Origin of the sequence: Pseudomonas sp. TWR2-1-1 (assembly GCF_049897045.1) — a bacterium.
Lineage (GTDB): Bacteria > Pseudomonadota > Gammaproteobacteria > Pseudomonadales > Pseudomonadaceae > Aquipseudomonas > Aquipseudomonas versuta.
Window position 1 is genome coordinate 60340 of the sequence record NZ_JAFCVM010000003.1, and the last position, 57671, is coordinate 118010.

General features: G+C 59.5%; 49 protein-coding genes (1 of these 49 running past the window's edge). 20 read left to right on the plus strand and 29 right to left on the minus strand.

The annotated features are described in order from the left end of the window. Window positions 1-745: 745 nt before the first annotated feature. Window positions 746-2392, plus strand: coding sequence for a malate dehydrogenase (quinone) (gene mqo / locus ACP7BO_RS08490; protein ID WP_060693054.1), 1647 nt, complete (start codon window positions 746-748; stop codon window positions 2390-2392). Between the two features lie 78 nt (window positions 2393-2470). On the opposite strand, the gene ACP7BO_RS08495 is transcribed toward mqo, so the two are convergent. The 8 genes from ACP7BO_RS08495 to ACP7BO_RS08530 form a co-directional block, all read right to left on the minus strand. After that, window positions 2471-3322 carry a CAP domain-containing protein gene (locus ACP7BO_RS08495; protein WP_426209601.1) on the minus strand — a complete coding sequence of 284 codons (852 nt, stop codon included), beginning with the start codon at window positions 3320-3322 and terminating at the stop codon, window positions 2471-2473. A 67-nt stretch (window positions 3323-3389) separates the two neighbouring features. Continuing rightward, window positions 3390-4070, minus strand: a complete 681-nt coding sequence (locus ACP7BO_RS08500; RefSeq protein ID WP_426209603.1) for a GNAT family N-acetyltransferase — start codon at window positions 4068-4070, stop codon at window positions 3390-3392. A gap of 75 nt (window positions 4071-4145) precedes the next feature. Next, window positions 4146-4700: a UPF0149 family protein gene (locus ACP7BO_RS08505; protein ID WP_397457041.1), complete on the minus strand. Its 555-nt coding sequence runs from the start codon at window positions 4698-4700 to the stop codon at window positions 4146-4148. Between the two features lie 112 nt (window positions 4701-4812). After that, the gene (locus ACP7BO_RS08510; RefSeq protein ID WP_237178903.1) at window positions 4813-5031 is read right to left on the minus strand and encodes a hypothetical protein; all 219 of its coding nucleotides are present in this window, start codon (window positions 5029-5031) and stop codon (window positions 4813-4815) included. 245 nt (window positions 5032-5276) lie between these two features. Next, window positions 5277-5678, minus strand: coding sequence for a hypothetical protein (locus ACP7BO_RS08515; protein ID WP_397457039.1), 402 nt, complete (start codon window positions 5676-5678; stop codon window positions 5277-5279). A gap of 38 nt (window positions 5679-5716) precedes the next feature. Beyond that, window positions 5717-6352, minus strand: a complete 636-nt coding sequence (locus tag ACP7BO_RS08520; RefSeq protein WP_073509142.1) for a TetR/AcrR family transcriptional regulator — start codon at window positions 6350-6352, stop codon at window positions 5717-5719. Between the two features lie 5 nt (window positions 6353-6357). Beyond that, the gene (locus tag ACP7BO_RS08525) at window positions 6358-8769 is read right to left on the minus strand and encodes a membrane-bound PQQ-dependent dehydrogenase, glucose/quinate/shikimate family (RefSeq protein WP_426209606.1); all 2412 of its coding nucleotides are present in this window, start codon (window positions 8767-8769) and stop codon (window positions 6358-6360) included. 190 nt (window positions 8770-8959) lie between these two features. Beyond that, the gene (locus tag ACP7BO_RS08530; protein ID WP_426209608.1) at window positions 8960-9934 is read right to left on the minus strand and encodes a threonine dehydratase; all 975 of its coding nucleotides are present in this window, start codon (window positions 9932-9934) and stop codon (window positions 8960-8962) included. Between the two features lie 84 nt (window positions 9935-10018). On the opposite strand from ACP7BO_RS08530, the gene ACP7BO_RS08535 reads away from it, so the two are divergent. From ACP7BO_RS08535 to ACP7BO_RS08550, 4 genes are all read left to right on the plus strand, one after another. Beyond that, entirely contained in the window at window positions 10019-11395 is a 1377-nt protein-coding gene (locus tag ACP7BO_RS08535; protein ID WP_426209610.1) for a PLP-dependent aminotransferase family protein, read from the plus strand. A gap of 40 nt (window positions 11396-11435) precedes the next feature. Continuing rightward, the gene (locus ACP7BO_RS08540; RefSeq protein ID WP_060693036.1) at window positions 11436-11660 is read left to right on the plus strand and encodes a hypothetical protein; all 225 of its coding nucleotides are present in this window, start codon (window positions 11436-11438) and stop codon (window positions 11658-11660) included. Between the two features lie 551 nt (window positions 11661-12211). Beyond that, the gene (locus ACP7BO_RS08545) at window positions 12212-12934 is read left to right on the plus strand and encodes a DUF4225 domain-containing protein (protein WP_426209612.1); all 723 of its coding nucleotides are present in this window, start codon (window positions 12212-12214) and stop codon (window positions 12932-12934) included. A gap of 711 nt (window positions 12935-13645) precedes the next feature. After that, window positions 13646-14248 (plus strand): hypothetical protein, encoded by a 603-nt coding sequence (locus ACP7BO_RS08550; RefSeq protein WP_426209614.1) that lies wholly within the window; start codon window positions 13646-13648, stop codon window positions 14246-14248. Window positions 14249-14281: 33 nt separating this feature from the next. On the opposite strand, the gene ACP7BO_RS08555 is transcribed toward ACP7BO_RS08550, so the two are convergent. The 4 genes from ACP7BO_RS08555 to ACP7BO_RS08570 form a co-directional block, all read right to left on the minus strand. Next, complete coding sequence (locus ACP7BO_RS08555; RefSeq protein ID WP_426209616.1) at window positions 14282-14956, minus strand: RES family NAD+ phosphorylase; 675 nt, start codon at window positions 14954-14956, stop codon at window positions 14282-14284. Beyond that, window positions 14956-15357 (minus strand): MbcA/ParS/Xre antitoxin family protein, encoded by a 402-nt coding sequence (locus ACP7BO_RS08560; RefSeq protein WP_060693030.1) that lies wholly within the window; start codon window positions 15355-15357, stop codon window positions 14956-14958. The genes ACP7BO_RS08555 and ACP7BO_RS08560 overlap by 1 nt, the downstream gene beginning before the upstream one ends. 115 nt (window positions 15358-15472) lie before the next feature. Then, window positions 15473-16591 carry a DUF1615 domain-containing protein gene (locus ACP7BO_RS08565; protein WP_426209618.1) on the minus strand — a complete coding sequence of 373 codons (1119 nt, stop codon included), beginning with the start codon at window positions 16589-16591 and terminating at the stop codon, window positions 15473-15475. Between the two features lie 41 nt (window positions 16592-16632). Continuing rightward, window positions 16633-16974, minus strand: a complete 342-nt coding sequence (locus ACP7BO_RS08570) for an FKBP-type peptidyl-prolyl cis-trans isomerase (protein WP_426209620.1) — start codon at window positions 16972-16974, stop codon at window positions 16633-16635. Between the two features lie 348 nt (window positions 16975-17322). On the opposite strand from ACP7BO_RS08570, the gene ACP7BO_RS08575 reads away from it, so the two are divergent. The 4 genes from ACP7BO_RS08575 (at window position 17323) to ACP7BO_RS08590 (ending at window position 21865) form a co-directional block, all read left to right on the plus strand. Next, window positions 17323-19581 (plus strand): FepA family TonB-dependent siderophore receptor, encoded by a 2259-nt coding sequence (locus ACP7BO_RS08575; protein WP_426209622.1) that lies wholly within the window; start codon window positions 17323-17325, stop codon window positions 19579-19581. A 121-nt stretch (window positions 19582-19702) separates the two neighbouring features. Next, window positions 19703-19993, plus strand: coding sequence for an iron transporter (locus tag ACP7BO_RS08580; protein WP_397457027.1), 291 nt, complete (start codon window positions 19703-19705; stop codon window positions 19991-19993). Next, window positions 19990-21528: a PepSY-associated TM helix domain-containing protein gene (locus tag ACP7BO_RS08585; protein ID WP_426209624.1), complete on the plus strand. Its 1539-nt coding sequence runs from the start codon at window positions 19990-19992 to the stop codon at window positions 21526-21528. The genes ACP7BO_RS08580 and ACP7BO_RS08585 overlap by 4 nt, the downstream gene beginning before the upstream one ends. A gap of 1 nt (window position 21529) precedes the next feature. After that, the gene (locus tag ACP7BO_RS08590; protein ID WP_426209626.1) at window positions 21530-21865 is read left to right on the plus strand and encodes a DUF3325 domain-containing protein; all 336 of its coding nucleotides are present in this window, start codon (window positions 21530-21532) and stop codon (window positions 21863-21865) included. 288 nt (window positions 21866-22153) lie between these two features. On the opposite strand, the gene ACP7BO_RS08595 is transcribed toward ACP7BO_RS08590, so the two are convergent. From ACP7BO_RS08595 to ACP7BO_RS08665, 15 genes are all read right to left on the minus strand, one after another. Beyond that, window positions 22154-22837, minus strand: a complete 684-nt coding sequence (locus ACP7BO_RS08595) for an amino acid ABC transporter permease (protein ID WP_426209628.1) — start codon at window positions 22835-22837, stop codon at window positions 22154-22156. 3 nt (window positions 22838-22840) lie between these two features. Beyond that, a complete protein-coding gene (locus tag ACP7BO_RS08600; protein ID WP_397457021.1) occupies window positions 22841-23569 on the minus strand; it encodes an amino acid ABC transporter permease in 729 nt (242 codons plus the stop codon). Window positions 23570-23644: 75 nt separating this feature from the next. Next, window positions 23645-24451 (minus strand): ABC transporter substrate-binding protein, encoded by an 807-nt coding sequence (locus ACP7BO_RS08605; RefSeq protein ID WP_426209630.1) that lies wholly within the window; start codon window positions 24449-24451, stop codon window positions 23645-23647. A gap of 191 nt (window positions 24452-24642) precedes the next feature. After that, window positions 24643-26244 (minus strand): ABC transporter ATP-binding protein, encoded by a 1602-nt coding sequence (locus tag ACP7BO_RS08610; protein WP_426209632.1) that lies wholly within the window; start codon window positions 26242-26244, stop codon window positions 24643-24645. A gap of 1 nt (window position 26245) precedes the next feature. Next, entirely contained in the window at window positions 26246-27268 is a 1023-nt protein-coding gene (locus ACP7BO_RS08615; protein ID WP_060693011.1) for an ABC transporter permease, read from the minus strand. Further along, window positions 27268-28338: a microcin C ABC transporter permease YejB gene (locus tag ACP7BO_RS08620; protein WP_397457017.1), complete on the minus strand. Its 1071-nt coding sequence runs from the start codon at window positions 28336-28338 to the stop codon at window positions 27268-27270. Before ACP7BO_RS08620 ends, ACP7BO_RS08615 begins: the two co-directional genes overlap by 1 nt. A 1-nt stretch (window position 28339) precedes the next feature. Beyond that, the gene (locus ACP7BO_RS08625) at window positions 28340-30214 is read right to left on the minus strand and encodes an extracellular solute-binding protein (protein ID WP_426209635.1); all 1875 of its coding nucleotides are present in this window, start codon (window positions 30212-30214) and stop codon (window positions 28340-28342) included. A gap of 129 nt (window positions 30215-30343) precedes the next feature. Further along, the gene (locus tag ACP7BO_RS08630; RefSeq protein ID WP_426209637.1) at window positions 30344-33070 is read right to left on the minus strand and encodes a TonB-dependent receptor; all 2727 of its coding nucleotides are present in this window, start codon (window positions 33068-33070) and stop codon (window positions 30344-30346) included. Window positions 33071-33293: 223 nt separating this feature from the next. Further along, a complete protein-coding gene (locus tag ACP7BO_RS08635; protein ID WP_060693004.1) occupies window positions 33294-33695 on the minus strand; it encodes an ExbD/TolR family protein in 402 nt (133 codons plus the stop codon). After that, complete coding sequence (locus ACP7BO_RS08640) at window positions 33695-34399, minus strand: MotA/TolQ/ExbB proton channel family protein (protein WP_426209639.1); 705 nt, start codon at window positions 34397-34399, stop codon at window positions 33695-33697. The genes ACP7BO_RS08635 and ACP7BO_RS08640 overlap by 1 nt, the downstream gene beginning before the upstream one ends. 53 nt (window positions 34400-34452) lie before the next feature. Then, window positions 34453-35268 carry an energy transducer TonB gene (locus tag ACP7BO_RS08645; RefSeq protein ID WP_426209641.1) on the minus strand — a complete coding sequence of 272 codons (816 nt, stop codon included), beginning with the start codon at window positions 35266-35268 and terminating at the stop codon, window positions 34453-34455. Between the two features lie 456 nt (window positions 35269-35724). After that, window positions 35725-37545, minus strand: coding sequence for an ABC transporter ATP-binding protein (locus ACP7BO_RS08650; protein ID WP_426209643.1), 1821 nt, complete (start codon window positions 37543-37545; stop codon window positions 35725-35727). A gap of 443 nt (window positions 37546-37988) precedes the next feature. Beyond that, window positions 37989-39392, minus strand: a complete 1404-nt coding sequence (locus ACP7BO_RS08655) for a sensor histidine kinase (RefSeq protein WP_426209645.1) — start codon at window positions 39390-39392, stop codon at window positions 37989-37991. Next, entirely contained in the window at window positions 39370-40053 is a 684-nt protein-coding gene (locus tag ACP7BO_RS08660) for a response regulator transcription factor (RefSeq protein ID WP_019409082.1), read from the minus strand. The genes ACP7BO_RS08655 and ACP7BO_RS08660 overlap by 23 nt, the downstream gene beginning before the upstream one ends. A 171-nt stretch (window positions 40054-40224) precedes the next feature. After that, window positions 40225-41769, minus strand: a complete 1545-nt coding sequence (locus ACP7BO_RS08665; protein ID WP_426209648.1) for an MFS transporter — start codon at window positions 41767-41769, stop codon at window positions 40225-40227. Between the two features lie 159 nt (window positions 41770-41928). On the opposite strand from ACP7BO_RS08665, the gene ACP7BO_RS08670 reads away from it, so the two are divergent. From ACP7BO_RS08670 to ACP7BO_RS08695, 6 genes are all read left to right on the plus strand, one after another. After that, entirely contained in the window at window positions 41929-42822 is an 894-nt protein-coding gene (locus ACP7BO_RS08670) for a LysR family transcriptional regulator (RefSeq protein ID WP_426209650.1), read from the plus strand. 119 nt (window positions 42823-42941) lie between these two features. Next, window positions 42942-45017 carry a putative bifunctional diguanylate cyclase/phosphodiesterase gene (locus ACP7BO_RS08675; protein WP_397457007.1) on the plus strand — a complete coding sequence of 692 codons (2076 nt, stop codon included), beginning with the start codon at window positions 42942-42944 and terminating at the stop codon, window positions 45015-45017. Window positions 45018-45103: 86 nt separating this feature from the next. Further along, window positions 45104-45850 carry an SDR family oxidoreductase gene (locus tag ACP7BO_RS08680; protein ID WP_397457006.1) on the plus strand — a complete coding sequence of 249 codons (747 nt, stop codon included), beginning with the start codon at window positions 45104-45106 and terminating at the stop codon, window positions 45848-45850. A gap of 254 nt (window positions 45851-46104) precedes the next feature. Further along, entirely contained in the window at window positions 46105-46605 is a 501-nt protein-coding gene (locus ACP7BO_RS08685; protein WP_397457259.1) for a sigma-70 family RNA polymerase sigma factor, read from the plus strand. Continuing rightward, complete coding sequence (locus ACP7BO_RS08690) at window positions 46602-47579, plus strand: FecR family protein (protein WP_397457005.1); 978 nt, start codon at window positions 46602-46604, stop codon at window positions 47577-47579. The genes ACP7BO_RS08685 and ACP7BO_RS08690 overlap by 4 nt, the downstream gene beginning before the upstream one ends. Window positions 47580-47680: 101 nt before the next feature. After that, window positions 47681-50116 (plus strand): TonB-dependent siderophore receptor, encoded by a 2436-nt coding sequence (locus tag ACP7BO_RS08695; RefSeq protein ID WP_426209653.1) that lies wholly within the window; start codon window positions 47681-47683, stop codon window positions 50114-50116. 191 nt (window positions 50117-50307) lie between these two features. On the opposite strand, the gene ACP7BO_RS08700 is transcribed toward ACP7BO_RS08695, so the two are convergent. Both ACP7BO_RS08700 and ACP7BO_RS08705 read right to left on the minus strand, forming a co-directional pair. Then, complete coding sequence (locus tag ACP7BO_RS08700; RefSeq protein ID WP_426209655.1) at window positions 50308-51552, minus strand: AGE family epimerase/isomerase; 1245 nt, start codon at window positions 51550-51552, stop codon at window positions 50308-50310. Between the two features lie 129 nt (window positions 51553-51681). Next, a complete protein-coding gene (locus ACP7BO_RS08705) occupies window positions 51682-52545 on the minus strand; it encodes a LysR family transcriptional regulator (protein ID WP_426209657.1) in 864 nt (287 codons plus the stop codon). 183 nt (window positions 52546-52728) lie between these two features. On the opposite strand from ACP7BO_RS08705, the gene ACP7BO_RS08710 reads away from it, so the two are divergent. From ACP7BO_RS08710 to ACP7BO_RS08730, 5 genes are all read left to right on the plus strand, one after another. After that, entirely contained in the window at window positions 52729-53046 is a 318-nt protein-coding gene (locus ACP7BO_RS08710) for a (2Fe-2S)-binding protein (RefSeq protein ID WP_426209659.1), read from the plus strand. Next, on the plus strand, window positions 53043-54440 hold the full coding sequence (gene hcnB / locus ACP7BO_RS08715) for a cyanide-forming glycine dehydrogenase subunit HcnB (RefSeq protein WP_397457001.1): 1398 nt from the start codon (window positions 53043-53045) through the stop codon (window positions 54438-54440). The genes ACP7BO_RS08710 and hcnB overlap by 4 nt, the downstream gene beginning before the upstream one ends. A 1-nt stretch (window position 54441) precedes the next feature. Next, on the plus strand, window positions 54442-55698 hold the full coding sequence (hcnC, locus tag ACP7BO_RS08720) for a cyanide-forming glycine dehydrogenase subunit HcnC (protein WP_426209661.1): 1257 nt from the start codon (window positions 54442-54444) through the stop codon (window positions 55696-55698). A 211-nt stretch (window positions 55699-55909) separates the two neighbouring features. Next, a complete protein-coding gene (locus ACP7BO_RS08725) occupies window positions 55910-56710 on the plus strand; it encodes a glucose 1-dehydrogenase (protein WP_426209663.1) in 801 nt (266 codons plus the stop codon). Then, window positions 56703-57671, plus strand: partial view of a glycoside hydrolase family 15 protein gene (locus ACP7BO_RS08730; protein WP_426209665.1) — the 5' portion only. Its footprint extends 858 nt past the window's final position; only the first 969 of its 1827 coding nucleotides appear in the window; it begins with the start codon at window positions 56703-56705; its stop codon lies off the right edge, out of view. The genes ACP7BO_RS08725 and ACP7BO_RS08730 overlap by 8 nt, the downstream gene beginning before the upstream one ends.

Genomic DNA, 57671 nt, shown 5'->3' on the forward strand with positions numbered 1-57671 from the left:
ACAGGTTTGATGCAGCTGTTGTGGGGAGCTGGCTGCCGGCGATTCCCACAGGTTTGATGCAGCTGTTGTGGGGAGCTGGCTGCCGGCGATTCCCACAGGTTTGATGCAGCTGTTGTGGGGAGCTGGCTGCCGGCGATTCCCACAGGTTTGATGCAGCTGTTGTGGGGGCTGGCTGCCGGCGATTCCCACAGGTTTGATGCAGCTGTTGTGGGGGGCTGGCTGCCGGCGATTCCCACAGGTTTGATGCAGCTGTTGTGGGGGCTGGCTGCCGGCGATTCCCACAGGTTTGATGAAGCTGTTGTGGGGGCTGGCTGCCGGCGATTCCCGCAGGTTTGATGCAGTTGTTGTGGGAGCCGGCTTGCCGGCGATTCGGGCACTGGCGCAGCGGTGAAATATCGGTTTTCGCCCAAAGTGCCACCTGAGGTAGAATGTCGCGGCTTCAGGCTGGCCACCCCGGACTGCAAGGTCCATGCAGGCTCCCCGGAAGGAGCTGCGGGCAGGTCGCAGATCAAAGGGAACGCATTAGTTGCAAGCATGAATGTCACCCAAGTAGCTGAAGCCAAAATCAATAAGAGATCAGCGCCCAAGGTACATAAAAGTGAGGTCTATAGTGTGCATAGGCCTTATAACTCTACCCGTTCAAGGCTTGAAGGCTGGTCCGGTTGCAGGCGAGACGCCTGCGACGAGTCGAGCTCTGTCATGAACCGCGTGCCGGGTAGATGGCGTTTTATCTTAGGTACCAAAAATGTTAAAAAAAATGAATAAGGGGCTACTGGGCCTGGCGCTGACCATGGGGCTTACGTCCGTGCAGGCTGCCGAGACCAAACAAGTTGATGTGCTGCTGATCGGTGGCGGCATCATGAGCGCAACCCTGGGTGTCTGGCTCAATGAGCTGGAACCGGGCATGTCGATGGAGATGATCGAACGTCTCGACGGCGTGGCACTCGAAAGCTCCAACGGCTGGAACAACGCGGGTACCGGTCACTCGGCTCTGGCCGAGCTGAACTACACCCCCGAAGACAAGAACGGCAATGTAGAAATCCCGAAGGCCATTGAAATCAATGAAGCCTTCCAGGTATCGCGTCAGTTCTGGTCGTGGCAGGTCAAGAATGGCGTGCTGAAAGATCCGCGTTCGTTCATCAACTCCACTCCGCACATGAGCTTTGTGTGGGGCGATGACAACATCAAGTTCTTGAAGAAGCGCTACGAAGCACTGCAGGCGAGCCCGCTGTTCGCCGGTATGCAGTACTCCGAAGACCCGGTTCAGATCAAGAAGTGGGTTCCGCTGATGATGGAAGGGCGTGACCCGAACCAGAAAGTCGCGGCCACCTGGTCTCCGATCGGTACCGACGTGAACTTCGGCGAAATTACCCGCCAGTTCGCGGCTTACCTGCAAACCAAGCCCAACTTCTCGCTGAAGCTGTCGAGTGAAGTCAAGGACATCACGCGCAACGATGACGGCACCTGGCATGTGGTTTACAAGAACCTGAAAGACGGTTCCGAAACGGCCACCGACGCCAAGTTTGTGTTTATCGGCGCAGGCGGCGGTGCACTGCACCTGCTGCAGAAGTCCGGCATTCCTGAAGCCAAGGAATACGCAGGCTTCCCGGTTGGCGGCTCGTTCCTGGTAACCGATAACCCGACTGTTGCCCAGCAGCATTTGGCCAAGGCTTACGGCAAGGCTTCGGTTGGCGCGCCACCGATGTCGGTTCCTCACCTGGACACCCGCGTGCTCGATGGCAAGCGTGTGATTCTGTTTGGCCCGTTCGCCACCTTCTCCACCAAGTTCCTCAAGGAAGGCTCGTACTTCGACCTGCTGACCAGCACCACTCCCCACAACATCTGGCCAATGACCAAAGTCGGTATCGAACAGTACCCACTGGTTGAGTACCTGGCCGGCCAGCTGATGCTGTCGGACGAAGACCGCTTCAACGCGCTGAAAGAGTACTTCCCGAACGCCAAGTCTGAAGACTGGCGCCTGTGGCAAGCCGGCCAGCGTGTGCAGATCATCAAGCGTGATGAAGAAAAGGGCGGCGTGCTGAAACTCGGTACCGAGATCGTCAGCGCCAAAGATGGCAGCATCGCCGGTCTGCTGGGCGCTTCGCCTGGTGCATCGACCGCAGCGCCGATCATGCTGACCGTGCTTGAAACCGTGTTCAAGGACAAGGTTGCCAGCCCTGAGTGGCAAGCCAAGCTGCACCAGATCGTGCCGAGCTATGGCACCAAGCTCAATGGCGATCCGGATCGTGTTGCAAAGGAATGGGCCTACACCGCCGAAGTCCTGCAACTGACTCCGCCACCGGCGATCCCGGCAGCAACCCATACTGCGACCCCGTCTGACGCACAGGCCAAGCCTGCGCCAGGCAATCCAGCGGCCGACATGGCGCTGTAAAAAATCAGCCCCGCCAGACGTTCGTCTGGCGGGGCTGCTTTGTTCGAGTCACCCTGCGCAACATCCCCCTCGCTCAGCTCACTGGGTACCGAATAACGCGGTCCAGTAAATTCCTGCGTCACTTTTCGGATCTACCGCATAAGCGGCACCCAATTCACGGAACTGCGGGTTCATCACATTGGCGCAGTGCCCGGGGCTGGCCAGCCAGCCATCGACCACCTTGCGGGGTGTGTCATGACCTGCGGCGATGTTCTCGCCGACCTGTTGGGCGATATACCCCGCCAGCTCGGCGCGATCACCCGGTGTGCCACCGGTGCGATCCTTGTGATCAAAGTAATTGTTGTTGGCCATGTCCCGGGTATGGGTCTCGGCGGCTATTGCCAGCGTTGCATTCCATGTCAGCGGCGTAGTGGGGCTGAAAGCCTGGGTGCCACACTGGCGCGGTTGAGTGCGGGCGCTGTTGATCAGGTCCAGGACCTTCTGGCCTTCGACCTGGGCGTCGCCCAGACGTGCTGACAGCAGGGGGCGCGCCAGCACGATGCGCCAGTCCCGGTCGATATGGCTGACGCCGATATCGACAAATTGCGGGTCCAGCACCACTTTGCAGAAGCTTTCTTGCACCGCTTTCAGTGCGGCCGGGGCATCACGTGGCCCGGAGAGATTGATGGCCTGCACGTTGACCATGGGATAGGCGGCACGCCCGAGGGCTTCCTGCAGGTCGCCAAAGCCGCTGACCGGCAGAATCAGGCGGGTATCTGTAGTCAATGGCGGCAATTCTTGCGAGGCCTGGCCTGCGCATGACTGGATCTGGCTGCGGTAGGCGTTGATCGCTTCGACCAGTTGCGACTCTTCGCTGGCGGTAGCCGCGCCGCTCAATACCAGGCCCAGGGTCAGGGCGGTAAAACGGGTCAGGGTGAAATGAACACGCATAAAGGTTTCCTTTGTCCGGAGTGCGCCCATGATGCGTTATTTCACCCCGGCCGGGGCAATCGCTTTTTTAGCCTTTTGCCTGCGCCACAAATGCTCTGGCTTTGGCGGTCAGTTGATCGATCTGGCGGTCGCGTTTTTTCTCGGCGTCGAGCATCGCTTTTTTGCCGTTGCGTTGCAGCAGGTAGGTATGAATCTGCCGCACCTCGGTCGAACTGTAGACCGCGGCCACATCAAGCAGGCCCATCAGGCCGTCAGTGCTGTGGTCACGGGTGTTCATCAGCACTTGCGGGCCGCGAGTACCAAGGATCTGAAAGCCCATCTCTGCAAAGGCCGCCACCTTGCTCACGCTGCAGGTCAATTCAGTGTGGGGATAGCGGCTCACCACCTGTGTGACCATGTCCCGGATCACGCCCAGGTGACGATGGCTGGCCAGTTCTGCCATGTAAGGGATGCCGCACGCTTGCGGGTCATCCTTGACCGGCAGGTACAGCACGAAGCCGGTGACTTTTTCCGGATCCTGCTCATCGGTGGCGACAATCAGCTCAACCGCAATCCCCTTGTCGCCGCCCAGCGCCTCCAGGTACAGATGCACTTCGTAGCCAATTGCATACTGATAGATGCTGTACAGCAGATTGCTCGGGGCAATTTCCATCGCACTGATATCAGTGAGATGGTCGACCACCAGTTGCAGGATCTGGCTCTTGAGCGGTTCGGGGCAGGGGGTGTCGAAGTGGGTGAGGGTAGTCATGAATCTTTGTCTCCGGGTGCCGCAAAATATCTGTAGGAGCGCGCTTGCTCGCGCGCTCTTACCAGGCTGGCGGGTTTAGCGCTGGCTCAACCAGAAGTCATGCAGTGCACGGGCAGCCGGTTCGATTTCGGCAACCCGGGATTGGTGAGCGGCGACGTCCAGATCTTCGGGCAATTCAAAATTGTCCTGTTCGGCACAGTCGGCGATGGTCTGCAGCAGTTGCGCCTGGACGGCGGGCAGTGGCGACCAGTTGGCTACGGCCACACCGCGCAAGTAACCAAAGCACCATTCTTCGGCAAGTGTTACGGCCTGGCCGTTATGCTCGGTTTCTTCGAACCGGGGGGCGAATGCTGTGCTGCCTTCGGCCAGCTGGCGGGCCAGGGTGTTGATGTGGCGCACACTCAGCTCGATGAACTGCTTGGCTTCATCGGTGCTTTCCCAGTTCGGGTTCTGGCCGCCCCAGATAGCCGGGAACCAGTCAGCGATGTCGACCTGTGCCGGGCTTGAGACCAGCGCGGTGAAGAAACCATCCAGCTCGCAGGTATTGAGCACGGAATTGTCGTCGCCATGTTTGAGCAGGATGTCTTCGAGACACTCAAAGTCGGCGGCGTTCAGCGGTTGCGTTTGCATGGACAGATTCCTTGGCCGGTTGCGCATTTGGAAATGCGGGGCTGAGCTTTAAAAAGTCGCGGAGAATGCCTTTTACCGCGACTTAAATCCAGCGCCAATTGCCTTGCGCACGTTAATCAACCTGAACAATAGACTCGACCACAAAGTATTTAAACCCGGCTTTGGCCAGGGCTTTTTTCGCTTCCTGTTCTGCATCGAACCGGCTCAGGGTCTTGGCATCGTGTACGAAGCGGGTTTCTTCGCCGTCGTACTCTTTGCTCACCTGCAAGGTCACGCGCAGCATCGGGCCACGGCGCTTGACCGGCACCTTTGACGGTTCCTTGGGCGACAACGGGGCAGCCTTTACCGGCACGGGCTCGGGTTTAACAATAACTGGGGGGGCGACAGGGGGCGTGGGTGTGTCAAGGCCGAGCGCTCTGCGCATTTCGTCCTCGGTGAATCCGGAGCTCATGTTAAGACTCTAATTAATTTAAAAGACGCGCTTATAGGGTGCTGCGAGAGTCATGGCAAGCTAATTCATTCAGCCGTTACTAAATAAAGTCTTTTTAGCCATCGAACACCCTTGCGAGGTGCGACTCAGGTGTCGCGCAGCAAGTCCTGACTGTCCAGCAGCTTGTAGGCAATTTCGGGGTGTTTTTCCAGGGCGCGGCGGATGGCAGCCGGGATCTCCTGGCGGGTTTTGCGGCAAAGACCGGGCTGTTCCAGCACCCGGATGCCGATGCCGCGCATGGTCCGCACCTCATTGAAACTGGGTTCGATGGCCACCCTGATGCCCAATTGCTCGTGCATGCGGCGTTGCATGTGTTCCAGGTCGCTGAGGCTCTGGATATTTTCCAGTCGCTCAAGCAGGACTTTTTCCGCCTGGCGGGTGAGCCCGAGGATACGCAGGTCGGTATCAGGCGCAGCCAACAGCTGTTCCCGCTCGCAAATGCAGGCGCCGGGAGGGCAGGGTGAGCGAACTGGCTGAGAAAGGGTCATCGGACTGAGCATAGCCACATTGCCTTGCCCCGTGTTGATCAGGGCGTTTTCAGGCGTTGGGTAACCAGTGTGATCAGTTCGTTGATCATCGGTTCAAATGCTTGGGCGGTGCAGGTTTGCCCGAGCATGACGGTGCGTGTCGTCAAATGGGAGAACAGCGCATCAAACAGAATGGGTGGCAGTTCGGAGAGGGACGTGTCGGCTGCAATCAGCCCGCGCTGGCGCTGTTGTTCCAGCAAACTGAAAATTGATTGATGCCAGACCCTGGGGCCATGTTCGTACCATGTCTGACCCACCTGTGGCACTTGTGCCGAGCCGTTGACCACCAGGCGGTAGAAGTCGACATGCCGGGGGCTGGTAACCACTGCCACCAGGTTCTGGAGAATCAATTGCAGGCCTTCAGTCAGCTCGACCCGTGAAGTGTCCAGTTGCTTGAACTCAAGGATGAAGTCTTCGCACAGGTACTCGACGACGGCCACCAGCAAGTCGGCCTTGCTCCCGAAATATCGGTAGATCGTGGCTTTGGAGCCGCCGGCGGCGGCGACGATGGCATCCATGCTGAGGCCATCGTAGCCCTGCTGCAAAAACAGTTCGCTTGCCGTGACTAACAGGTTGCGCCGTTTCTCCTCACTCCGGGTCGGGGTTGAAGTCGGTGAACGGTGCAACTGCGACATGGGGACTACTCTTTTTCGGGAAGCGCGTACGCTATCACGTAATCCCCGCGATCTGGAGACTGACGTGCTCCACCTGCGACTACCACCACATACTGGCGGCCGGTGTGCGGGGAGCGGTAGGTCATCGGTGTCGCTTGACCGCCCACCGGTAAACGGCCTTTCCAGACTTCCTTGCCGGTGGTCATATCCATGGCCCGCAGGTAGTAGTCCTGAGTTCCGGCATAAAACACCAGGCCGGAACCGGTAGTTGCGCCGCCGCCCAGGGTCGGCATGCCCAGCGGAATCGACAAGTTCGCCCGCACGCCATTGATTACAGCGTCTTCAACAGTGCCGGCCGGTCTTTCCCAGACTTTTTTCCGGGTGTTCAGGTCAATCGCGGCAAACACGCCCCAGGGTGGGCTTTGGCACGGGATACCCAGTGGCGAGTTGAAACTTTTGTGGTCAATGACAAATGGCGTGCCATCCATTGGATAGGTACTGCCAACGCCATGCCCGGACTTGAGATGTGTCAGGTCGACGTTTTCGCGGGGCACCAGTTTCACGACCTGCGGAATACGGATGTCGTTGACGAACAGGTAGCCGCTGGTCTCATCAATAGCAGCGCCGCCCCAGTTAAAGCCGCCGTAGTAGCCCGGGTAAATCAGTGTGTCCTGGGTGCTGGGGGCCGTGAACTCGCCCTTGTAGTTGAGCTTTTTGAAGTCGATGCGGCACATCAATTGATCGAAGAACGTCGCTCCCCACATGTCTTTTTCCGTCAGCTGACGGGCACCGAAGGTAGGCATGTCCACCGAATAGGGCTGGGTTTTGGCGACCCAGTCACCCGCAGCATGTTCCTGCGGCACAGGTTTTTCGACCACATCGGCAACAGGTTTGCCATTACGACGATCGAGCATGAAGATCTGACCGCGTTTGGTCAGCTGAATCAGTACCGGTATTGTTCCGCCGACACCGTCAGGTATGTCATACAAGCTGGGTTGCGAGGCGACGTCGTAGTCCCAGATATCGTGGTGTACGGTCTGAAACGTCCAGCGCTCACGGCCGGTGGCCATATCCAGTGCAACCACGGCCGAGGAGTACTTCTCGGTCAGTTCAGGGCGATCGCCACCCCAGAAATCCGGCTGCTGATTGCCCGTTGGCAGATACACCAGGCCCAGTTCGTCATCGAACGCAGGAGTCGACCACATGTTCGGCGTGCTGCGGGTATAGGTTTCGCCCGGGGGTGGCAGCTTGGTGATTGACGGGTTGCCCAGGTCCCAGGCCCACACCAGTTCACCGGTATCCGCGCTGAATGCACGCACAACGCCCGATGGTTCATCGGTTGAGCGGCCATCGAATACCCAGCCACCGAGAATAATCAGGTTGCGCGAAACAGTCGGTGCAGAGGTATAGGCGTAGTAAGGGACGTTTTCCATGACCTGGCCCAGGCCGGTAGTCAGATCCACCGATCCCTTGTTACCGAAGTCCTCGCAAGGCTTGCCGGTTTCGGCATCGATTTCCAGCAGCCGCGCATCCATGGTCACTTGCACGATGCGTTTGGCGCAGCTGGAGCCTTGGGTCGTTGCTGCCGGCTTGAGGTCGGCAAAGGCATACGGCCGCTCGACTTTGGCCGACTCGTAGTAGCTGACGCCGCGGCAACGGTTCCAGGTTTTGGTATTGGCCGGTTTGGGGTCGAACACCCAGCGCTGCTGACCGGAGTCTGCATCCAGCGCAATCACTTTGCTGGTCGGGGTGCAGGTGTACAGGGTATCGCCCACCTGAATCGGGGTGTTCTGGTACTCCGACGCGCCTTCGGCGATCTCGCCGGTACGATAGGTCCAGGCGACCTGCAACTGGTCCACGTTGTCCTTGTTGATTTGCGCATGTGGCGAAAAGCGGGTACCTGCCGGGTTGCTGCCGTAATGACTCCAGTCAGCGACAGTTTGATCGTCGCTGGCTTGCGGTTGCGCGACGGGCAGGGCTTTACCTTGCATCACTCCGTGCGGGGTGAAGAGGGCGTTTGCACCCATCACCAGCACAGCGGCAAACGCGACTGCCGAGCAGTAACTCGCAACACGCTGGCGACCCCGGCTCAGCCACGGGTGCAGCAGCGAAGCCAGCAGACCTATGACCAGAAAGGGGGCCAGACGCGGCACCATCGGCCAGAAAGTGAAGCCTGCTTCCCATACTGACCAGATAACAGTGACAACAAAGACAATGGCGAAAACCGCGGTGGCTGCGGGTTTTACCCGTAGATACAGGACACCGCAAAGTACCAGTGCGAAACCCGTCAGCAGGTAGTACCAGGAGCCGCCGAGCATCACCAGTTGCGCGCCCTTGATCGCCAGGAACAGGCCGCTCAGTCCAAGCAGAATCCCGAAGACGGCCAGCAGCAGCTGTCTCCCTTTAGAGGCCGGGGCCTCTGGTTTAGCGTTGTTCATTACGTAGATCCCTGAAGCCGGCAGCCAAGGCCTTTACATGCACTGCGGGCGTAGGTTTTAGAATGGTACTGTACAGTACAGTTTTTATTCTGAGCCTGTTTTTGTCACAAATAAAGACAATTTGTCGCAGGGATGAAATTTTGTTTAAGGGCGTGGCCACGCCCTTGTCCCGTAACGAATGGGCTTGAACTTAGACAGTCGGGCTTGCCGAGTCTTCGTCGAGGATCCCGGCATACAACTGACGATCGATATTGGCGCCACTGAGAATCACCGCTACACGCCGCCCCTGCTGCAGTGCTTGTTCCTTGATCAAGCCTGCCAGCGCAGCGGCACCCGCACCCTCGGCCGTGTTGTGGGTGGTTTCATGGCACAGGCGCATGGCGTAGGCAATCTCTCGGTCTGACACGCGAATAACCCGTGCGGCGCCTTTGGCGATGATTGCCAGCGATTCGGGCAATGGCTGGCGGCAGGCCAGGCCATCGGCAAAGGTGTGTGCGGTATCGGTGCAGATGACCCGGCCCTGTTCAACACTTTGCGCAAAGGCATCGGCATGGCTCGACACCACACCGACGATCTCGGTCTTCAGCCCCAGCAGATCGCGGGTGCGGATCAGCCCGCAAATCCCCGAGCCCATGCCGATGGGTACATACACCGTATCCAGTTCACTCACGGCTTCGAATAATTCCAGGGCATAGGTCGCCACTCCGCGAATCAGGTCGGGGTGGAAGGCCGGGACCAGATGCAAGCCATGGTTTTGTGCCAGGGCGGCGGCTTTGCTGCGGGCTTCATCGAAGTCCTTGCCGCACTCGATCACGGTGGCGCCCATAGCGCGCATGGCGGCGTTTTTTTCCAGTGAATTGCCTTCGGGCACCACGATGCTGATTTTCAGTCCCATGCGGCTGGCGGCCAGCGCCAGGCTTTGCCCGTGATTGCCACGGGTAGCGGTCACCAGCCCCTTGATAGCGGGTTCGCGGGCAAGCAGGCCTTGCACATACAACAAGCCGCCACGCACTTTGAATGCGCCGGTGGGGGTGTGGTTTTCGTGCTTGACCCACACTGTGCAGCCCAAACGATCGGCCAGCACCGGCCAGGCCAGCTGCGGGGTAGGCGCCATGCTGCGATACACATCAGTAGCGGCGAGGCGAAGGGAGTTCAAATCAAACATGGCGCACCGTCATCAAGGGGTTTACTCGATTCTAGGCGCGCTGCATTGTATGGGCCGATCCTTATATTGCATGGCCAACAATAAATGTGGATACCTGACCTCGGCGATTCCCAACAACCGCGCTACCTGGCGCTGGTGGAGGCCATTGCCCGGGCCATTGCCTGTGGCGATCTCAAGCCGGGGGCTCGCCTGCCACCGCAACGGCGGCTGGCCTGGGCCCTGGGCTGGAATCCCAGCACCACCATGCAGGCTTACCGCGAGGCTGCGCGCCGGCACCTGGTATCGGGGGAGGTCGGGCGCGGTACCTATGTGCTGGCGGGCAGTCAGGAGGCCACACTGTTTCGTTTGCAGCAGGTCGACGAGCAGGCTGCACGGATTGATTTGCGAACCAATGTCCCGGCCATTGATCACATCGGCCAAAGCGATGCGCAGGCGTTGTCGGGCTTGCTCGCTACCGGCCAGGCAATTCGCTTGCAAAGTTATCTGAGTGCAGCGGACTTGCTCCGGGCGCGGGTGCTGGGTGCGCTGTGGCTCAAGGGCCGGGGCCTGGAGCTGGCAGTAGAAAACATCATGCTGTGCACCGGTGCCCAGCAAGGCCTGTTCACGGTGTTGCTGTCGTTATGCCAGGCCGGCGAGCCGGTACTGGTTGAAGCCTTTACCGCGCCGGGTATCAAGGCCGCCTGCGCGCAGTTACGGTTGCCCATGCACGGCGTGGCGATGGATCGCCAGGGCATTGTGCCGGAGGATTTTGACCGCATGATCCGCGCCACGGGCGCCAGAATTGCAGTGCTCACGCCGACCCTGCAAAACCCGACTTCAGCGCTGATGGGGGTCGAGCGCAAACAGGAGATTGCCCGGATCGCCCGGCGCCATGGGGTCTGGGTGGTCGAAGACGATGTCTACGGAGCGCTGACCGACAGTCCACCGCTGTACCGCTATTTGCCGGATTTCGGGGTGCTGGTGAGCAGTTTGTCCAAGACCGTCGCGGCGGGCGTGCGGCTGGGCTGGATCGCTGCAAGCGCGCAACTGCTGGCGCGCATTGACCCCCATGCACAGTCCGCGCACTGGGGGGTTGCGCCGCTGTGCGTCGCCATTGCCTGCCAGTGGATCAGCGATGGAACGGCCCATGAGCGCGCGCAGTGGCAAACCCTTGAAGTGACCCGGCGCTGGCGTCTGGCGAAAAAACTGCTGGGTGCGGCCATGTCCCCGTCCGACACCCCGTCGCCGCATATCTGGCTCAGCGTTGCCGAGGGCGACGTGTCGCTCGTCGAGGCCTGTCGTGCCGTTGGTGTGGATGTAGTGCCTGCGGAGGTATTTGCGGTGAAATCCACCACCCTCAATGCATTGCGCATCAGCCTGACAGCTGCCGAAAGTGCCCAGACCCTGAAAGTGGCACTGGAGCGTATCGCCGGTATTATCCGCCTGGATAAAAACCTCCAGGCGCGAGCTTGCTCGCGATAGCATCGCCTCGATCAGCCGCAAACACCGACCAGGGACACCCATGCGCAGAGAAATAGGCTACTGGCACCGCGAAGGCCGCGAGTTGTTTTACTACCTGGAATTCAGGCCCGAAACGGCCGAGTTCTACCTGACCTGTGAACACACCCCCGGCGAAGGCCCCGGCAGTACGCGTTCGGTGTTACTCAGCGAGGCCCGCGGCGAGCGTTATTACGAAGACGCGTTGCTGATTATCAAGGAGGAGCTGTTCAAGCAATACACTGTGTGAAGGATTCACTTCGGGATATCGGTCACGGCAACGGAATTGCTGTCCACCGCCTGCTCCATGTCTGCAGCGCTCGCCTGGTGTCTTTCAGCGTTGCCATCGAGCAAGAAAATCAGGCATTGAGTGTCGTATACAACGCCAGTGATATCCAAGGGGATTGATTACCAGCAAAATCAGTCTTCTGGTATTAGAGGTACCGTTTACGCCGTTTTTAAACCTTTTGGGTTTGGGAGCAGTGCAACACAAAGTGAGTATTCAATTTTATAGCCTGCCCGCAAACTACCTGGTCAGGTCTTTCAATAATATGCTGTTCTTGATCTCGAACTATGTAGGTTGTTTTTCGGATGTATCCTACGGTCTGAATGAATTACGTGTAATAGAATGCTCCGCTGATTAAAAGACGTGGTGCGTATGGATAATGACTGTTACATGACGATCGGCGGTAAAGGTCACGCACTCTTGGCTAATGACGTCAATCTTCAGGAGTACTTTGCTGTTCGATACCATAAGGTTGTCAGGCAGGGAGCGCCGGGTACCGTTGTTGGGAGTGAAAGATGGGTCAACTAAAGGATACCTCTATATTCAGTCGCTGCGATTATTCGGCCGTCTGTAAGGCCGCTGATGATTTGGCAGACCAAGCCTGTGTACTGAGTGCTCGCTACCTTAAAGATGGCACCTTGCGCCTTCAATTCAATCGTGAGGTCTTTTGTTATGGGCGAGGTATTGTTAATGAAGTTGCGCAAGGCAAAAAAAGCCCTGAGCAGGGTCTGAAAGACATAAATAACGAACAGAATCACCTGCAAAGCCGGTCACTGGAGGTCGCTCAAAAAGGGGTCGCTGCAATCGCCGGAGTACTTCAGTTCGCAGCAGGTGCTGGGATGTGCTACGGCTCGGCGGGTCTGCTGTGCCTTTTCGGCGGGGCTCCTCTGATGGCTCATGGGGCCAACAATGCATATGAAAATGGCCGAAGCTTATGGGGAGGCCGCTCAGATATACAGGGCCCCCTCAGAAAGGGTTATCAAGGGGCCGCAAAAATAATGGGTGGCGGAGAATTTGCAGGCGATATGGCCTATGGAGCCGTCGACTTGGGACTTTCCGCTTATGGTGTTGGCAGGCTGGTATTAAGGCCGGATGCATGGCGCTTGTTTAGGTATGTACGCGCCGATTTTGTGCGTGGATATGAACACTCAAGTAAGGCGGCACTCACATTTGAAGTTATTTCCAACACCACAACAATAAACACCATGTCTGTGGAGGCCAACAGTCGTGACCAGTAATCAATTCTTTGCAGTGTTCGTGTATTTTCTTTTATCCCTCGGCGCCTTTCTGATCTTTTACTCAATCTCACGAAGCCTCTCGGGTGCTAATCTCACACCTCGAAGGTTTTGGTTTTTCTTTATATTTCTCGTACTTTGGGGAAGCCTCCAGCTTGGTGTGGCACGCGATGGCTATATTTTATTATATTTGCCTTTCAAGGGTTACTTTGAGGGAGACTCTATAGTCAGGTGGATTGCTTTTGTTGGCGCTGTTCTGCAAGTCGCGTGTGTTCCCGGTAAAATACCGTCGAAGCGTTGGTTTGCACGCAGGTAAGTTTAAGATGGCAGGGGTCGATGTTTTGCGAGCGCGAGTGGTAAGTGCTTTCTATTCAACTGCTCCTCGACCTACTTTTTGCTGTATACACCCCTCGTCCCATACGCGGAAGTCTTTTGAATAGCTATTTTCACAATTAACTACGGCCCCTATAGACGTAGTTGGTGGCTGCTCAGTTATTCGGGCGTTTCGGATGAAAAAGCAAATCCTGACCGTGGGTACAGGCTTCGGTTGCATACGGGGCAGCATTTGAATGCGATTACCTAAAACCTGGCTCCTTTGATCCGGGTTGCGACGGCCTGAAGAGTTAACTGGTTCCCTTCAAGGCAACGAGTACCGATAATGCCGCCGGCCTGGCAGACGCCGGGTAAGGAAATAGCGACTCAAAGGAGCTGTAGATGCGCGTGTTATATGTTTTTGCCTTGTTGGGCACCCTGTTGTTGACCGGCTGCGCCGGCAACCCGATGACTCCTGTGGCCGACCAGACGCTGCCAGCCGCTGCCCCGGACATGGCGCAAGTGGTCTTTATGCGCGATGCCTTTACCGGTAAAGCGATTACCTCGTCGCTGTATGACGTGACGGATGGCAAGACTCAATTCATTGGGGTAATGGCCAACGGTACGAAAATCGCGCACCCGGTCACCGCGGGCAAACACACCTTTATGGTGGTGTCCGAGGCGGCTGACTTTATGGAAGCTGACCTGGTGGCCGGCAAAACCTACTACGCGCTGGTAACGCCGCGTATGGGTTTCTGGAAAGCCCGTTTCTCTCTGTGGCCGGTCAGCAACGACCCGGATGCGTCCCACAGTCTGAAGTCGAAAAACTTCCAGGGCTGGGTTGAAGACACCGACCTGGTGACCAACTCGCCCAAGTCCCTGGCCTGGTACGAGCGGGTCAAGGCCAGCGTTGAGAAAAAACGTGCCGAGTACTGGCCGGTATGGCAGGAAAAGAGCGCCGAAGCTGTTGCCGAACGCACCCTCAAGCCTGGCGATGGCTTGTAAGTGAATACGCCGGGGTGACGTTACCCCGGCGGTTTAAAACACCACCTCGCTGACCTGCAATACCCAGGCGATCGCCTGCTTCCTCTCATCCCACACATAGCGAAAATGCGGACCCTGCACCGGCAACGTCAGTGCGGGCGGGCGAAACGCTGCCACGCATTCATGGCCCTCGAGGCGCACGCTGTTGTACAGCAAGCCCCAGGCACCTTCTTCACGCAATGGGCGGGCAAAGGCCTGGGAGATGCCATAACTGGCAGGGGAGGGCTGATGCAGGGAGGGGTCTGCGCGCACGTCGATCATTGGCCGACACACCGTGTTGATGTAAGTGCGCAGGGTGATTTCAATGCTGGCCTCCTGAGTAGCACGCCAGAATTGCTCCTGATGAAAGCAGGTCTCGGCGATCGCCGCTTCGACACTGCTGGCGCAGTAATACACCCCGTAGCTGCCATCGGTAAAACGACTGGCCCGGCCAATATGGGTAAAGGCCGCCATCACCGGGGTTGATCCCTGGCCAGACAGCCGGTCTTCAGGCCTGACCCGTGCGAGCAGGCCGGCTTCATCGCGCAGCCGGTCATTGGTCAGCCCTTCCAGGGCATAGGCCAGTTCTAGGTCTGCCGGGTCGAGGGTGTCTTCAAACACCGAGATCGGCGGGAACGCACTATTGATGATGCGCCAGGCCTTGTCCCAACCGGGTAAAACGCCGGGCATCAGCCGCGGACCCCGTCCAGATAGCGACGTACGTCAGCCAGGTCGACAACCTGACCGCCGAGCATGTAGCTCAAGGCCGTCTGGCCATTGAACGGTGCCGCGGTATTGGGCTTGTGGACCCACTCATAGGCCCGTTCAGGCTGGTTGCTGAACAGGATGCGCAACGCTTTGTGCACCCCCATGAGGTACGAAATGCGCTCAAGGGTGTCGTGGGGCAACCGCACATTGGGCAGCTTTTTGTATTTGAAATAGGTGGTATTGCCGATGGCCCCCAGCAGCGTGCATTGCTGCTCCTTGCTGCAACCCCAGTGTTCCATGAGGTTGAAGAAAAAGGTCAGGGCGACGCGCCCGGCATCACCGGTAGTGATATCGGGCTCGATGTTTCTGGCGGCGAGACCCATGGCGTTCTCCTTGCGATAAGGTAATCATTACCTTACTCCGCATCTGTACGTTTTCAACTATTTTGTTCGTAAGCGAATAGGTCTGTGCAGTCACAGCGGCAGGCTGCGCCAAGAATTACAAAGCCATTGGGGCTTTCAATGTGCTGGCCCGGCTCATGCAACGCTGACGACGCTCATCCACGCGCTTGGCGAACCAGGCCGTGGTCAGGTTGCGGGTTATTTTAGGGCTTTGCAGGGTAATGCCCGGCAGCACGGCGCGGGGCAGCGGCTTGCCTTGCTGGCGGTCAGCCAGCGCAAACACCTTGCGGTACACATCGGTCTGGTCAAACTCCAGACGGTCGCCCTTTAACAGCTGGTTTCTGATGGCGTTATCACTGAGGTTCAGCTGCTTGCCCAGTGCGCGCACCGCCCGCTCGGTTGAGCCCAGGGCATAGGATCCAGGAATGGTCAGATCGCCATCCAGGGTCAGAGGTATGCCGGAAACCTGGCTCACAGCATTTTGAAAAGCGGCATTGCGACTGGCGTACCAGCCGGCATTAAAGTCGGCGAAACGGTACAGCGATTGTGTGTAGTCGACCGGGTAGCCCAGCAAGTGGGCGATACCGAAATACATGCCGCCACGGCGGGTGAACACTTCCTGTCGGATTGTGCCTGCTACCGGGTACGGATAATCGCGCGCCTGCTTTTGTGCAAAGGCAATGCTCACCTGCATCGGGCCGCCGGTGTGCACCGGGTTCAAATTACCGAACAGGCTTTTACCCAGCGGAACCATGCCAATGAAATCATCAAAAATGGCACTTAACTCGCCTTCGGTACGGGCCGCATCGAGCCGCTGATTGTAGGTTTTGCCAGTTGGCGAACTGATGCTCAGTGCACTGCGCACCACGAATTCGGGGATATGCAGTTTGCCGGCCCGGCGGTTGATTTCAGTGCGGGCGATTTTGGCCAGGCCCGGCACCGGCGGGTCGGCCTGAAAGTTGGATTCCTGCTCAGTGACGGCCAGCACCGAACACAGGTTTTCATCCGTCGGGGCAAGGCCCTGGGCAGAAAACGCGGCATGAATGTCAGTGGCCCAGCCCTGGGGATCGGCAATCCTGGCCGGCAGCAATTGCACGATCCTGGCGCGTACTTGCTCCGGGGTCTGGCCGGGTACAGTGCGGCTACTCTGGCTGCTGCAACCGGCCACCACTGCTAACGGAACAAGCAGCAAAAGCCGCAGGAAGAATCGATTCAACAGGGTTTAACTCCTCAAAAATTTTGGCCAGGGCGCGTGGCTTAATCGTCCCGGGTAAGGACTTCCAGCAATTGGATCTCGAACCTGAGGCTGGAGTTCGGCGTGATGTGCGCGCCCATGCTTCTCTCACCATAGGCCAGGTGTGCCGGAACCTGCAGGGTCCGCGTACCGCCGACCTGCATGCCCATCAGACCGATGTCCCAGCCTTTGATTACGCGCCCGGTACCAATCACGCACTGGAACGGTTTGCCGCGTTCGAACGATGAGTCGAACACCGAGCCGTCTTCGAGCCAGCCGGTGTATTGGGTGGTGATCAGGGCGCCCTTGACCACGGCTTTGCCTTCGCCCTGTACCAGGTCATTGATTTTTAGTTCGTCAGTCATGATGCGGGCTCAAAAAAGTGTGCAAGGGCAACAGTTTACCCTGCAGGAACGAGCTTGCCTGTGATCCTTTTTCCACGGTGGTGCGCAATATTGAAGCGCCAGAGCCTGTGGATTCAGCCGGCAATTTAATTTTTTTTACTCTGTAAAGCCTCTAAAACACTGGCCCCGGGGAACTTTGTAACGAGTATCACTATCAAATGCGCTTTACTCTTAAATGAGAGTGTTTATCATTACAGTCCTTGCAGTGGCGGGGGTAGCTAAATGCCGAGGGGTCCTTCCGGAGCCGTTCGCAGCGATTCCAGCCTTAAGTCTGCTGAGCACACTCCATTGTTAAGGGATCAACTGGACATGTCGTCTCGATTCAAACGCAGTCAATTTTCTTTGGCCATTGTGGCCGCACTTGCTTCGCCAACCTTGCTCGCCGACGTGCTGGAGCGTGATCGCGACGAGGTGCCGATCGAAGCCGGCGACCTGCCGGTAGAGGGCACCAAACAAGCGCTGCAACTTGAAGAAACCCGCGTTTTGGGCACCGCTGCTCAAGAGTTGAAGCAGGCGCCGGGGGTCTCGATCATCACCGCAGAGGACATCAAAAAGCGTCCTCCGGCCAACGATCTCTCCGACATCATCCGCCGTGAGCCCGGGGTCAACCTCACCGGTAACAGCTCCAGCGGCAGTCGCGGCAACAACCGCCAGATCGACCTGCGCGGCATGGGCCCGGAAAACACCCTGATCCTGATTGACGGCAAGCCGTCTTCTTCGCGCAACGCCCAGCGCTATGGCTGGAGCGGCGACCGTGATACCCGCGGCGAAACCAACTGGGTTCCGGCCGAAGAAGTCGAGCGTATCGAAATCCTGCGTGGCCCGGCAGCTGCCCGCTACGGTTCGGGCGCCATGGGCGGGGTGGTCAACATCATCACCAAGCGCCCGTCCAGCAAACTCAGCGGCTCGCTCACGGCGTATTACCTGTCCCCTGAGGACGATGCCGAAGGTATCAGCAAGCGCACCAACTTCAACCTCAGTGGCCCGATCACCGATGATCTGGTGTTTCGTGTCTACGGCGGCGTAAACAAGACCGACGCCGACGATCCTGGCATCAACACCGCAGCCCAGGCCTCGCCTGACAGCGTGGTGGCGGGGCGCGAAGGCGTGCGCAACAAGGACGTCAACGGCTTGCTCAGCTGGCAGTTCACCCCGGAACAAAGCCTGGACCTGGAAGCCAGCTACAGCCGCCAGGGCAATATCTTTGCCGGTGACACCATGCTCAACAGCGGTGGTGACTTCGTTAACAGTCTCACGGGCAAAGAAACCAGCGTGCTGCAGCGCAGCACCTTTTCGGCGACCCACAATGGCTCGTTTGACTGGGGCTCAACCACCGCTTCGCTGACCCATGACCTGACCCGTAACGCCCGCCTTAACGAAGGTCTGGCCGGTTATGGTGAGGGCGCCCCGTCGCAAAGCGCCGGGCGGTTTGAATCACGCCTGCGCAATACCCGCGCCACCGGCGAAGTGAACTTGCCGCTGACCATGGGCACTGCCCAGGTCCTGACATTGGGTGGCGAATACCTCTACGAATCGCTGAATGATCCAGGGTCGTTGCGTCCCCAGAGCTGGGACCCGGGTGCCAACGGCGATGCCGCGATTCCCGGCCAGGACCGGACCCAGACCAAAACCACCGCCAACAGCTATGCGTTCTACGTTGAGGACAACATTGAAGTCGGCGCCAAAACCATCGTCACCCCGGGCGTACGTTTCGATCACCACAATGAGTTTGGTGGCAACTGGAGCCCGAGCCTGAACGCGTCGCACCAGATCACTGACGAGCTGAGCATCAAGGGCGGTATCGCCCGGGCTTACAAAACCCCGAACCTGTACCAGTCCAACCCCAACTACCTGCTGTACAGCCGGGGTAACGGTTGCAGCGTGGTCGAGGTCAACATCGGGGGCTGCTACCTGGTGGGCAACCCGGACCTGAAGCCGGAAATCAGTGTTAACAAAGAGATTGGCCTGGCGTTCGACAAGGGCACGTGGCGCACCAGCGCGACGTATTTCCGTAACGACTACCAGAACAAAATCAATGCCAGCAACGAGTCGGCGTTCCGCCTGCCCAACGGGCGTCGCGTCCTGCAATGGGAAAACAGTGGCAAGGCCATCGTCCAAGGGGTCGAAGGCAACCTGTTCGTCAACCTGCGCGAGGATCTGGACTGGAACACCAACCTGACCTACATGATCGAAAGCAAGGACAAGCAAACCGGCGACCCGCTGAGCATCATTCCCAAGTACACGCTCAACACCACGCTGGACTGGTACGCCACACAAGCGCTGTCGTTCCAGGTCAGCGGCACTTACTACGGCAAGCAGGAAGCGCCCAAGCGCAACAACCGCGCCAACGAAGAACTCGACAAGTCAGTCCAGCAACCGGTTGATCCATATGGTCTGGTGGGGTTGAGCAGCGGCTATGAGTTCAACAAAAACTTCAGCGTGCGGGTGGGCATCAACAACCTGTTCGACAAGCAGTTGTACCGCAAGGGCAACGCTGACGAAGCCGGCGCACAAACCTACAACGAGGCAGGCCGTGCCTACTTCGCATCGGTGACCAGCTCGTTCTGATAACAACCCTGGCCTGTTCGTTAAGCACAGGCATTAACAGGCGCGACACCCACGCGGGTGCCGCGCCGTTGTCGCATCTGGTGCCGGTGAAAACCCGGGGTTCGATGAAGGAATAAAAAGCATGAACATCACAACGTCGGCCTGGGTGCCGATCCTGTCTCGCACGCTGGCGGCACTGGTCGGCGGCTACGTCTTTACCTATGCCTTTACTGCGGCACTGGCGCGCGTGTTGCCGCTGGATAACGTGGACTCGATGATCGTCGCCAGCCTGCTGTCGTTTGTGATCTACACCTTTGCCATCCTGTGGGCCTTTGCTGCCCGCCATCAATGGTCGGCCTGGATGGGCGCAGCGCTGGCGGTGCCCCTGGGCGCAATCGGGTTTTGGCCACAACTGCTGGAGCGCCTGGGATGAAACAGACTCTGACCCAATCCATGGCCTGGTTGCACACCTGGGGCGGCCTGGTCGTTGGCTGGTTACTGTTCGTAATCTTCCTGACCGGCAGCCTCGCGGTGTTCGATCAGGAGATCGATAACTGGATGCACCCCGAACTGCCCGCACATCACCTGAGCAATGAACAGGCGGTGGACACCGCGCTGAATTATTTGCGCGCCCACAAGCCCGACGCCACACAGTGGGGCATCAGCTTGCCCTACGAACGCTCTCCCGAGTTGCAGGCCTCCACGGGCGGGCGACGGGACGGCGTATCGGTGACCCTCGATCCTGCGACCGGCGAGGTACTGCCGGTGCGTGAAACGGTGGGTGGCCGGTTTTTCTTCCTGTTTCACTTCACCTTGCATATGCCTGGCCTGCTGGGGATCTATCTGGTGGGGGCTCTGGCGATGGGCATGCTGGCGGCGCTGGTCAGCGGGATCGTGATTCACAAAAAATTCTTCAAGGAGTTCTTCACCTTCCGCCCGGCCAAGGGCCAGCGTTCGTGGCTCGACGCGCACAACGCCAGTGCCGTGCTGTTGTTGCCGTTCCATTTGATGATCACCTACAGCGGGCTGGCGATTTTTCTGGTGATTTATATGCCTGCTGCCATGGACGCCCTGTTTGATGGCAATCGCGAAGCCTTCTTCAAGGCACAAGACCCGGCACCTGCGGCCCTGGAAATAGAGCGCCCGCAAGCGGCAGGGCCCGCGCCGCTGGTGGCTGTCGGGCCGTTGCTGGCCAAGGCCCGCGAGGTGATGGGGCCCTTGAGCGGGGTCAACATTACCAATCCCGGGCAGAGCAACGCGCAGATCCAGATCCGGCCGATTCTGGGCAACCGGATTGCCCTGACCAAAGGCCAGGGCATGCGCTTTGACGGGGTCACCGGCGAGCAGTTATCGGGGCCGACCGAAATGCGTCCTACGGTGCTTACCCATCGGGTGATTTCCGGCTTGCACTTCGCCCAGTTTGGCGGCTACCCGATGCGTTGGCTGTACTTCGTTTGCGGGTTGATCAGCAGCGCCATGATCGCCAGCGGCCTGGTGCTGTTTACCGTCAAGCGCCGGCGTAAATATGCCAGTGAAAGCCGGGCAGGGCAGGTGTTCTATCGCCTGGTCGAGGCCATCAACGTCACGGCCATGGCCGGTTTGAGCCTGGCCTGCATCGGCTTGCTGTGGGGCAATCACCTGTTACCGGTGGCGCTCAAGGAACGAGCAGATGCGGAGCTGAACGTATTCTTCGGGGTATGGGCGTTAAGTCTGGTGCATGCCTTGCTCAGACCGCGCATGCAGGCCTGGCGTGAGCAACTGGGGCTGGCCGGGCTGATGTGCCTGGGCTTGCCGTTACTGAGCATGTTTACAGTTGACCGGCCATGGGCGCTGCACAGCCGCATGGGCGTCGAACTGACAGCCATGGTGCTGGGGGCCATGTTGCTGTGGGCGTGCTGGAAGGTTTCGCAACCGGTGGTGGAGCGGGTACCGCGTAAAAAGACGGCCGCCATGGTCGAGGTGAACTGAGATGCTGGCTGATTTTTTTGCTGGATGGGCATTCGCCTACCTGGGCATGCTCGCGTTGTGTCAGGGGCTGGAGCGTCACTACAAACAGCTCTGGCACAAAGTCCCCCCGGTCAGCTTGCGCCACAGCTTGCGTGCGGCTGGCTGGTTGAGCCTGGGGCTGAGCCTGTACTTTTGCGCGCAAGCCTGGGGCTGGGCCATGGGCCCCGTTGGCTGGTTCGGCATGCTTTCGTTGAGTGGGTTCGGGCTATTGATGCTGCTGCCTTACCGGCCACGGCTGGCGGTATGGCTGCCACTGGGTTTCGCCCCCGTGTGGGCCATGATCACAACCCTGACCTGACCCCCTGTAGGAGCGAGCTTGCTCGCGAGCTCTTCGTTGAACCGCTCAAAAGCTCGCGAGCAAGCTCGCTCCTACAGGTCGGGTTCACGGGTTCGCGGGTTTGGTGTTGGGCTTGATCAAGTGATTGGCCATCAGGTCCAGACTGCTGGAAAACACAAAGTACAGCAGCCGATCACATACGCCATTGCCCGCCACCCCCCTCTGTAGGAGCGAGCTTGCCTCGCGAGCTCTTCGTTGAACCGCTCAAAAGCTCGCGAGCAAGCTCGCTCCTACAGGTCGGGTTCGCGGTTAGCGGGTTTTGGCTTTGGGCTTGATCAAGTGATTGGCAACCAGGTCCAGGCTGCTGCAAAACACGAAGTACACCAGCGCCACAAACAGGAATATTTCCGTCGGGTGCACCATCACCCGGTTGCTGACCTGGGTGGCGACGAACGACAGTTCGCCCACGCCGATCACATACGCCAGTGAGGTGTCCTTGATCAGTGAAATCCATTGGTTGAGGAAGGAGGGCAGCATCATCGGCAAGGCCTGCGGCAGGATGATCAGGCGCAGTACTTGCCACGTACTCAGGCCCAGCGCCTTGCCCGCGGCCCATTGCCCGGGCGCCAGGCTGCTGATCCCGGCATAGACCGAGTGCGCCAGATACGCGCCTCCGATCAACGACAGGGCACACACCACCGTGGCCAGGGCAGGTACGTCCACCTTGAATACGATGGGCAGCAGGAAGTAGCTCCAGAAAATCAGCATCACCACCGGGATCGCCCGCAAAAAGCCGAGCACTGCGAGCAACAGCCAGCGCACTCTGCTGCGAATGAGCACCAGCGCGATGCCCAGCACCAGCCCCAGTACCGCCGAGATCACCCCCGACAGCGCGCTCAATACCAGTGTCAGTGCCGCACCCCCCAACGGGCCGTCGGGGTAGGCGCCGAGCAAGAAATACGAGAGGTTGTCGCTAATTACCGAAAAGTCCATGGCCTACAGCACTCCCTGTTTGTACCACTTGCTGCGGGCAACGCCTTGGCCGATCACTTCGATCAGGGCAATGCTGGCCACGTACAGCAGGGTCGCGAAACCAAAGGCCTGGAACGTCTTGAAGGTTTCGGTCTCGACCTGGCGCGAGGCGTAAGACAGCTCGGCCAGGCCGATGGCCATGGTCAGCGAAGAGTTTTTCAGCGCATTCATGTATTGCCCCAGCAGCGGGCCCAGTGCAGTGCGTACGGCTTGTGGGAACACGATATAGCGCCACACCTGCGCCGGGGTGAAGCCCAGTGCGAGACCGGCCGCCCGCTGTTCGGGCCGCACCGAGCCGACACCGGCACGAAACTCTTCACAAATAAATGCCGCGGTGTAGAGCATCAGGCCCCAGAAGCCGGCGATGAACTCAAAGGACGGCCATTCAATATCAAACAGCCCCAGTGACAGGGTGCGCGGTTGGTTGAGCCACATCACCAGCCCCTCGGGGAGCATCGCCGTGACCCCGAAGTACCAGAAAAACAGCTGCACCAGCAGCGGCGTATTACGAAACAGCGCCAGATAGGCGCGGGCGGGCCATGACCACAGACGCGAAGCAGAGATCCGCGCCAGACACAGTAAAAACCCCAGCCCGGTGGCGATCAGGCAGGTCAGGAGCGAGAGAATCAGGGTCAGTACAAAACCATCGAGCAACCAGTGCAGGTATTTCGGGCCAAGCAGTTCACCAAACATAAACAGGGTCCATCCAGAAACGAACAAAACCCGTCCGGTTGACCGTGACGGGCTTGAAGATGCCGCTAGGGGTGATTAGCTCTTGTCGCCAATCTTGTACAGACGGGTCAGCGGGGTCTTGGTGGCGGGACCGAACCAGGTGTCGTAGATGCCTTGAGCCTTGCCCTGGGCTTCGAGGTCGGTGAGGGTCTGGTTGACCACTTCGGTCAGGCGCTCTTCACCTTTTGGAATGCCGACGCCGATCAAGTCATTGGAGATGGTGAACGGCGGCACTTCGTACTTGTCCTTGTCCGGCACGTTGGCCAGCAGCCCGATCAGTTTCGGACCGTCCTGGGTAATGGCTTGCACGTTACCGTTGCGCAATGCCGTGAAGGCGAACGGCGTATCGTCATAGGCCACCACTTTGGCGCCGGGGAATTTCTCGCGCAGCACACCCTCGTTGACCGTGCCCTTGTCCACGCCCACACGCCATTTGTTCAGCTCCTGCGGGGAGGTGAGTGTGCCTTTCTTGACGATGAACTGCTGGCCCGAGGCGAAGTACGGAATGCTGAAGTTCACCTGTTCGGTGCGCTCCGGGGTAATGGTGAAGTTGGCCAGCACCAGGTCGACCTTGTTGGCGACCAGCAGCGGCACGCGGTTGGCCGGGTTGGTTGGCTGCAACTGCAATTTCACCCCCAGTTTGTCGGCGATGGCCTTGGCGTAGTCCACGTCCAGGCCTTCGATCTGCTTGCTTTTGGCGTCGACAAAACCAAATGGCGGGTTGCTGTCAAAAGACGCTACGCGCAGCACACCGGACTTTTTGATGTCATCCAGACGGTCGGCGTGGGCCAGCCCCGACAAAACGGCCAGGGTCAAAGCGGTGAGGGCAGTGAGTTTTTTCATTTCGTTCTCATCATGAGTTGGAAGATTTATGACGAGATTCTTGCAGGTAATTTAGGGTTTAAAAAAGAATATTAAACTCCATAAATATTCTATTAGGTTATATGTAATCTGTAGGAGCGAGCTTGCCTCGCGAGCTCTTGGCGATCTTGAAAAGCTCGCGAGGCAAGCTCGCTCCTACAGTTCAGCCGGGGTTATACGGCTTCTGCCAGGCGTTGGGTTTTCAGGCTGCTGGCCTGCAGTAACTCCCGGGTGTAGGCATGTTGCGGGTTATCGAAAATGGTTTGGGCGTTGCCTTGCTCCACCACTTTGCCGTCCTTGATCACGATCATGTCATGGGCCAGGGCATTGACCACGGCCAGGTCGTGGCTGATGAACAGGTAAGTCAGGCCGTGGCGGGCCTGCAGATCCCGGAGCAGATCCACCACCTGTTTTTGCACGGTTCGATCCAGTGCCGAGGTCGGCTCGTCCAGCAGGATCAGCGCCGGTTCCATGATCAGGGCCCGGGCAATGGAGATGCGCTGGCGCTGGCCACCCGAAAACTCATGGGGGTAGCGATGACGGCTTTGCGGATCAAGCCCCACTTCTTCAAGCACCCGGATCACGGCGGCTTCACGTTCTTGCACGGTGCCAATGTCATGGGCCAGCAGCCCTTCACTGATGATCTGCTGCACTGACATGCGCGGGCTCAGGCTGCCGAACGGGTCCTGAAAGACCACCTGCATTTGCCGGCGCAACGGGCGCAACAAATCCTGACTGAGCAGGCTCAGCTGTTTGTTGCCAAAGCGGATGTCACCTTCGGATTCAATCAGGCGCAGCACGGCCTGGCCAAGGGTGGACTTGCCTGAGCCCGACTCTCCGACTATCCCCAGGGTACGGCCCTTCAGCAGTTCGAATGACACGCCGTCCACTGCCTTGACGTAATGCCGTTCGCGGCTGAACAGAGGCTTGGGCAGGGGGAACCAGACCTTCAGGTTGCTGACTTGCAGCAGTGGGTGGCGATCTTTCACCGGTACAGGCCGACCGCTGGGCTCGGCTTCGATAAGCATCCGGCTATAGGGGTGCCTGGGGCTGCAAAACAGGGTCTCGCAGTCGGCCTGTTCGACGATCTCGCCACCGCGCATCACGCAGACACGCTGGGCAATGCGCCGTACCAGGTTGAGGTCATGGCTGATCAGCAGCAATGACATGCCCAGACGCTGCTGCAGATCGATCAGCAACTCGAGGATCTTTTGCTGAACCGTCACGTCCAGCGCGGTGGTCGGTTCGTCGGCGATCAGCAGCTCGGGCTCATTGGCCAGGGCCATGGCGATCATCACCCGTTGCCGTTGCCCGCCGGACAGTTGGTGCGGGTAGGCATTGAGGCGTTTTTGCGGGTCACGAATGCCCACCAGCTCCAGCAGCTCCAGGGTGCGGGTGCGGGCTGCGCGGTTTTTCAGGCCTTTGTGGGTGATCAGCACTTCGCTGATTTGCTTTTGTACGGTGTGCAAAGGGTTGAGCGAGGTCATCGGCTCCTGAAAAATCATCGCGATGCGGTTGCCGCGCAAACTGCGCAATTGCGCCGGGCTGGCGCTCACCAGATCGGTGCCGTCATAGCAGATGCTGCCTTGGGTCTGCACACTCTTGCCGGGCAAAAGGCGCAGGATCGAATGTGCCGTCACCGATTTCCCCGAGCCCGATTCACCCACCAGGGCCAGGCATTCGCCACGGCGTATGTCGAGGTTGAGCCCGTGTACCACTTCTTGCCCGGCAAAGCTCACGCGCAGGTCACGTATTTCAATCAATGTGTCGTTCATCTCAACTCCGGGGATCAAAAGCATCGCGGCAGGCTTCGCCGATAAACACCAGTAGCGACAAAATCAGCGCCAGTGCGCAAAACGCGGTCAAGCCCAGCCAGGGCGCCTGCAGGTTGCGCTTGGCCTGGCCGATGAGCTCGCCCAGCGAGGCGGTGCCGGGTGGCATGCCGAAGCCCAGAAAGTCCAGGGCGGTCAGGGTGGCGATGGCGCCGGTGAGGATGAAGGGCAGGTAGGTCAGGGTCGAGGTCATGGCATTGGGCAAGATATGCCGGCGCATCAGTGCGCCATTGGTCAGGCCCAGAGCGCGAGCAGCCTTGACGTATTCCAGGTTGCGCCCGCGCAAGAACTCGGCGCGCACCACGTCCACCAGTGCCAGCCAGCTGAACAGCGCCATGATGCCCAGCAACCACCAGAAACTGGGGGCAATAAACCCCGAGAGGATGATCAGTAGGTACAGCACCGGCAGCCCTGCCCAGACCTCCTGCAGCCGTTGTCCGATCATGTCTGCCATGCCGCCATAAAAGCCTTGCAGGGCGCCGGCGGTAATGCCGACCACGGCGCTGATGGCGGTCAGGATCAAAGCGAACAGGATGGAGATCCGCGCGCCGAAAATCACCCGGGCCAGTACATCCCGGGCCTGGTCGTCAGTGCCCAGCCAGTTGCTGCTGCTGGGCGGGCTCGGGGCGGGTTGCGTGAGGTCATAGTTGACCGTGTCATAGCTGAAAGGGATGGGCGCAAACAGCATCCAGCCGCCCTGGCCGGCGATCAGTTTGCGCACATAGTCGCTGCTGTAATCGGGTTCGAAGGGCAGTTCGCCGCCGAAGTCGGTTTCCTCGTAGCCGCTCACAATCGGGAAGTACCAGTGATCTTTGTAGTGGATCGCCAGCGGCTTGTCGTTGGCGATCAGTTCACCGCCCAGGCATACCGTAAACAGACCGATAAACAGCCACAATGACCACCAGCCACGGCGGTTGGCCTTGAAGTGGGCGAGGCGCCGACGGCCCAGAGGAGAGAGAGTAAACATCAGGCAGTCCTCGCCGAGAAGTCGATACGGGGGTCGAGCAGGGTGTAGCAGAGGTCGCCGATCAACTTGATCAGCAGGCCAAACAGGGTGAACAGAAACAGGGTGCCGAACACCACCGGGTAATCACGGGAAATCGCCGCCTCGTAGCTCATGCGGCCAATGCCGTCGAGGTTGAAGATGGTTTCAATCAGCAGTGAACCGGCGAAGAACACTTCGATCAGTGCCTGGGGCAGGCCGGCCACCACCAGTAACATGGCGTTGCGCAATACATGGCCGTACAACACGCGTTTTTCGGTCAGGCCCTTGGCCCGGGCCGTCACTACGTACTGGCGGCTTATCTCATTGAGAAAGCTGTTTTTGGTGAGGATGGTCAGGGTGGCAAAACCGCCGATGACCAGCGCGCTCACGGGTAGCACCATGTGCCACAGATAATCACCGACCTTGCCCAGCAGGCTCAGGCTGTCGAAGTTGTCCGACACCAGCCCTTGCACCGGGAACCAGCTGACATAACTGCCCCCGGCAAACACCACGATCAACAGGATGGCGAACAGAAACGCGGGCATGGCGTAGCCGATGATGATCGCGGTACTGGTCCAGACATCGAAGGCGCTGCCGTTGTGGATGGCCTTGCGGATCCCCAGCGGGATCGATATCAGGTAAGTGATCAGCGTCGCCCATAAACCCAGGGAGATGGTCACCGGCAGCTTTTGCATAATCAGGTCAGTGACCTTGGCCCCGCGAAAGAAGCTGTTGCCGAAATCCAGCTGCGCGTAGTTCTTGAGCATCAACCACAGGCGCTCATGCATGGGTTTGTCGAAGCCGTAGTGGTGTTTGATCTCTTCGATCAGTTGCGGGTCCAGCCCGCGGCTGCTGCGGCTGGCGCCGGTACCTGCGCCAGCCATGTCGCGGGCACCGCCGCCGACCGAAGCGCCGCTGAACCCCTGCAGACGCGCGATGGCTTGATCCACCGGGCCGCCGGGGGCGGCCTGCACGATCAGAAAGTTGACCACCAGAATGCACAGCAAGGTGGGGATGATCAGCAATAAACGTCGACTGATGTAATGCAACATCTCAATGACCCTCCGACAATGCGCTGGTTTTGCTCATGGCCGTGTTGGTAAGCGCGGTCTTGCTGACTTCCCACCAGGTGTCCAGGCCTTCGTCGTACTTGGGCCCAAGCACCGGGCGGGCGAAGCGGTTCTGAAACACGGTCGGGGTGCCGACCGAGTAATAGTTGGGGATCATGTAGTAGCCCCACTGCAGCACCCGGTCCAGGGCGCGGGCGTAGTGCACCATCTCGTCGCGGCTGTTGGCCCGGACCAGACCGTCGATCAGGCTGTCCACTGCCGGGTCGCGCAACACAAAGGCATTGGAGGAGCCCACCTGGGTGGCACTGCTGGAGCCATACATGTCGTACATCTCGCGGCCCGGCGAGACGATGGGGACGCCATTGCGCGGGAAGCCGACCACGATCATGTCGTAGTCACGGGCGTTGAGCCGGTTGATGTACTGCGCCGAATCGATCTTGCGGATGTCCATGGTGATGCCGATCTGCGCCAGGGTGCGCTTGAACGGCAGGATCATGCGGTCGAAGCCGCCCTGGCCATCAAGAAAGGTAAAGCGCAGCGGTTCACCCTGGGCGTTGACCAGGGTGTTGTTTTTCGGGGTCCAGCCGGCCTCTTTGAACAGGGCCAGGGCTTGCAGTTGTTTGTCGCGGATATAACCGCTGCCATCGGTTTTCGGTGCCTGGTAAACCCGGGTAAATACCTCGTCCGGGATTTTTCCGCGCAGCGGTTCGAGAATTTCCAGCTCGCGGGCATCGGGCAGGGCGGTGGCGGCCATTTCACTCTTGGGGAAGTAGCTTTGCTGGCGCACATAAAAACTGCGCATCATCTGTTTGTTGGTCCATTCAAAATCCCACAGCAGGCTCAGCGCCTGGCGTACCCGGCGGTCCTGAAAGAACGGGTTTTGCAGATTGAAAGCAAACCCCTGGGCCGCGCCCGGTTTTTCTTTGGCGAAGACCCCGCGCTGCAGGCGCCCGTCACTCAGCACCGGGCTGTCATAGCCGATGCTGAAGCCGGTGGCCGAGAATTCGCGGTTGTAGTCAAACGCCCCGGCCTTGATCAATTGCCGGGCGACGTCGGTGTCGCTGTAAAAATTCACCGTCAGGCGGTCGAAGTTGTACAGGCCCTTGCTCACCGGCAGGTCTTTGCCCCACCAGTTTTTATTGCGCTCAAAGCTGATACTGCGCCCCGCATCGACCTGCGCTACCGAGTACGGCCCGCTGCCCAGTGGCGGTTCAAAACCGCCACCGCTGGCAAAGTTGCGGGTCTTCCACCAGTGTTCCGGCAGCACATGCAGATCGGCCAGATCCAGCGCCAGGGTGCGGTTGAGATTGCTTTTGAAATCGAAGCGCACTTGCAGCGGGCCTTCGATGACCACGTCTTTGACTTCGCTGTAAAGCATGCGATAGCCCAGGCTGGCCTGGGTTATCAGGGTGTTGTAGGTGAACGCCACATCCTGTGCGGTGATCGGGGTGTCATCGGCAAAACGGGCCTTGGGGTTCAGGTAAAAACGCACCCACAGGCCGTCGGGGTCGCGTTCCATCTTTTGCGCCACCAGGCCGTAGACGGTGTAGGGCTCGTCCAGGGAGCGGAAGGCCAGGGGCGAGTACACCCACTGTTCGACCTGGGCGACACCGGTACCGGTGTCGACAAAAGGAATCAGATAATTGAACTGGCCGATTTCCATCGACGCCCGGCTCAGCGACCCGCCCTTGGGCGCATCCGGATTGACAAAATCGAAGTGTTTGAAGCCGTCAGGGTACTTGGGCGCTTCGCCATAGACCGTCATGGCCTGGCTGGGTGCGGCACTCACACCCAGGCACAGGCACGACAGCACGGGTAGCAGCAGCGAGCGAAGCAGGGGCAGGAATAGTGAAGACATGATGGGATTTCCTTGGACCGCGTTTGAACCATCGTCGATCACCGTCCTGCAGGAGCGATCGTACTCGCGAGTTCCTCACGACATCGAACAGCTCGTGAGCAAGCTCGCTCCTGCAGGCGGCAGTGTTATCTAGAAGTGGTAAGTGGCACGGGCAAAGAAGGTGCGGCCCATTGGATCGGCGTAACGCGGGTCGTATCCGCTCTGGAAGTTGTAAGCCTGGTTGGAGAACGGCGGGTTGCGGTCAAACATGTTTTTTATCCCCGCATCCAGGTCCAGGGTCTTGTTGAAAGTGTAGCCGCCGGAGATATCCCACAGGGTGTATGACGCAACCCGGGAGTGGGTTTCTGTGTCGTAGTCGTCATAGCCGCTGGTGAAGCGGTTAACCAGCGAGGCCCGGTACGCGCCCAGGTTCCAGGTACCGCTCAGCACGTGCTTCCAGCGCGCGATCATGCCGCTGCCTTCATAGGCACCGACGTTATCGGTGTAAGAGCCGCCAATGGTGGTCTGGAAGTCATAGCGCGACACATAGGTGCCTTGCAGACCCAGGCCGAACTGGCCATAGGGGGTGTTCGGGAACTTGTAGTCCAGGGACACATCGACACCGCTGGTTTTAACCGCACCCAGGTTGGCCAGGCCGGTCTGCACGTAGTCCAGAGAACCGTCGGCGTTACGCACATAGCGGTCTGCATACAGGGACGGATCGTCGAATACGGTGGACTCGGGGAACTCGGCGATCTGGTTGGCGATGTGGATCCACCAGAAATCCAGCCCCATGGACAGGTTGCGCACTGGCTGATAGACAAAACCAATGGTCACGTTGCGCGCAGTTTCCGGGGACAGCTTGGTGTTGCCGCCGGTGCGGTTATGGAACTGCTGGCCGCAGTCGCGACCGGCATTGCCGCCCGGTTGCACCACGCCGCCGGTGCACAGCGTTGGATCGTTGTAGTAGCCCTGGGTGTAGGTGGTGTATTGCGGGTTGTACAGTTCATACAGCGACGGGGCGCGGAAGCCTTCGCTGTAGGCGCCACGCACCACCAGCTCTTTGAGCGGCTGGTAGCGGAACGAGTATTTCGGGTTGGTGGTGCTGCCGAAGTCGCTGTATTTATCGTGGCGCACGGCGGCCGACAGTTCGAGGCTGTCGAGTACCGGTACGTTCAATTCGGTGTAGACCGCCTTGACGGTACGGTCACCCTCGACGCTGCCGTCCGGGTCCACTCCGAGGCTGGATATATCCGCCGCGTATTGCTCATAGCTCTGATGGAATTTTTCCTGACGGAACTCGCCACCAATCGCCAGCCCGGAAGGGCCTGCACCAAACCAGTCACCGACTTCACGGCTCATGCGGCCATCGAGTCCGGTCACCCGGCCCACGGAGGAGGAGTACTGGCCGTGGTACTGGTTGCTGTCAATCAACGCCTGGCCGGCTGCGGTTTGCGGGCCAAACGGGTTGATGATGCCGTCAGCAATGCCGTCGAGCATGGCCGCGTCGCTGACATACCCGCCCGTCAGGCTGGAGATCACCTTGTTCTGGTTGTACGAGGCGCCAACGTTGTAGTCCCAACCCTTGGCCACGCCGTCAAAGCTCAGCACCAGACGCTGGCTGGTGTTCTGATCCTTGGAGGCGCGTCCGCCGGCTGCGGTTTCACGCCAGTTCAGATCGATGGGCTGGGTCGGGTCGAAAGAAGCGCTGGTAGAGGCCGGGGTGATGCCGTTGCCGGGGAAATACGGCGACGTCGGGTCCATGGTCACACCTTGCAAGGGTGCCGGTGCAATGTGCGTGGCGTTGTTGTTGCGGGCAAAAAAGTACTCGAGGTTGGCGTTGTCGTCGTCGGTGATCTTGCCGGTGGCCTTGCCGAAAAATGAGGTTTTTTCGGTGTCGGGCAGCAAGTCGATGTAATTGCGGGTGTTGTAGCGGCATACACCCTGGCGCGCAACCAGATTGGTCCCGTTGCAGTTTGTGGACGACAGTGGGTTGGTGCTGACCCCGCCCTGGCTGTAGTTGGCCGGGAAGGAAATGCCCGACGTCTGGTCCAGGCCGCGGTCCGGGGCGTAAGTGGTGGCGAAGGTACGATCCTTGGCCCTGAGGCTGTCCTGCTTGTTGTAACCGACCACACCCAGCACGTTGAAGCGGTCTTTATCCAGATCGCCATAGCCCCAGCTGGCGCTCAGGTCATGACTGCTGCCGCCACCGCTGGCATCGGCCCCTTCGCCCCCCAGCGAAAGGGTGCCGTCGGTGAGGGATTTTTTGGTGATGAAGTTGATCACCCCGCCAATCGCATCCGTGCCGTACAGCGCCGATGCGCCATCGCGCAACACTTCAACCCGGTCGATGGCGGCGAATGGAATGGTGTTCAGGTCTACAGCCGAGCCGTCGATGGCGTTGTTGCCCAGGCGACGGCCGTTGAGCAGTACCAGGGTCTTGTTGGCGCCGATGCCGCGCATGTCGGCAAAGCTGGCCCCGCCGGTAGCGGACCCCACCGAACCGGCGGAGTTTTGTATCGACTGGTTGCCGGTCACCCGCTGCATCAACTCGGCGGTCGTGGTCACGCCTTCGTTGCGCAACTGCTCGGCGCGCAAAATGGTGATGGGCACCGCGGTTTCTGCATCGACCCGGCGAATCGCCGAACCGGTCACCTCCACGCGCTGCAACTGGGTGGTGGCGGGTGCAGCGGCGGCGTCAGTGCTCACCGTTGCGCTGCTCACCGTAGCGGATGCATCGTCCGCAGGTGTGGCCTGCGCAGCATGCACCTGACCGGCGCTCATCCCCAGCGCTACCAGATACAGCGGCACAAAACGATGTCGTTGCAAGCTGGCAACGAGCGGCTTGAGGGTAAAACCTGAACTCTTCATCTGCATGGTTATTTCCGACTTTTTTAGACGTTTATTGGAATGGCCTTATGAGCCCTCATGACTCCAGATGGGTTGTGTCGACCCGTGGTAAATCACTTTCTTCAAGCAAGCCGCTCCCCTGCACGGACAAACAGCGTTCGCGCGCGGCGTTTTGGTGTTGCATGGGATTACTCAGGTGTTGCTAGCCCTTGTGGGAGCTGGCTCCCACAAGGGCGAGTTCATCGAGGCTTTATTTGGCGGTCATCACCGAGATTTTGGTAATGCCCGAGCGCTCGATCGAGGCCATGGCTTTGGCCACCTGGCCGTAATTGACCCCCGAATCGGCCTGCAACTGGACCCGCACCTCCGGGTCCTGGGCCTTGACGTCCAGCAGGCTTTTTTCCAGCAGTTCGGGGGCCACTTCGGTTTTCGCCAGGTAGAACTTGCCGTCCTGGTCGACGCTGACCACCACCGGGTCTTTTTTCTGCACCGTGGCCACAGCGTCGGTCTTGGGCAAGTTGATCTTGATCGCGTTGGTCATCATCGGCGTGGTGACGATGAACACCACCAGCAGCACCAGCATCACGTCCACCAGCGGTGTGACGTTCATTTCGCTGAGTACTTCGTCGCTGTCCTGAGTTGAAAAAGACATTAGCTGGCCTCCCGCACGGCGGTGCGTTTAGTCGAGATGGCCTGACGGTCGATGGCGAACGCGCTGCGCTGGGCGAGGGCGTCGAAGTCGTGGGCGAAGTCGTCCATGTTGGCCGAGGCCATTTTCAGACGGCGCAGGAAGAAGTTGTAAATCAGCACGGCAGGTACTGCGACCGCGATCCCGACACCCGTGGCGATCAAGGCGTGACCGATAGGCCCGGCCACTGTTTCCAGGCTGGCTGAACCACTGGCGCCGATGCTTTGCAGGGCTTCCATGATGCCCCACACCGTACCGAACAGGCCGATAAAGGGCGCGGTGCTGCCGATACTGGCGAGAGTCGCCTGGCCGTTTTCCAGCGCGCGTCGCTCCTTCTGGATCTGCTGGCGCAGGTTGCGCTCCAGCCGGTCAGAACGGTTGATGGTATTGGCCAGTTGCTGCGTGGTACGTGGCGTGTCATCGACAATCATGGCTTCAAAACCACTGTTGGCGATGCGCGCCAGGGAGCCGGGGTACTGGCTGGCGTGTTCGGCGGCGGTCAGTAAATCAGGCGCGGCCCAGAAGGCTTTGCTGAACTGGTTGTTCTGGGATTTTTGACGCAGGTATTGCGATGACTTGATGAGCAGCAAGGCCCAGCTCACCACCGAAAACAACACCAGTGCCCAAAGCACCCCCGGGACAATCATTGAAGAAACAGACTCGTTCATGGCAACACCTCGCACTGCGGCTAAATGAAACAAAGCGTCGGCACCCGACTGGGTCATGCCGGCAATTTAAAAGCGATGGTTTGTGTGGCGAACCCCTCTATAGGGGTATCCCCGCGCTTGGCCGGGATGAATTTCCAGTTGCGCACAGCTTCTACAGCAGCATCGTCCAGGGCTTGTTTACCGCTGGATTTGGTGACCTCCACCAGTCCGGCCCGGCCGTTGGGCAGAACCTTGATGCGCAATACCACCGAACCTTCCCAACTGCGGCGCAGCGCCAGGGAGGGGTATTCCGGGGGCGGGTTGCCCAGGCTGGCCAGCCCTGAAACCGCGGCTGATTCCTTGACCGGACCGGGTGCTGCAGCGGGCGCTGCTGGCGCCGAGGGGGCAGGCGTGGCCGGGGCAGCAGGAGCGGCCGGTGCCGGTGGCGCAGGTTTGACCGGCTGCGGTTTTTGCACGGGTTTGGGCTTGATCACCGGTTTCGGTTTTTCGACGGGTTTGGGTTTCTCCACCGGTTTTGGCGGCTCCTTGATCGCGTCCTCATCCTCCACCGGCACTTCGGGCTCCGGCGGCGGTGGCGGTGGCGGAGGCTCTTCCACAGGCGGTGCCGGTGGTGTCGGGCTGGTGAGCTCGACGGTCATTTCCGGAATCTCGGGCGGTGTAATCACCGGCTCTGCCCGGGGCTGATGAAAGAGCCACCAGGCACCGGCGTGAAGCACCAGCACCACCCCGATCAGCAACAGGATGCGCGGTGTGATTATGCCCCCCGGGCGAGAGGTGTTGGGCACATGGGGAATATGAGTCCAGCGCTGTACCTGTTCCGCGTCGAGCCGCGGGACGTAGGGCGCTTTATTCTTTACCTCGTCACTCATTAACAGTCCCTCGATTAAATGAAGGGCAATAAGGCTCCGTTCGCCCTTGCATGCAGGGACGAGAAATTGTTCATTCTTTAGCGGGGGATAAGTGAGGCTTCACTTATCACGGGTATTAAGGACTCAGGGGTGCAATTTGCATGGGAGCTCCTCAGGGTACGGTGATCAGGGTTTTTGTAATATTTAGTTAAGATTTGTAAAGCAACGGTTGTGCCAATGATCTTTTTTTTCAGTGCTTAGTTGCGATTATTTCGTCAGGTTAAAACAAGGTTCATTAAATATAAGGCGCAACTAAGTTGAAGGCTTTAGAAGCGCCGGTTAATACCCTTTAAAAGTGCATGATAAGAATGCGATCTGTTTTTATTGTTGGACAATCTGGCGATGCACTAAGCAAGTGTCATGAAACAGTGCACCACTACAGCAGTCAGTTGTTCATTATTAGTGCAGTGCGGTTCATCAGGCACCTTGTTCGACCGGGACGGTTTCCAGCCGGTCGGCTTCACTGAGCAGGCCGTTCGACTGGCGCTGCCACAGCCTGTAATACAGCCCCTGGCGCTGCAGCAATTGCAGGTGGCTGCCGTCTTCAACAATCTGGCCTTTATCCAGCACTACGATTCTGTCCAGATGGGCGAGAGTGGAAAGCCGATGGGCCACGACCAGTACTGTTTTATCCGCCATGATGTCGTCCAGGCTGCTCTGGATCAGGCTTTCGGTCTCTGAGTCGAGACTGGCGGTGGCTTCGTCCAGTACCAGAATCGGTGCATCCTTGAGCAAGGCGCGGGCAATGGCGATGCGCTGGCGCTGGCCGCCGGAAAGCTTGACCCCGCGCTCCCCGATCAGAGCGTTATAACCATCGGGCATTTGCACAATGAAGTCGTGGGCATGGGCGCGTCGGGCCGCCAGAATGATTTGAGCTTCATTGGCATTTATATCGCCGTAACCAATGTTCTCTTTTAATGAGCGGTGGAAAAGACCGGGCTCTTGAGGGATCAAGCCAATATGGCTATGCAGTGACTGCTGAGTCATATTTTGAATATTAATGCCGTCAACCTCGATATGGCCACTTTGCGGCTCATAAGAGCGCAGTAGAAGATTAAGCAAGGTTGATTTGCCTGACCCGGACAAACCGACAATACCGACCCGTTGCCCGGCGCGAATATGCAGGTTGAACTGCTGGAATACAGGTTTGCCTGCACCATAGCTGAAGTTTATATCGCGAAAGTGTATCGAGCCTTTGTCAATCTGTGCGGGTGTTGCGCTGTGGTGGTCGGGCATTTCATGGGGTTGCAGCAGGGTGTTGATGCTGTTTTCGATGTTGCCGATATATTCGAAAAAGTGCATGAACTGCATGCTGAGATAACTGCACTGGGCCACGATCATCAGGCCCAGGGTGGCCACCATGACCAACTGGCCGACATCAATATTGCCGATATGCCACAGGTACAACGCCAGGGCGACCAGACCCACGCGCAGCACGATCGACAGACTGTCCTGCAGAAAACGGATCTTTTCCTGATAGAAAAATGAGCGCTGTGCAGCCTGCTTCTCTTTGGCTTGGTAGCGGGTCAGGTAGTCGAGTTCGAAGCCCTGGCGGGCGAACAGCCGAATGCTGCTCAGATTGCCCACCGCGTCGACGATCTTGCCGGTGGTCACGCTGCGGGCCTGGGCATGTTCACTGGCCAGCACCTGGGCTTTGCGCGACAGCAGCCAGGCCAGCAGCGAGTAAGTCACTACCCACACCAGCAAGCTCAGTCCGAGCCAAGGCGATGCCAGGGTCAGTAACACCAGGCTAGTGACCAGCACCACCAGGATTGGCAGCATTTCCACCACCAGCGCCCAGGTGATTTCCAGCAGGCCGATGCTGCCTTCGCTGATGCGATGCGCCAGGCTGCCCGCAAAGTGCTCGCCGAAATACCGCGCTGAATGTTGTTGCAGATAGGCAAACAGATCGCGGGTGATCCGTACTTTCTGTTGCGGACGCACCTTGATCATGCAAAACGTCGCGCCGCGTGCGCAGAGCATTTGTGCCACGGCCAGCCCCAGCAGCAGCCCCATTGCCGGCAGGCAGGCCTGCAGCAGGTTGGCTTGATCCCATGAACCGCTACTTGCAGCCCCGGTGATGCGGCCGATGGCGTAGGGCATGAGGGTGGCGCACATTGCCGCGCCGATTTGCAGCAGCGCGATGCTCCAGTACCAGCGCGGGTACAGGCGCACGTAATGCCAGACATAGGCCCACGGCCGTTTGGGAGGAACAGTAATAGCTTCAATTTCAGACATGACTGACCTTTGTTTTTGAACGGAGTTAAATCGCCGGGTGCGACGGTTCAGCGCTCCTGACACATAGGTGCGGGAGCGTTCGGGCGGGTTCAGGCTATGTGTCAGTGCCCGGACAAGAACAGGGCGAAGGCAGGGCGAACGAGCAGGCAGCGAGCAGGGACAGGTTTGCAGTGAGGTACGCAGAGCACATCGTGAATATTCCTTTATAACAGCGGGTCATGGGACATGACTTTTGGTCAGTCCGTGCACTGAATGCGGACGGCGATAGCGTCCCTGTTCGCAATAGGTGCGGGTTACCCACCCCCGGGCGCTGTATGCCCGGTTGTTAACTACGAACGCGCAATAACAAGGAAAAAATGTGCCAAGTTGTGTCAAGCGGAGTAAATATTTTTTACAAACCCTGGAACAGGCGGCGGGGGTGAGCGACCCGTTGCGGGTCGCAGTCAGTGTTTATAGGGGTGCAATGCACTTATCAGACTTTGCCGACAGTGCAGCGTCAGTTTGGCACCGCCCCCTTCGCGGTCGCCGACATCGAGGCTGAAACCGTGCAGGTTGACGATGGCCGCGACGATGGACAAGCCCAGGCCAAAACCGCCGTGTTTGTCATCGCTGCGGTAAAAACGCTGGAATACCGCCACCCGTTCGGCTTGCGGGATACCGGGCCCGGTGTCGAGCACTTCAATGCGCGGGCTGCCTTCATCGTTCACGGCACGCAGGATCACTTCACCGCCGGGCGGGGTGAACTTGATCGAGTTACTCAGCAGATTGGCCAGTGCTTCAAACAGCAATGCACGGTCGCCCGTCAGCCCGGGCAGGGTTTCAGGGATATCCAGGGTCAGGGTGACCTGGCCTTCCTCCGCCAGCGGCAGGTAGAAGTCGTATACCTCCTGGAGTAAAGGCCGCGGGTCGAGTTGCACAAAACCGGAGCGACGCTGGTGGTCTTCCAGTTCGGAGATGCGTAGCAACCCGCGAAAACGCGCCATCAGCGTATCGGTTTCGCTGATCACTTCATCCATTTGCAGGGCTTCGGGAGAGCCTTCGACGGCTTGCTGCCGGATCCGGTACAGCTGCGCCCGCAAGCGGGTGAGCGGGGTGCGCAGGTCGTGGGCAATGTTGTCGCACACCCCTTTGACTTCGTGCATCAGCCGCTCGAGGCGGTCGAGCATGGCGTTGACAATGGCGGCCAGCATGTCCAGTTCATCGCGCCGGTTGGACAGCGGCAAGCGGCAGGTCAGGTCGCCGGCGACAATCGCTTCGGCGCTGGCCTGAATCGCCCGTATGCGTTGCAGCGGACGTCGGCGCAGCAAGTGCCAGCCGGCAATGCCCGGGATGATGGTCAGCGACAGCCCCCAGAACAGCGCATGCAAAATGATCCGGGTCACGGCAAACAGCGAGCCGTTATCGCGCACCAGGATCAGCCAGCGGCCGTCGTGGGTCTGCGTGGCGACGGCATCACAGCTGTCTTGCGGCAGGTTCGGATCATCGGAGTCGATGCAGGTGCTCAGTTCATGGATCTGGCCATCCAGTGGCAGCCCCTCGGGGATGCTTTGTATCGGACCGCTGAGGGGGTTGTGTTGCGCATCGAATAGTCCATAGGCATCCACTGCGCGCATATCGAACGTCATGCTGGTGGCGAGTGCTTCGTCCAGCTGTTCGCCCTGGAAGCGCGCAAACAGGTGTTGGCGCTGCATCAACGAATGTTTGGCCAGGTTGCCCAGGTAATCCGAAACCTCGTAGTACAGCACCCCCATGAGGATGCAGCTCCAGGCCACGAACAGAAAACTGTACAGCGCCAGCAGACGGCTACTGGAAGAACGCCAGCCCTTAGAGGGGTTCGGCAATGACATAACCCGAGCCTCGAACGGTGCGGATCAGAGGCACCAGGCCCTGCGGATCGATTTTTTTGCGCAGACGCCCGATATGGACGTCGATCAGGTTGGTGCCCGGGTCGAAGTGATAGCCCCAGACTTCCTCGAAAATCATCATGCGCGAGAGGATTTGCCCGGTGTTGCGCATCAGGAATTCCAGCAGCTTGTATTCGGTGGGCAGCAGGCTTAGCTGTTGCTCGGCGCGGCTGGCTTCGCGGGTAATCAGATTGAGTTCCAGATCAGCGACCCGCAACGAGGTCTCGTGTTTGTCGACCGGGCTCTTGCGGCGCAGCAAGACTTCAACCCTGGCAGCCATTTCGTCACTGGCGAAAGGCTTGGTCAGATAGTCGTCACCGCCGGCGCGCAGGCCGCGAACCCGTTCATCGACGTCGGACAGGGCGCTGATCATCAGGATCGGGGTGCTGACACCAATGGTGCGCAGGGTGGTGACAATCGCCAGCCCGTCGAGCTCGGGGAGCATGCGGTCAAGGGTGATCAGGTCGTAGTCGCCGCTGACGGCGCGCACCAGGCCTTCACGGCCATTGGCGACCCAGTCTACTTCCAGCCCGTGGCTGCTCAACTCAGCCACGATCTCTTTTGCCGTTACGGCATCGTCTTCGATGGTCAAAATCCGGGTCATACCGTCACCTGATGGGCCTTGTGTGCAGTGAGCACATTTTGCCCATAAAAAGCTGAAACGTTTCTGAATAATTCTTCATGTTCAGAAAACTTTAACCCTGTAGGAGCGAGCTCGCTCGCGATCTTTTGATCTTGAAAAAGCTCGCGAGCAAGCTCGCTCCTACAGACAGGGTCATTCCAGCAGGGCCGGCCGCGCAGTTGCCATCCGCGGAATCGGTTTGCGCATCAGCGTCCCCACCAGCAGTGCGCCAAGCAGGGCCAGGCCCCCGGCCACCCACAACACCGTCGCGAATCCGGCAACAAAAGCCCGGATCGCCAGCGGCTCGATTTGCACCCGGGCTGCCTGGGGCAGTTGGCTCAGAGCCCCCGGCATATCTCCGGCCACCACCCGTGTGGCAATAAAGTGGCTCTGCTCAATCCACTGTCCTCCTGTTTCTTGCTTGAGGCTGGCCTCCAGGTTTTGCCCGGTATGACTGCCCAGCAGGGCGCCAAACACGCCAATGGCCAGCACGATGGCGCTGAAGCGCATGGTGGTGCTCATGCCGGACGCCATGCCCACGCGATCCCGGGGCACGCAGGCCATGATGTTTTTTTGCGTGTCGCCGTTGAGCAGGCCGGCCCCGGCACCCGTCACCGCCGTGGTCAGGGCGAAGCTCAAATAACCGCCATGGTCCACCGCCCAGGCACTGAACAGGTTGCCGCAGCCGACCAGGGTCAGGCCCGCCGCCATCAGGCTGGCCGGGCTGTAACGCGACGCCAGGCGAGCACCGATGCGCGGGCAGATCAGCATGGCCAGGGCAAACGGCAGCATGCCCAGGCCCGAGGCGATGGCGCTGAAGCCTAAGCCGTTCTGCAGGTAAAACGGCAATAGCGTCATCATCACTTGAGCGCAGCCGGCGTAGGCAAACATGCCCAGCAGAGCCCCGATAAAGCGCGGATGCCGGAACAGTTGCAGGTCAATCATGGGCCGGCGCTGTACCGACTCGACCCACACAAACAGGCCCAGCAATAGCACTCCGGCACTCAGGCGGGCATAGGTCAGCGGGTTGTCCCAGCCGATGCGGTTGGCTTCGATCAAGCCCCAGATCAGGCACAGCAAACTGGCGCTGAATGCCAGGCTGCCCCAGGGATCAAGACGGGCCGACTGTGGGTCGCGGGACTCTTGAATGGCATGCCTGACCAGCAGCATCAGCAGCAAGCCCACCGGCAGGTTGAGGTAGAAGATCCAGCGCCAGCCCAGGGATTCGGTGATCAAGCCGCCCAGGGTTGGCGCTGCGGTCATGGCCACGCCCATGCACGCCCCCCAGAACGCCCAGGCCTTGGCCCGTTCAACTTCGTCATGAAAGGCATGGCCAATCGAGGCCAGCGCGGAGGTCAACAGCAGGGCCGCTCCCACGCCCTTGACCGCCCGGGCGATCTCCAGCAACAGGCTGTCGGGTGCAGCGCCACAACCGATGGAGGCGAGGATGAAAATGCTCAAGCCCCAGAGCAGGGTTTTCTTGCGTCCGAAGCGGTCGGCAATGCTCCCGGCCGGCAGCAGCAGCGCCGCAAATGCCAGCATATAGGCGCTGACCACCCATTCGATGTCGACAAAATTGGCCCCCAGGTCGCGGGCGATGCTGGGCAGGGTGACCGCGACGATATTGGTATCGAGCACGATGAGTGAGCACACCCCGCTGGCGGTCAGTAGGGTCAGACGCGGGCTGACAGTTTTCATGGCGCAGTTCCTAGGCTATCTAACATTGCTTTTGAGGTAATTGATTTGACGGGGACACCCGCGGCTATCTAGTGTGGCGCTGGACACAGGGTATCGCTGTGCCTTGCAGAGTTTGTTAGCTGAAAACCCTGACTTCATTACCTTTGAGCTAATGCTGATATGGATATACGTCATTTCCGCTATTTTCTGGCGGTCGCCCAACAGCGCAATTTCACCCGCGCGGCACAGGTGCTGGGCATCGCGCCGCCGACCTTGAGCCGGCAAATTCAGGACCTGGAAAGTGCACTCGGGGTGCGTCTGTTTATTCGCCAGCAACGCCAGGTCAGCCTGACCGAAGCCGGACAGGCCCTGCTGCCCGAGGCCGACGCCACAGTGCGCCAGTTTGAGCTGGCACAGCGCAATGCCCGGCGGGCAGGGCGCGGTGAAGTGGGGCATATCGAATTGGGCTACGTTGCCTCAGCGGTCTACTCCGGCGTGTTGCAACGTCAGGTACAGGCTTTTTCCCGGGACTGTAGCGAGGTCAGCCTCAGCGTGCAGGAAGCCCCGATGGCCGACCTGCCGGTGAGTGTGGCTGAAGGCCGGTTTGACCTGGGTTATGTGCGCTCGCCCATGGCCTTGCCCCAGGAACTGGAGGCGATTGGCCTGAATTCAGAAGGTTTTGTGCTGGCACTGACCGATGATTCATGGCTCACCCGTCTTAAAGGCATCAGCGCGCAGCACCTGCAAAACGAGACGTTTATCCTTCCCGAGCAAATCAGCGGAACCTTGCAGGTCGCGGCCCAGGGCGGCTATGCGCCCAGGCTTGGGCCACAGCCCGGTGGCCTGGTGGCGGTGATTGCCCTGGTTTCACTGGGGCAAGGGGTGGCAGTGGTGCCGGAATCGGTGGTGGGGCATATCAGTTTGCCGAATGTTATTTACCGGCCAATCGAGGGCTGCGAGGCCAGGTCATGGTTGTCCCTGATTTACCGGCGGTTTGAAAAGTCCCCGGTGGTGGCCGGGTATATCGCTAAAGTGAAACGCGATTTTCGTACAGTCGAGCCGGCTGCCAGATGAACCAGTACGACTTTCTGAATAACTGATTGGTATAGGTGCGTTTGCCTATAGAAACAGTACAATCGCGCACTTTTTTACCGGACATGGCTGCTGTTCGGCTCTGGCTCACGAGAAAACCCATGGTTTCTGCTAGTTACTCCCCTTCGCTGGTTTTTATTTCTCTGTGCGTCGCAATTCTTGCGTCGTATACCGCCCTGGATCTGGCCGGACGCATCGCCACGGCGCGGGGCCGGACCGTGTATCTGTGGATGAGCGGCGGTGCGCTGGCCATGGGCTTTGGTGTGTGGTCGATGCATTTTATCGGGATGCTCGCCCTGGAGTTGCCCCTGGATCTGGGCTATGACCTGGGGCTCACGCTGTGGTCGTTACTGGTGGCCATTCTGTCCTCAGGCTTTGCCTTGTGGGTGGTCAGCCAGCCGCGCTTGCCGGCACTGCAATTAATGTTCGGTGCATTGGTCATGGGGGCAGGCATCAGCGCCATGCACTACAGCGGCATGGCCGCATTGCGCATGCAGCCGGGCATCGATTACGACCCGACACTGGTCGCGCTGTCTCTGGTGATTGCGGTAGGGGCTTCGGCGGCTGCTTTGTCGATAGCGTTCCGCCTGCGCAGGCACACCCCCTATGTCCATCTGGTGCGGGCCGGGGCTTCGATCATCATGGGCCTGGCGATTGTCGGCATGCACTACACCGGCATGGCTGCGGCGAATTTCCCGGTCGGCAGTTTTTGCGGTGCGGCAGTTGACGGTTTGAGTGGTAAAGGCCTGGATAACCTGGTGCTGGTGTCCAGCCTTGCGGTGTTGATCATTGCGCTGCTGACCTCCATTTTTGATGCCCGGCTCGATGCCAGCACTGCGGCCCTGGCGAACTCTCTGACCCTGGCCAATGAAGAACTGACCCAACTGGCGCTGCATGACACCCTGACCGGGCTGCCCAATCGCATCCTGCTGGCTGACCGGATCAGCCAGGCCATGGCCAAAGTGGCTGAGCAGGGCGGGTGTTTCTCGTTGATGTTTATCGATCTGGACGGTTTCAAACCGGTGAACGATGCCTTTGGCCATCACTTGGGGGACCGGCTGTTGCGCGAAGTGGCGTTGCGCCTGCGTGATCAGTTGCGCAGCCAGGACACCCTGGCGCGCATCGGTGGTGATGAATTTGTGTTGCTGGTGCGCCTGAGCGAGCCTGACGATGCGCCCCAGGTTGCGGCGCGGCAGGTCAGCCTGCTGTCAAAAAGCTTCCGGGTGGATGAGCATGATTTGCAGATATCCGCCAGCGTTGGCATTGCCTTGTACCCCGGCAATGGCCAGACCGCCGAAGAGCTGTTGATGAATGCCGATGCGGCGATGTACCACGCCAAGGGCGCCGGTAAAAACGGTTACAGCTTCTTCGATGTGTCCATGAACACCAACGCCCGCAAGCAACTGCAACTCTTGCAGGACTTGCGTCAGGCGCTGGAGCACAACCAGTTTCGCCTGCATTACCAGCCCAAGTTTGATGCTGTCAGCGGCCAGCCGGTAGGGGCCGAAGCCTTGTTGCGCTGGGAGCATCCGCAGCAGGGATTGTTGCTGCCGGAACACTTTATTGAACTGGCGGAAAAAACCGGGCTGATCATTCCGATCGGCGAATGGGTGCTAAACGAAGCCTGTCGCCAGATGCGGGCGTGGTTCGATGAGGGGTATAGCCACTGGCGTATCTCGGTCAATCTGTCGGCGTTGCAGTTTTGTTATTCGGGGCTGGTCGACAGTGTGGTCTCGGTGCTGGAGCGCCACCGGTTGCCCGCCAACAGCCTGACCCTGGAAATCACCGAGACCACCGCCATGAGCGATGCAGATGCGAGCATGACCGTGCTGCAGCGGTTGTCGCAGATGGGGGTCGATCTGTCCATTGATGACTTCGGCACCGGCTATTCAAGCCTGATGTACCTCAAACGCTTGCCGGCCAATGAACTGAAAATTGATCGCGGGTTTGTCCGCGACCTGGAACATGACAGTGACGATGCCGCGATTGTCTCGGCGATTGTGGCCCTGGGCCAGGCACTGGGGCTGCGGATTGTGGCTGAAGGGGTTGAAACCGATACCCAGCAAAGCTTCCTGACCACGCTGGGGTGCGATGCCCTGCAAGGTTTCCTGTTGGGACAGCCGTTACCGGCCGAGCAATTCATGGTCGATATTCATCGCGCTGAATTGTCGCGTTAAGGCACATCGTCACCGACCTGACAAAGCAAAGCCTTCGCGGTTATTCTGCCAGTCACCTTTGCACCGTCGAACTGGAGAGCGTTTTTATGGACAAAGTCATCTTGATCACCGGTGGCAGTCGCGGCATCGGCGCTGCAACTGCAATCCTGGCAGCGCAGCAGGGCTACCGGATTTGCATCAACTATCTGACGGATGCAGCGGCTGCCCATGAAGTGCTGGCACAGGTTCATGCTCTGGGGGCACAGGCCATTGCCGTGCGTGCCGATGTGAGCAATGAAGAAGAAATCATCGGCCTGTTTACCCGGGTTGACGAGGAGCTCGGCCCGATCACGGCGTTGGTCAACAATGCCGGGACCGTGGGCCTCAAGTCCCGGGTCGACGAAATGTCCGAGTCGCGTATTTTGCACACCCTGAGAACCAATGTGCTGGGGCCTATCCTGTGTTCCAGGCATGCAGTGCTGCGCATGTCGCCCCGTTACGGCGGACAGGGCGGCAATATCGTCAACGTGTCGTCGGGGGCTGCGCGCCTCGGCTCGCCCAATGAGTACGTTGACTATGCCGCTTCAAAAGGTGCACTGGACACCTTTACCCTGGGCTTGTCCAAAGAGCTGGCGGGCGAGGGGATCCGGGTCAACGCAGTGCGCCCGGGCTTCATCTTTACCGAGTTCCACGCCTTGAGCGGCGATCCGGGGCGGGTCAGCAAGCTGGAGTCGAGCATCCCGATGGGCCGTGGCGGGCGCCCTGAAGAAGTCGCTGAAGCCATTATCTGGCTGCTCAGCGACAAGGCTTCCTACGCCACCGGTACCTTCATCGACTTGTGCGGCGGGCGTTGATCCAGGCCCGTTAGAGATACAGAAATATGCCTGAGCTCTGTGGGAGCCGGGCTTGCCCGCGATGACATCGCTGCGGTGCGGGACATATCGAGGTGCCTGCATCGCTGGCAAGCCACCTCCCACTGGTTTCGCGGTATTGCCCATAGATGCAGCCTGGCTCCCCTCGGCTTGCTCTGCATGTTGCTTTTCCCCTCGATCCGCCGATAATGCGACTTATTGCTATTTGAGTCTGGTTATCTATCGTGTCTAGCCCTCTGGATCCCAAAGCCTTGCTGGCGAATCTCTATCACGACAATCATGCGTGGCTGCGCGGCTGGTTGTCGCGACAGGTGCGTTGCCCGCAGGATGCGGCCGATCTGGCTCAGGACACGTTCCTGCGGGCTTTCGATGCACAGCAACTTGAGCGCATAGAGCAACCCCGGGCTTATCTGAGCACCGTGGCCCGGCGCTTGCTGTGCTCGCTGTGGCGCCGACGCAAGCTGGAGCAGGCCTATCTGGACCAGCTTGCAGACATGCCTCAGGGCTATGCCCCGTCAGCCGAAGACATTGCACTGGTGCGTGAGGCGATCGAAGCGATTGATCATGCGCTGGAAGGGTTGCCGTCACGGGTGCGGCGGGCTTTTTTGCTCAACCGTCTTGAAAGCATGCCGCAGCAGGCCATCGCCACCTTGTTGGGGGTTTCACTGGCCACGGTAGAGCGTGACCTGCGCCGCGCTTATTTGCATTGCCTTTCGCAAACCCAGGAGAGCCTATGAGCAACACCAGGGTAGATCCCGTTACCCGTGCCGCTGTCGACTGGATGCTGCGGCTGGAATCCGGGCAGGCCTGCCCCTCGGAGCGTCAGGTGTTTAAAGCCTGGCTGGCCGAAAGCCCTGAGCATATGGCTGCGTGGCAGCGGGTGGCCGGGGTGTTGAAAACCCCGCTGGCGGATTTGCAAGCGGTGGAACGGCGCAGCCCGGGGCAATTGCATGCGGCCCGCGAAGCGCTGCTGGCAAGCCCTTCTGCGGCACGCAAAAAAGCCCTGCAAGGTGGGCTGCTGCTGTTGTTGCTGGGGGTGGGCGCCGCGGGCATGGTCGATCGGGTGACGCCTCTGAGGGGCATGATGGCCGATCAACATACTGCGACCGGTGAACGCAGAACCATCGAGCTGGCAGATGGCAGTCGCCTTACGCTCAACGCCCGCAGCGCCGTCGATATCCAGTTCAGCGCCGGGCAGCGTCGCGTTCAGTTGCGTGAAGGCCAATTGCAGGTCGATGTGGCCGCCGACCCGCAGCGGCCCTTTGTGGTTGCGACCGCCCAGGGTCAGGTCAAGGCGCTGGGCACGCGCTTCATGGTGCGCCAGGGGGCGGACGAAAGCCTGGCCAGCGTGCAACAGCACAGCGTGCAACTCGACACCCTCAATGGTCTGCAACGACGCATCGATGCCGGTCAGGCAGTGTCGTTTACCGCCAGCCAGATTGACCCGCAAACCCCGACTGCGCGCAGTCAGGCCGATTGGCTCGAAGGCCGGGTAGAGCTGCATGACGAGCCGTTGTCGGCACTGGTCGAAGCGTTGCGCCCTTACCAGACCGGTGTGCTGCGCATCAGCCCCGAAGCCGCCAGGGTCAGGGTGTTCGGGGTTTTCTCATTGGATAACACCCCGCAGACCTTGAGCACTCTGGCGCAAACCTTGCCGATCAAGGTCACGCACTACGGCCCCTGGCTGACCCTGATTGATGTGCGCGGTTAAAAAAACGCCGAATGCGAATTATTTACAAATAAGGTGAGGGGAAAACTCTGCTCGTTGGTCAAGGTTACAACTGCCTACCTTGCAACGAGAAAGGATGCCCCATGTCGTACGTCCCGCTGAGACCCTGCCTTCTGGCACTGACCATTGCCCTGAGCATTACCGGCCACCCCTTGAGTGCGGTGGCCGGGCCGCTGGTCAATGAACAGAGTGCAATGCGTGCCTTTGACCTGCCTGCGGCGCCGCTGGGAGCGACCCTGAGCCGGATTGCCCGTGACAGCCAGCTGACCCTGTCGGTATCGCCTGCTTTATTGCAGGGTAAAACCTCGGCACCGGTACGGGGCCGGTTTACCCCGCAGCAGGCCGCCGAGCGCGCCCTGGCGGGCAGCGGTCTGGGCTTGAGCGTGACCGAAAGCGGTGCCCTGAGCGTTTACCCGCTGGCAGAAAAGGGCACGCTGAATCTGGGGGCGACCACGGTGTCGGGGCGTGTGGCCGAAGATGCTCGCGGAGCGGTAGACGGTTTTGTCGCCACCCGTTCGGCCACGGCGACTAAGACCGATACACCGATTCTGGAGATCCCGCAGACCATCAACGTGGTGACGGCGGATCAGGTACAGGCGCAGGGCGCCCGTGATCTGACCCAGGCACTGCGCTACACCCCGGGCCTGAGCACCAACGGCTACACCGATCGCAACACCATCGCGGACGAAATCACCAGCCGCGGTTTTGCCCCGACCCTGCTCTATCTCGATGGTGCTTATTTACCGTCGGCGGGGAGCCTGGGCGGCACGCCACAGATCGACCCCTATACCCTGGAACGTATCGAAGTCCTCAAAGGGCCGTCTTCGGTGCTGTACGGGCAAAACCAGCCGGGGGGCATGATCAATATGGTGTCCAAACGCCCGAGGACTGAAGCTGCACACCAGATCAAAGTCGGCACTGGCAGTTTTGACCGCTACAACCTGGCGTTTGACTTCACGGGGCCGCTGGACGAGGCCAAAACCCTCAGTTACCGGTTGATCGGGGTCGGCAATACGGGCGGCGAGCAGGTGGACCACACCAAGGATTCGCGCCAGCTGCTGGCGCCCAGCTTCAGCTGGATGCCCGACGACGACACCGAGCTGACGCTGTATGCGCAAATCCAGCGTGATGACGCCCTGGCCGACTATCAGGCCTTGCCGGCGGTGGGCAGCCTGTACCGCAACTCGCAGGGCAACAAGATTGATCGCGATACGTTTTTGGGCGACTCGAAATGGAACGACTACAAGCGCGATCAATACGTGGTGGGCTACCAGTTTTCCCACGCCTTCAATGAGGCCATGACCTATCGCCAGAGCCTGAGCTATATCGACGTCAACGACCGTTACAAGGGCTTTTACCTCAACCGTTTTGTCACCACCCCCGAGGGCGTCAGTGACACTCACGCCAGCCGCACCAAACTCGACTGGCGCCAGCAAAACAGCTCGTACTCCTTCGACAACCACCTGCAAAGCGACTTCGCCACCGGCCCCCTGCAACACACCTTGCTGGTGGGCCTGGACTACCGCGATTTCACCCGCAAGTATCAGGGCTACAACCTGTCGGGCAGTGAAATCATCGACCTCTACAACCCCACCAACTACCGCACCACGGGCGTGCCGACCCTGACCACCCAGTGGGATAACAGGGTCAAGCAAACCGGTTTGTATGTGCAGGATCAGATCAAGCTCGACAACTTCATTCTGACTATCGGTGGCCGCCATGACTGGGCCAAGGTCGACAACAATGACTTGCTGGCCGATACGCGGGCCATGCAAAACGACAACAAGTTCACCGGGCGCGTGGGGCTGACGTATGTCACCTCGTTCGGGCTGGCGCCTTACATCAGCTACACCGAATCGTTCTTGCCTTCAGTCGGTACCACGGCCCCGGATCGAGGGGGCAAGGCGTTCAAGCCGCAATTGGGCAAGCAATATGAAGTGGGGGTCAAATATCAGCCTGACGACAGCACCTTGCTTACGGCGTCGGTGTTTGAGATCAAGCAGCAAAACGTGCTGACCGGTGACTTGCAGTACCTGGAGTACCAGATACAGGAAGGTGAAGTCAGCTCGCGGGGGGTCGAACTGGAGGGCAAAAGCAGCTTCAGCAACATCGACCTGATTGCTTCGTTGTCGTACCTGGACGTGTTCTACAGCAAGTCCAACTATGACAATAAGGGCAACCGCAGCGAGGCGCAGGCGCCATGGGCGGCGAGTGTGTGGGCCGATTACCACTTCACCGGGAATCTGCTGCAGGGCGTGACCCTGGGCGGTGGTGCGCGATACACCGGGAAAAGCTACGGCGACTCGGCCAACACCTTCAAAACCCCGTCATTCGTGATCTACGACGCCACCCTCAGCTATGATCTGGCGGCGCTGGACCCGGGTTTCAAAGGCGTGAGCACCAGCCTCAATGTGCAAAACCTGTTCGACCGCGAGTACGTCTCGTCATGTAACTACAGCTTCGGCTGTTACTACGGCCAGCAACGGACTGCAGCGCTGGAAGTCAAATACGACTGGTGATGCCGGGCTTGACGGGCTTCTTTGGTGGGCGGGATTCATCTGCCCCCCTTTTTGCGCATCGGTAGTCGCTGACGAGGAACGAAGGCTGCGAGCTTTGACGGTAGTGGCAGCACCCTTATCTGCGGTGGGGGCAGCACCAAACGGCTCGCAGCCTTCGTTCCTTGGCAGCGACTACGAGCCTTTGGTTTGTTTCAGCGGCGCAGTTTGAGTGCACTGGCCAGGCTGATGGCCAATGGCAGGCGTGGCAACAAGGTGGCCTGGTAGGCGTGGTAAAGATCCGCCTTGCCGGGCCATATTTTTTCCGAAGGCTGGTTGTCAGGCCCCAGTTCGTGGTGCCAGCTGCCGTGCTGGCGGTCGATCAGGTGCAGGTCGATGTAGTCCCAGAAACACTGATACCAGACTTCGTATTCCTGCTCGCCTGTGCGTTGCAACAAGGCTGCCGCTGCCGCCGAGGCTTCGGCCAGGGTCCAGTGCAGGCGTTCGCGCACCACGGGCCGGTTGTCCCAGTCCAGGGTGTAAACAATGCCGCTGTCGCCATCGACATTCCAGCCGTGCAGGCTCGCGCTGTGAAACAGCTGTCGGGCGTCTTCGAGCAGCCATTGGGGCGCGGGCAGGCCGCGCTGCCTGCGCGCCGCTTCAAGGTGCAGCAATAGGCGGGCCCATTCAAAGGCGTGCCCCGGGGTTTTGCCGAACGGGCGGAATGGGTCTGTCGGGTTGTCTCGGTTGTAGTCCGGTAATGGCTGCCAGCCGGCATCGAAGTGTTCAATGGGCAGGTAGGAGGACTGCGCCGCGTGCTGGTGAATCACCCGTTCGCTGATCCGCAGGGCGCGGTCCAGCCACAGGTCCTGGTCGAGCACGTCGGCCAGGGCCAGAAAGGTTTCAGTGCCATGCATATTGCTGTTGGCCCCGCGATACGCTTCGCAGTCGCTCCAGTCGCCGGCAAAGGATTCCAGTAAGGCTCCTTCGTCTTCGCACCAGAACCGCGTTTCGAGTACCGCCACCGCCTCATCCAGCAAGGCAGTGGCGCCCGGGCGCCCGGCCACCACCGCGGAGCTGGCGGCCAGGGCGACAAATGCATGCAGGTACGCGGCTTTGCGGGTGTTGCCATCCTGAGCGTCGGGAGCGGCGAACCAACCTCCGTGCACGCCATCGCGCAAGGCCCCGGCCAGAGCCCTGAGGCCGTGGTCGATCAACGGCGTGCAGCCCGGCAGGCCCTGGATATGGGCCAGGGCGAAACTGTGAACCATACGCGCGGTGGTCACTGTGTCAGCCGGGGCATCGTCTGGGCGCTTGCCAAAGCGGTCAAGGCCTGCAAAACCGAGCGGTACCCGGGCGGCCTTGGCGAAATCCAGCAGCGTCTGGCCTTGATTGTGCAGCCACTGCTGGTGGGGGGCGGAGGTCAGCCAGCTGTCGCTGGTCCGGGTGAGATCGGTCATGGGCCACCTGTACGGTTCTTGTGATTATTTGGCGTTCGCAGCCTAAGGGATTGGCTGCAAAGTGGAAAGCTGAAACCTTTCATTAGCACGAGGGCAAGCCCGATGTGACAGGCATTGGTCGCTGCACGGTCAGATCTCCGGGATCCAGCGCTGTGACCAGTCGCTGTCTTGCTTGACCACCTCGCGCAGCAATTCGATCGCCTGCTGCAAGGCGCCACTGTCGCGCTCGCGTGAATACACCAGATAGGTCGGGTAACTGAACTCCGGAGCCTTGGGCACGCGCTCCAGGGCGCCGCTGTCCAGATAGCTCTGAACCACCCGGGTGCGAAAGTAGCCGCTGCCGCCGTTTTCCAGAATGTAATGCAATGCGACCGGGCCCAGATTGAAACTGACGGCGGCCCGCGCCTTGTCCGGTAGTGCAGCGTCATGCTGGCGGCGGAAGTCCTCGCCCCAGTCCACATACACATAAGGTTCGGGCAAGGCGGGGCGGCGAATCTGAATCAGTTTTTCTTCCAGCAATTGTTCCACCTGCACCCCGGGCCAATAGACCGGCTGATAGACCAGGGCTGCGTCCAGCAAGCCCATTTCCACCTGCCTCAATAACAGCTCGCCGTCACGAATCTGCACCCGCAGGGCGTGGGTGTCGAGGTGTTCGCGCAGGGCCTTGGCCCAGCTCAGGATCAGCGGGTTGCACAGGCTGACTTCACCGCCGATGTGCAGCATCTGGTGCAAGCCTTCAGGGCGTGGCAGATCCCGTCGCGCCGCCTCCCAGGTCTGCAGCAGTTGGTTGGCGTACACCACAAAGGCTTCCCCGCCGGGGGTGAGTCTGGCGCCTGCACGGTTGCGCACAAACAGCGTCACGCCGAGCAGGCTCTCGAGTTTTTGTACCCGGGCCGTGACGGCCGTCTGGGTGACGTGAAGTTTGTCTGCGGCACTCGCGAGGCTGCCGTAGCGAACAATTTCGAGGAAGGTACGGGCCAGGTCCAGATCCATGATCGCGCCAGTCTGCAAAGGGCGGTCAGTGTAAGGCCAATGATGCGAAAACACATATTGGCCTGACCTTCTATTGGCCTGAATCAATGCCGGTTTTTTTTATTCAGCTAACGTCATCTGCCCTGGCACGCGGTGCCAGTGGTTGGCCCAATTGCGACACACACACACAAAGGGATATCTGACATGGATGACTTGAACCGCCAGTACGACATTCAACCTTTGATAAAGGCTGACATGTCGATCCTGATCAATGGGCAGGCGGTAAGTGCAGCTCAGGGAGAGACCGTACTCAGCGTGTTGAACTCAGTGGGTGTACGGCAACTGTCGCCCAATGATCACGGACAGATCAATGGCGCTTATTGCGGTATGGGGGTGTGCTACTGCTGCCTGGTGAATATCGATGGCCGGCACAAGCGCCGGGCCTGCCAGACCGTGGTGCAGCCCGGGATGAAAGTGGAGACCGGGATCAATCGGGTCACTGCACAGGAGGCCGTGCTATGAGCCTGAACCCGGTCATTGTCGGCGGCGGACCGGCGGGTATGGCAGCCGCCATCGAGCTGGCGCAGCACGGCGTGCCCAGCACCTTGCTGGAAGAGGCCTCGCGGCTGGGCGGCGTGGTGTATCGCGGGCCATTGCGTGACGGTGTCGACCTCGATTACTTGGGGGACCGTTACAAAGAGGCGCTGCAAAAACTGCACACTGAGTTTGCGGGTATTGCCCATTTAGTTGATGTGCGCCACAACCACCGCGTGGTGGGCGGGCAGGGCGAGCAGCGCCTGCAAGTGCTGGACGAGCGTGAGCAATTGCAGGAAACCGCTTTCGATCAATTGCTGCTGAGCGCCGGGTGTCATGAACGCAGCGTGCCATTTCCCGGCTGGACCCTGCCCGGTGTGATGATGCTTGGCGGCCTGCAATTGCAGATCAAAAGTGGCGTGGTCAAGCCCAAGGGGCCGACGTTAATCGCAGGCACCGGGCCGTTGTTGATACTGGTGGCGTGCCAGTTGCACGCGGCGGGTGTCGAAGTGGCCGGTGTGTACGAGGCCTGTGAATTTACCCGGATTGCCAAGGAAAGCCTGGCGCTGCTCAACCAGCCCCAACTGTTCCTCGACGGCCTGAGCATGCTGGTGTACCTCAAGCGCAACGGTGTACCGGTGCGTTATGGCTGGGGCGTGGTGGAGGCGCGGGGCGAGGGTGAACTGAGCGAAGTTATCGTGGCGCCGTACTCAAGCACCTGGCAAGCAGACATGAGCAAGGCGCAGCCAGTTATGGCGCGCACCCTGGCAGTGGGCCATGGCTTTATCCCGCGGACACAACTCACCCAGCAAATGGGCCTTGATCACGCTTACAACGTCGACGGTTATCTGGCTGTCAAAGCCGACATGTGGCAACGCAGCAACCAGCCGCACATTCACCTGGCCGGTGATGCCACGGGCATGCGTGGCGGTGAAGCGGCGATGCTCACCGGGCGTATCGCGGCGTTGTCGATTTTGCTCCAGCGCCAAGTGCTGAGCGAGAAGCAGGCGCTGGCGCAACGCCGGGTTTATCTGTCACGGCTGGACACTGTGGTGCGCTTTCGCGGTGCCATTGATCGCTACACCCGGCGCGGTACTCAACAGATCGAATTACTACAGCCGGACACGGTGGTGTGCCGTTGCGAAAACGTGACCCGTGGCGACATCGACCTGGCACTGAGCCAGGGCGTGCAAGACATGGCCAGCCTGAAAATGCGCACCCGCATCAGCATGGGCGACTGCCAGGGCCGGATGTGCGTCGGTTACTGCAGTGATCGCCTGCGCGAGGCCACCGGCCGCCAGGATGTGGGCTGGCTGCGCCCGCGTTTTCCGCTGGAACCGGTGCCGTTTTCGGCTTTTACCAATGCCTGCAAGGATGCCTGACATGATCAAGACTTATGACGTTGTAATCGCCGGTGGCGGTGTTATCGGCGCGTCCTGCGCTTACCACCTGTCCCGTCGCAAAGACCTGAAAATTGCCATGATCGACTGCAAGCGCCCGGGCAATGCCAGCCGCGCTTCGGCGGGTGGCCTGTGGGCTATCGGCGAGTCTGTAGGGCTTGGCTGCGGCGTGATTTTCTTTCGCATGATGTCCGCCGAGCGCAAGCGTGAAGCCCAGGGCTCGGCGGTGATCGTTGACTCCAGCACCCCGCATATTCTGCCGGAGTGCTTCTTCGACTTTGCTCTGCAATCCAATGCCCTGTACCCCGGCCTGCACCAGGAAATGATCGACAAGCACGGCATGGACTTCAAGTTCGAGCGTACCGGTCTCAAGTACGTGATTTACGACGATGAAGACCGTCTTTATGCCGAGCACATCGTTGCCAACATCCCGCACCTTGCCGATGAAGTGCGCTGGCTTGACCAGGCCGCCTTGCGCGAGTCCGAGCCAAGCGTCAGCCACGACGCCAAAGGGGCACTGGAATTTCTTTGCGACCACCAGGTGAGCCCGTTCCGGCTGACCGATGCCTACACCGAAGGCGCCCGGCAAAACGGTGTGGACCTGTACTTCAACACCAACGTTACCGAGGTACTGCGCCAGGGCAGCAAGGTGGTGGGGGTACGTACTGACAACCAGGGCGCGTTCCACTGCAAGACCCTGATCAACGCGGCCGGTGCCTGGGCGGCAGAACTCAGCGTGATGGCCACAGACTTGAGCATCCCGGTGGCGCCGGTCAAGGGCCAGATCGTGTTGACCGAGCGCATGCCCAAGTTGCTCAACGGCTGCCTGACCACCAGCGATTGTTACCTGGCGCAAAAGGACAATGGTGAAATCCTGATTGGCAGCACCACCGAAGACAAAGGTTTTGACGTGACCACCACCTTCCCGGAGATCACGGGTCTGGTCCAGGGAGCGATGCGTTGTATTCCTGAGCTCAAGGACGTCAACCTCAAGCGCACCTGGGCCGGATTGCGCCCGGGCTCGCCTGATGAGCTGCCGATTTTGGGGGCGATGGCCGGTGTCGAGGGGTATTTGAATGCATGCGGGCATTTCCGAACCGGCATCCTGACCTCGGCGATAACCGGAGTCATGCTCGATGCGCTGGTGCGTAATGAACCGTTGCCACTGGATGTCACGCCGTTTCTGGCGGACAGGTTTGACTTGCAGCCGGTGGGGTTAAAAAAAGTGATAGGGGCATAGTCTTTCGCCGCGAGGCCTGACGCAACCAGCGCCTTCGGGCGGCTGAGAGCGTCAAGGCCCTGTAGTCGCTGACGAGGCACGAGGCTGCGATCGGGCAAGGCCCGTAGCGCTCCTCAATGTGTTTGATACCCCGGGGTGAGGTGGTGTTGAACTCCTGATGCCCTGCACCGGTCAGCCATTATGCCCATTCATAAAACAGGCGCAGACAACCATGCAGATTTCTCTCGCGCATCAGGTCGCTCTTGTCACCGGGGCCAGCTCCGGGCTGGGAGCTGCCAGCGCCCGGGCCCTGGCGGCAGCCGGTGCCTCGGTGGTGATCAATTACAACTCCCAGGCCGCCCCTGCCAAGGCGCTCGCAGACGAGATCAACGCCTCTGGCGGCAAAGCCGTTGCACTGGGCGCCGATGTATCGAAAGAGGCCGATGTCGAACGCCTGTTCGCACAAACCCTGGATGCGTTTGGCTATCTCGATATTCTCGTCGCCAACTCCGGGCTGCAAAGAGATGCCGCAGTCGTCGATATGACCCTGGAACAATGGAACACCGTTATCGGCGTCAATCTCACCGGCCAGTTCCTGTGCGCGCGCTCAGCCCTGAAAATTTTCAACCGCCAGGGCATTCGTGAAGGTGTCTCCTGTGCCGCCGGCAAGATTATTCACATGAGCTCGGTGCACCAGCTGATTCCCTGGGCCGGGCATGTGAACTATGCAACCTCCAAGGGCGGCGTTGAAATGTTGATGCGCAGCCTGGCGCAAGAGGTCAGCGAGCAAAAGATCCGGGTCAACGGCATTGCCCCAGGTGCCATTCGCACGGCAATCAATCGCGACGTGACCCAAGGCGCGGCCGAGAAGCAACTGCTGAAACTGATCCCCTATGGCCGCGTCGGTGATCCTGAAGATGTGGCCAACGCCGTGGTGTGGCTGGCCAGCGATGCCTCTGATTATGTGGTCGGCAGCACCTTGTTTATTGATGGTGGCATGAGCCTTTATCCGGAGTTTCGCGGCAATGGTTAAAATCCAGGACGAATCGCAAAGCGCAATCGAGGCACACGGCATTATTGGCGACATGCGCACGGCAGCATTGGTCAACGACCAGGGCAGTGTGGATTTTTTCTGTTGGCCAGAGTTCGACAGCCCGGCCATTTTCTGTTCACTGCTGGATACTCCCGAAGCGGGGATTTTCCAGCTGGCCCCGCAAATTGCCGATGCCCGCCGCGAACAAATCTATCTCCCCGACACCAACGTATTGCAGACCCGCTGGCTGGCGCCGCAAGCAGTGGTGGAGATTACCGATTTGCTGCCGGTCAGTGATCACGATGATGAACTGCCGCTGCTGATACGCCGTGTGCGTATGGTGAGCGGCAACGCTACGTTTTCAATGCGTTGCGCGGTGCGCCATGACTACGCCCGCGCGGTGACCAAAGCCCGTGCCGATGGTGAGGATGTGTGCTTTGACGCCGAGGGCCAGCCCGGCCTTCGTCTGGCTTGCAATGTGCCCTTGAAGATTGCGGATCAGGCGGCCTGCAGCACGTTCACCCTGGCAGAGGGCGAGTCGGCCGAGTTTGTACTGGGCGCCGTGGACGATGTGCGGGTGAAAGTGGGCTGCAGCGATTTGGCCTTGCAGCGTACCGTGCACTTCTGGCGTCAGTGGCTCGCACAGTCGATCTATCGCGGACGCTGGCGTGAAATGATCAATCGCTCAGCCCTGACCCTCAAGCTGCTGACCTCGCGCAAGGATGGCGCGATTATCGCCGCCGCGACATTTGGCTTGCCGGAGACCCCGGGCGGTGAGCGCAACTGGGATTACCGCTACACCTGGATTCGCGATGCTTCCTTCACGGTTTACGCCTTTATGCGCCTGGGGTTTGTCGATGAGGCCAATGGCTTTATGCGCTGGCTGCGTGGCCGGGTAGGGGAGTGCTGCGAACAGCCCCTGAAGCTGAACATCATGTACAGCATTGACGGGCGCAGCGAT

What these genes read in the sequence shown, in the direction of transcription:
- mqo (WP_060693054.1), top strand. Translation starts at nt 746, where the DNA reads ATGTTAAAAAAAATGAATAAGGGGCTACTGGGCCTGGCGCTGACCATG.
- ACP7BO_RS08495 (WP_426209601.1), bottom strand. Translation starts at nt 3,322, where the DNA reads ATGCGTGTTCATTTCACCCTGACCCGTTTTACCGCCCTGACCCTGGGC.
- ACP7BO_RS08500 (WP_426209603.1), bottom strand. Translation starts at nt 4,070, where the DNA reads ATGACTACCCTCACCCACTTCGACACCCCCTGCCCCGAACCGCTCAAG.
- ACP7BO_RS08505 (WP_397457041.1), bottom strand. Translation starts at nt 4,700, where the DNA reads ATGCAAACGCAACCGCTGAACGCCGCCGACTTTGAGTGTCTCGAAGAC.
- ACP7BO_RS08515 (WP_397457039.1), bottom strand. Translation starts at nt 5,678, where the DNA reads ATGACCCTTTCTCAGCCAGTTCGCTCACCCTGCCCTCCCGGCGCCTGC.
- ACP7BO_RS08520 (WP_073509142.1), bottom strand. Translation starts at nt 6,352, where the DNA reads ATGTCGCAGTTGCACCGTTCACCGACTTCAACCCCGACCCGGAGTGAG.
- ACP7BO_RS08525 (WP_426209606.1), bottom strand. Translation starts at nt 8,769, where the DNA reads ATGAACAACGCTAAACCAGAGGCCCCGGCCTCTAAAGGGAGACAGCTG.
- ACP7BO_RS08530 (WP_426209608.1), bottom strand. Translation starts at nt 9,934, where the DNA reads ATGTTTGATTTGAACTCCCTTCGCCTCGCCGCTACTGATGTGTATCGC.
- ACP7BO_RS08535 (WP_426209610.1), top strand. Translation starts at nt 10,019, where the DNA reads ATGTGGATACCTGACCTCGGCGATTCCCAACAACCGCGCTACCTGGCG.
- ACP7BO_RS08540 (WP_060693036.1), top strand. Translation starts at nt 11,436, where the DNA reads ATGCGCAGAGAAATAGGCTACTGGCACCGCGAAGGCCGCGAGTTGTTT.
- ACP7BO_RS08545 (WP_426209612.1), top strand. Translation starts at nt 12,212, where the DNA reads ATGGGTCAACTAAAGGATACCTCTATATTCAGTCGCTGCGATTATTCG.
- ACP7BO_RS08550 (WP_426209614.1), top strand. Translation starts at nt 13,646, where the DNA reads ATGCGCGTGTTATATGTTTTTGCCTTGTTGGGCACCCTGTTGTTGACC.
- ACP7BO_RS08555 (WP_426209616.1), bottom strand. Translation starts at nt 14,956, where the DNA reads ATGCCCGGCGTTTTACCCGGTTGGGACAAGGCCTGGCGCATCATCAAT.
- ACP7BO_RS08560 (WP_060693030.1), bottom strand. Translation starts at nt 15,357, where the DNA reads ATGGGTCTCGCCGCCAGAAACATCGAGCCCGATATCACTACCGGTGAT.
- ACP7BO_RS08570 (WP_426209620.1), bottom strand. Translation starts at nt 16,974, where the DNA reads ATGACTGACGAACTAAAAATCAATGACCTGGTACAGGGCGAAGGCAAA.
- ACP7BO_RS08575 (WP_426209622.1), top strand. Translation starts at nt 17,323, where the DNA reads ATGTCGTCTCGATTCAAACGCAGTCAATTTTCTTTGGCCATTGTGGCC.
- ACP7BO_RS08580 (WP_397457027.1), top strand. Translation starts at nt 19,703, where the DNA reads ATGAACATCACAACGTCGGCCTGGGTGCCGATCCTGTCTCGCACGCTG.
- ACP7BO_RS08585 (WP_426209624.1), top strand. Translation starts at nt 19,990, where the DNA reads ATGAAACAGACTCTGACCCAATCCATGGCCTGGTTGCACACCTGGGGC.
- ACP7BO_RS08590 (WP_426209626.1), top strand. Translation starts at nt 21,530, where the DNA reads ATGCTGGCTGATTTTTTTGCTGGATGGGCATTCGCCTACCTGGGCATG.
- ACP7BO_RS08595 (WP_426209628.1), bottom strand. Translation starts at nt 22,837, where the DNA reads ATGGACTTTTCGGTAATTAGCGACAACCTCTCGTATTTCTTGCTCGGC.
- ACP7BO_RS08600 (WP_397457021.1), bottom strand. Translation starts at nt 23,569, where the DNA reads ATGTTTGGTGAACTGCTTGGCCCGAAATACCTGCACTGGTTGCTCGAT.
- ACP7BO_RS08605 (WP_426209630.1), bottom strand. Translation starts at nt 24,451, where the DNA reads ATGAAAAAACTCACTGCCCTCACCGCTTTGACCCTGGCCGTTTTGTCG.
- ACP7BO_RS08610 (WP_426209632.1), bottom strand. Translation starts at nt 26,244, where the DNA reads ATGAACGACACATTGATTGAAATACGTGACCTGCGCGTGAGCTTTGCC.
- ACP7BO_RS08615 (WP_060693011.1), bottom strand. Translation starts at nt 27,268, where the DNA reads ATGTTTACTCTCTCTCCTCTGGGCCGTCGGCGCCTCGCCCACTTCAAG.
- ACP7BO_RS08620 (WP_397457017.1), bottom strand. Translation starts at nt 28,338, where the DNA reads ATGTTGCATTACATCAGTCGACGTTTATTGCTGATCATCCCCACCTTG.
- ACP7BO_RS08625 (WP_426209635.1), bottom strand. Translation starts at nt 30,214, where the DNA reads ATGTCTTCACTATTCCTGCCCCTGCTTCGCTCGCTGCTGCTACCCGTG.
- ACP7BO_RS08630 (WP_426209637.1), bottom strand. Translation starts at nt 33,070, where the DNA reads ATGCAGATGAAGAGTTCAGGTTTTACCCTCAAGCCGCTCGTTGCCAGC.
- ACP7BO_RS08635 (WP_060693004.1), bottom strand. Translation starts at nt 33,695, where the DNA reads ATGTCTTTTTCAACTCAGGACAGCGACGAAGTACTCAGCGAAATGAAC.
- ACP7BO_RS08640 (WP_426209639.1), bottom strand. Translation starts at nt 34,399, where the DNA reads ATGAACGAGTCTGTTTCTTCAATGATTGTCCCGGGGGTGCTTTGGGCA.
- ACP7BO_RS08645 (WP_426209641.1), bottom strand. Translation starts at nt 35,268, where the DNA reads ATGAGTGACGAGGTAAAGAATAAAGCGCCCTACGTCCCGCGGCTCGAC.
- ACP7BO_RS08650 (WP_426209643.1), bottom strand. Translation starts at nt 37,545, where the DNA reads ATGTCTGAAATTGAAGCTATTACTGTTCCTCCCAAACGGCCGTGGGCC.
- ACP7BO_RS08655 (WP_426209645.1), bottom strand. Translation starts at nt 39,392, where the DNA reads ATGTCATTGCCGAACCCCTCTAAGGGCTGGCGTTCTTCCAGTAGCCGT.
- ACP7BO_RS08660 (WP_019409082.1), bottom strand. Translation starts at nt 40,053, where the DNA reads ATGACCCGGATTTTGACCATCGAAGACGATGCCGTAACGGCAAAAGAG.
- ACP7BO_RS08665 (WP_426209648.1), bottom strand. Translation starts at nt 41,769, where the DNA reads ATGAAAACTGTCAGCCCGCGTCTGACCCTACTGACCGCCAGCGGGGTG.
- ACP7BO_RS08670 (WP_426209650.1), top strand. Translation starts at nt 41,929, where the DNA reads ATGGATATACGTCATTTCCGCTATTTTCTGGCGGTCGCCCAACAGCGC.
- ACP7BO_RS08675 (WP_397457007.1), top strand. Translation starts at nt 42,942, where the DNA reads ATGGTTTCTGCTAGTTACTCCCCTTCGCTGGTTTTTATTTCTCTGTGC.
- ACP7BO_RS08680 (WP_397457006.1), top strand. Translation starts at nt 45,104, where the DNA reads ATGGACAAAGTCATCTTGATCACCGGTGGCAGTCGCGGCATCGGCGCT.
- ACP7BO_RS08690 (WP_397457005.1), top strand. Translation starts at nt 46,602, where the DNA reads ATGAGCAACACCAGGGTAGATCCCGTTACCCGTGCCGCTGTCGACTGG.
- ACP7BO_RS08695 (WP_426209653.1), top strand. Translation starts at nt 47,681, where the DNA reads ATGTCGTACGTCCCGCTGAGACCCTGCCTTCTGGCACTGACCATTGCC.
- ACP7BO_RS08700 (WP_426209655.1), bottom strand. Translation starts at nt 51,552, where the DNA reads ATGACCGATCTCACCCGGACCAGCGACAGCTGGCTGACCTCCGCCCCC.
- ACP7BO_RS08705 (WP_426209657.1), bottom strand. Translation starts at nt 52,545, where the DNA reads ATGGATCTGGACCTGGCCCGTACCTTCCTCGAAATTGTTCGCTACGGC.
- ACP7BO_RS08710 (WP_426209659.1), top strand. Translation starts at nt 52,729, where the DNA reads ATGGATGACTTGAACCGCCAGTACGACATTCAACCTTTGATAAAGGCT.
- hcnB (WP_397457001.1), top strand. Translation starts at nt 53,043, where the DNA reads ATGAGCCTGAACCCGGTCATTGTCGGCGGCGGACCGGCGGGTATGGCA.
- hcnC (WP_426209661.1), top strand. Translation starts at nt 54,442, where the DNA reads ATGATCAAGACTTATGACGTTGTAATCGCCGGTGGCGGTGTTATCGGC.
- ACP7BO_RS08725 (WP_426209663.1), top strand. Translation starts at nt 55,910, where the DNA reads ATGCAGATTTCTCTCGCGCATCAGGTCGCTCTTGTCACCGGGGCCAGC.